At 64.6% G+C, this 57671-nt stretch carries 46 protein-coding genes, 2 tRNA genes and 2 pseudogenes (2 of these 50 only partly in view); 30 read left to right on the forward strand and 20 right to left on the reverse strand.

All coding sequences use genetic code 11. The annotated features are described in order from the left end of the window. The 6 genes from EPN33_00525 to EPN33_00550 all read left to right on the forward strand — a co-directional run. Positions 1–966, forward strand: partial view of a hypothetical protein gene (locus EPN33_00525; protein TAN24288.1) — the 3' portion only. 234 nt of this gene lie to the left of the window's left edge; the window shows 966 of its 1200 coding nt (coding positions 235–1200); its start codon lies beyond the left edge, outside the window; it ends in the stop codon at positions 964–966. Between the two features lie 17 nt (positions 967–983). Next, the gene (locus EPN33_00530; GenBank protein ID TAN24289.1) at positions 984–2291 is read left to right on the forward strand and encodes a CpaF family protein; all 1308 of its coding nucleotides are present in this window, start codon (positions 984–986) and stop codon (positions 2289–2291) included. A gap of 16 nt (positions 2292–2307) precedes the next feature. Beyond that, a complete protein-coding gene (locus tag EPN33_00535; protein TAN24290.1) occupies positions 2308–3261 on the forward strand; it encodes a type II secretion system F family protein in 954 nt (317 codons plus the stop codon). A gap of 3 nt (positions 3262–3264) precedes the next feature. Next, positions 3265–4176 carry a type II secretion system F family protein gene (locus tag EPN33_00540; GenBank protein TAN24291.1) on the forward strand — a complete coding sequence of 304 codons (912 nt, stop codon included), beginning with the start codon at positions 3265–3267 and terminating at the stop codon, positions 4174–4176. 16 nt (positions 4177–4192) lie between these two features. Continuing rightward, positions 4193–4591 (forward strand): DUF192 domain-containing protein, encoded by a 399-nt coding sequence (locus tag EPN33_00545; protein ID TAN24292.1) that lies wholly within the window; start codon positions 4193–4195, stop codon positions 4589–4591. Positions 4592–4652: 61 nt separating this feature from the next. Next, positions 4653–5177, forward strand: coding sequence for an ORF6N domain-containing protein (locus EPN33_00550; GenBank protein TAN24293.1), 525 nt, complete (start codon positions 4653–4655; stop codon positions 5175–5177). Positions 5178–5179: 2 nt separating this feature from the next. Here EPN33_00550 and EPN33_00555 read toward each other — a convergent pair whose 3' ends face one another. Both EPN33_00555 and EPN33_00560 read right to left on the reverse strand, forming a co-directional pair. Continuing rightward, positions 5180–5377: a hypothetical protein gene (locus EPN33_00555; GenBank protein TAN24294.1), complete on the reverse strand. Its 198-nt coding sequence runs from the start codon at positions 5375–5377 to the stop codon at positions 5180–5182. 2 nt (positions 5378–5379) lie between these two features. Beyond that, positions 5380–5709, reverse strand: a complete 330-nt coding sequence (locus EPN33_00560) for a YbjQ family protein (protein ID TAN24719.1) — start codon at positions 5707–5709, stop codon at positions 5380–5382. 57 nt (positions 5710–5766) lie between these two features. Here EPN33_00560 and EPN33_00565 point away from each other — a divergent pair, with 57 nt between their 5' ends. Genes EPN33_00565 through EPN33_00575 form a run of 3 tightly spaced genes read left to right on the forward strand, consistent with a single transcriptional unit; the run spans position 5767 to position 8518 of the window. Continuing rightward, entirely contained in the window at positions 5767–7008 is a 1242-nt protein-coding gene (locus EPN33_00565) for an MFS transporter (protein TAN24295.1), read from the forward strand. Next, on the forward strand, positions 7008–7913 hold the full coding sequence (locus tag EPN33_00570) for an ornithine cyclodeaminase family protein (protein ID TAN24296.1): 906 nt from the start codon (positions 7008–7010) through the stop codon (positions 7911–7913). The genes EPN33_00565 and EPN33_00570 overlap by 1 nt, the downstream gene beginning before the upstream one ends. A gap of 11 nt (positions 7914–7924) precedes the next feature. Beyond that, positions 7925–8518, forward strand: coding sequence for a TetR/AcrR family transcriptional regulator (locus EPN33_00575; protein TAN24297.1), 594 nt, complete (start codon positions 7925–7927; stop codon positions 8516–8518). Positions 8519–8533: 15 nt separating this feature from the next. On the opposite strand, the gene EPN33_00580 is transcribed toward EPN33_00575, so the two are convergent. The 9 genes from EPN33_00580 to EPN33_00620 form a co-directional block, all read right to left on the reverse strand. Next, on the reverse strand, positions 8534–10993 hold the full coding sequence (locus EPN33_00580) for an ABC transporter permease (GenBank protein ID TAN24298.1): 2460 nt from the start codon (positions 10991–10993) through the stop codon (positions 8534–8536). A 98-nt stretch (positions 10994–11091) separates the two neighbouring features. Beyond that, a complete protein-coding gene (locus tag EPN33_00585) occupies positions 11092–11769 on the reverse strand; it encodes a DUF4142 domain-containing protein (protein TAN24299.1) in 678 nt (225 codons plus the stop codon). Positions 11770–11781: 12 nt separating this feature from the next. Beyond that, positions 11782–12225, reverse strand: a complete 444-nt coding sequence (locus tag EPN33_00590) for an NUDIX domain-containing protein (GenBank protein ID TAN24300.1) — start codon at positions 12223–12225, stop codon at positions 11782–11784. A 14-nt stretch (positions 12226–12239) separates the two neighbouring features. Next, on the reverse strand, positions 12240–12737 hold the full coding sequence (locus EPN33_00595) for a hypothetical protein (GenBank protein TAN24301.1): 498 nt from the start codon (positions 12735–12737) through the stop codon (positions 12240–12242). A 4-nt stretch (positions 12738–12741) separates the two neighbouring features. Continuing rightward, positions 12742–13011 carry a hypothetical protein gene (locus EPN33_00600; GenBank protein ID TAN24302.1) on the reverse strand — a complete coding sequence of 90 codons (270 nt, stop codon included), beginning with the start codon at positions 13009–13011 and terminating at the stop codon, positions 12742–12744. Between the two features lie 5 nt (positions 13012–13016). Next, positions 13017–14483, reverse strand: coding sequence for an Asp-tRNA(Asn)/Glu-tRNA(Gln) amidotransferase subunit GatB (gene gatB / locus EPN33_00605; GenBank protein TAN24303.1), 1467 nt, complete (start codon positions 14481–14483; stop codon positions 13017–13019). A gap of 139 nt (positions 14484–14622) precedes the next feature. Continuing rightward, positions 14623–15042 (reverse strand): hypothetical protein, encoded by a 420-nt coding sequence (locus EPN33_00610; GenBank protein TAN24304.1) that lies wholly within the window; start codon positions 15040–15042, stop codon positions 14623–14625. Further along, positions 15039–15845, reverse strand: a complete 807-nt coding sequence (locus EPN33_00615) for a DUF2437 domain-containing protein (GenBank protein ID TAN24305.1) — start codon at positions 15843–15845, stop codon at positions 15039–15041. Before EPN33_00615 ends, EPN33_00610 begins: the two co-directional genes overlap by 4 nt. A gap of 14 nt (positions 15846–15859) precedes the next feature. Then, entirely contained in the window at positions 15860–16798 is a 939-nt protein-coding gene (locus tag EPN33_00620; protein TAN24306.1) for a hypothetical protein, read from the reverse strand. Between the two features lie 78 nt (positions 16799–16876). Here EPN33_00620 and EPN33_00625 point away from each other — a divergent pair, with 78 nt between their 5' ends. From EPN33_00625 to EPN33_00635, 3 genes are all read left to right on the forward strand, one after another. Next, the gene (locus EPN33_00625; GenBank protein ID TAN24307.1) at positions 16877–17791 is read left to right on the forward strand and encodes a hypothetical protein; all 915 of its coding nucleotides are present in this window, start codon (positions 16877–16879) and stop codon (positions 17789–17791) included. Positions 17792–17852: 61 nt separating this feature from the next. Further along, positions 17853–18125 (forward strand): hypothetical protein, encoded by a 273-nt coding sequence (locus tag EPN33_00630; protein TAN24308.1) that lies wholly within the window; start codon positions 17853–17855, stop codon positions 18123–18125. 15 nt (positions 18126–18140) lie between these two features. Continuing rightward, positions 18141–19631 (forward strand): aldehyde dehydrogenase family protein, encoded by a 1491-nt coding sequence (locus tag EPN33_00635; GenBank protein ID TAN24309.1) that lies wholly within the window; start codon positions 18141–18143, stop codon positions 19629–19631. Positions 19632–19661: 30 nt separating this feature from the next. On the opposite strand, the gene EPN33_00640 is transcribed toward EPN33_00635, so the two are convergent. Further along, positions 19662–21863 carry a TonB-dependent receptor gene (locus EPN33_00640; GenBank protein TAN24310.1) on the reverse strand — a complete coding sequence of 734 codons (2202 nt, stop codon included), beginning with the start codon at positions 21861–21863 and terminating at the stop codon, positions 19662–19664. A gap of 76 nt (positions 21864–21939) precedes the next feature. Beyond that, positions 21940–22287: a hypothetical protein gene (locus EPN33_00645; protein TAN24311.1), complete on the reverse strand. Its 348-nt coding sequence runs from the start codon at positions 22285–22287 to the stop codon at positions 21940–21942. A gap of 8 nt (positions 22288–22295) precedes the next feature. Between EPN33_00645 and EPN33_00650 the strand changes: the two genes are divergently transcribed. The 5 genes from EPN33_00650 (at position 22296) to EPN33_00670 (ending at position 30821) form a co-directional block, all read left to right on the forward strand. Next, positions 22296–22883 carry an SET domain-containing protein gene (locus EPN33_00650; protein ID TAN24312.1) on the forward strand — a complete coding sequence of 196 codons (588 nt, stop codon included), beginning with the start codon at positions 22296–22298 and terminating at the stop codon, positions 22881–22883. Further along, complete coding sequence (locus EPN33_00655; GenBank protein TAN24313.1) at positions 22876–26832, forward strand: amino acid adenylation domain-containing protein; 3957 nt, start codon at positions 22876–22878, stop codon at positions 26830–26832. The genes EPN33_00650 and EPN33_00655 overlap by 8 nt, the downstream gene beginning before the upstream one ends. Beyond that, a complete protein-coding gene (locus tag EPN33_00660) occupies positions 26833–27237 on the forward strand; it encodes a transcription elongation factor (protein ID TAN24314.1) in 405 nt (134 codons plus the stop codon). A gap of 86 nt (positions 27238–27323) precedes the next feature. Then, entirely contained in the window at positions 27324–28265 is a 942-nt protein-coding gene (locus EPN33_00665; protein TAN24315.1) for a pyridoxal-phosphate dependent enzyme, read from the forward strand. Positions 28266–28340: 75 nt separating this feature from the next. Then, positions 28341–30821 (forward strand): ABC transporter permease, encoded by a 2481-nt coding sequence (locus EPN33_00670; GenBank protein TAN24316.1) that lies wholly within the window; start codon positions 28341–28343, stop codon positions 30819–30821. A 95-nt stretch (positions 30822–30916) separates the two neighbouring features. Here EPN33_00670 and EPN33_00675 read toward each other — a convergent pair whose 3' ends face one another. After that, positions 30917–31261 (reverse strand): carboxymuconolactone decarboxylase family protein, encoded by a 345-nt coding sequence (locus EPN33_00675; GenBank protein TAN24317.1) that lies wholly within the window; start codon positions 31259–31261, stop codon positions 30917–30919. A gap of 141 nt (positions 31262–31402) precedes the next feature. Between EPN33_00675 and EPN33_00680 the strand changes: the two genes are divergently transcribed. Then, positions 31403–32281, forward strand: coding sequence for a hypothetical protein (locus EPN33_00680; protein ID TAN24318.1), 879 nt, complete (start codon positions 31403–31405; stop codon positions 32279–32281). A gap of 107 nt (positions 32282–32388) precedes the next feature. Here EPN33_00680 and EPN33_00685 read toward each other — a convergent pair. Together EPN33_00685 and EPN33_00690 are read right to left on the reverse strand one after the other, a co-directional pair. Next, positions 32389–32614, reverse strand: a pseudogene (locus EPN33_00685) (transcriptional regulator). Between the two features lie 60 nt (positions 32615–32674). Then, positions 32675–32755, reverse strand: a pseudogene (locus EPN33_00690) (addiction module toxin RelE). A 98-nt stretch (positions 32756–32853) separates the two neighbouring features. On the opposite strand from EPN33_00690, the gene EPN33_00695 reads away from it, so the two are divergent. Together EPN33_00695 and EPN33_00700 are read left to right on the forward strand one after the other, a co-directional pair. Next, the gene (locus tag EPN33_00695; protein ID TAN24319.1) at positions 32854–36129 is read left to right on the forward strand and encodes a hypothetical protein; all 3276 of its coding nucleotides are present in this window, start codon (positions 32854–32856) and stop codon (positions 36127–36129) included. Positions 36130–36871: 742 nt separating this feature from the next. Then, positions 36872–36959 (forward strand) — tRNA-Leu (locus EPN33_00700). A gap of 444 nt (positions 36960–37403) precedes the next feature. Here the strand turns inward: EPN33_00700 and EPN33_00705 are convergent. Continuing rightward, the gene (locus tag EPN33_00705; protein ID TAN24320.1) at positions 37404–39125 is read right to left on the reverse strand and encodes an amidohydrolase; all 1722 of its coding nucleotides are present in this window, start codon (positions 39123–39125) and stop codon (positions 37404–37406) included. Between EPN33_00705 and EPN33_00710 the strand changes: the two genes are divergently transcribed. Continuing rightward, positions 38977–41616 (forward strand): S9 family peptidase, encoded by a 2640-nt coding sequence (locus EPN33_00710; GenBank protein ID TAN24321.1) that lies wholly within the window; start codon positions 38977–38979, stop codon positions 41614–41616. The genes EPN33_00705 and EPN33_00710 overlap by 149 nt on opposite strands. Positions 41617–41770: 154 nt before the next feature. Then, on the forward strand, positions 41771–43384 hold the full coding sequence (locus tag EPN33_00715; GenBank protein TAN24322.1) for a DUF4382 domain-containing protein: 1614 nt from the start codon (positions 41771–41773) through the stop codon (positions 43382–43384). A gap of 62 nt (positions 43385–43446) precedes the next feature. Here the strand turns inward: EPN33_00715 and EPN33_00720 are convergent, their stop codons facing one another. Next, complete coding sequence (locus EPN33_00720) at positions 43447–43818, reverse strand: cupin domain-containing protein (protein TAN24323.1); 372 nt, start codon at positions 43816–43818, stop codon at positions 43447–43449. Between the two features lie 142 nt (positions 43819–43960). On the opposite strand from EPN33_00720, the gene EPN33_00725 reads away from it, so the two are divergent. Together EPN33_00725 and EPN33_00730 are read left to right on the forward strand one after the other, a co-directional pair. Further along, the gene (locus tag EPN33_00725) at positions 43961–45382 is read left to right on the forward strand and encodes a DUF4382 domain-containing protein (GenBank protein ID TAN24324.1); all 1422 of its coding nucleotides are present in this window, start codon (positions 43961–43963) and stop codon (positions 45380–45382) included. A gap of 187 nt (positions 45383–45569) precedes the next feature. Then, a complete protein-coding gene (locus EPN33_00730; GenBank protein ID TAN24325.1) occupies positions 45570–47630 on the forward strand; it encodes a M13 family peptidase in 2061 nt (686 codons plus the stop codon). On the opposite strand, the gene EPN33_00735 is transcribed toward EPN33_00730, so the two are convergent. Next, the gene (locus EPN33_00735) at positions 47608–48045 is read right to left on the reverse strand and encodes a hypothetical protein (protein ID TAN24326.1); all 438 of its coding nucleotides are present in this window, start codon (positions 48043–48045) and stop codon (positions 47608–47610) included. The genes EPN33_00730 and EPN33_00735 overlap by 23 nt on opposite strands. Between EPN33_00735 and EPN33_00740 the strand changes: the two genes are divergently transcribed. The 4 genes from EPN33_00740 (at position 48010) to EPN33_00755 (ending at position 54016) form a co-directional block, all read left to right on the forward strand. Next, positions 48010–49218 carry a hypothetical protein gene (locus tag EPN33_00740; GenBank protein ID TAN24327.1) on the forward strand — a complete coding sequence of 403 codons (1209 nt, stop codon included), beginning with the start codon at positions 48010–48012 and terminating at the stop codon, positions 49216–49218. The two genes, EPN33_00735 and EPN33_00740, sit on opposite strands and share 36 nt — an antisense overlap. After that, positions 49209–49284 (forward strand) — tRNA-Lys (locus EPN33_00745). Before EPN33_00740 ends, EPN33_00745 begins: the two co-directional genes overlap by 10 nt. Before the next feature lie 187 nt (positions 49285–49471). Continuing rightward, on the forward strand, positions 49472–50293 hold the full coding sequence (locus tag EPN33_00750; GenBank protein TAN24328.1) for an AraC family transcriptional regulator: 822 nt from the start codon (positions 49472–49474) through the stop codon (positions 50291–50293). An 81-nt stretch (positions 50294–50374) separates the two neighbouring features. Beyond that, the gene (locus EPN33_00755) at positions 50375–54016 is read left to right on the forward strand and encodes a carboxypeptidase regulatory-like domain-containing protein (GenBank protein ID TAN24329.1); all 3642 of its coding nucleotides are present in this window, start codon (positions 50375–50377) and stop codon (positions 54014–54016) included. 29 nt (positions 54017–54045) lie between these two features. Here EPN33_00755 and EPN33_00760 read toward each other — a convergent pair whose 3' ends face one another. Continuing rightward, entirely contained in the window at positions 54046–55260 is a 1215-nt protein-coding gene (locus EPN33_00760) for a potassium transporter (protein TAN24330.1), read from the reverse strand. Positions 55261–55849: 589 nt separating this feature from the next. On the opposite strand from EPN33_00760, the gene EPN33_00765 reads away from it, so the two are divergent. Together EPN33_00765 and EPN33_00770 are read left to right on the forward strand one after the other, a co-directional pair. Next, on the forward strand, positions 55850–57133 hold the full coding sequence (locus tag EPN33_00765; GenBank protein ID TAN24331.1) for an MFS transporter: 1284 nt from the start codon (positions 55850–55852) through the stop codon (positions 57131–57133). Then, positions 57043–57671, forward strand: the 5' portion of a protein-coding gene (locus tag EPN33_00770; protein ID TAN24332.1) for an NADP-dependent oxidoreductase. Its footprint extends 367 nt past the window's final position; 629 of the gene's 996 nt are visible here — the first part of the coding sequence; its start codon is at positions 57043–57045; the stop codon falls past the right edge of the window. Before EPN33_00765 ends, EPN33_00770 begins: the two co-directional genes overlap by 91 nt.

A 57671-nucleotide genomic window follows, 5' to 3' on the forward strand; every position in this document is an offset into this window, starting at 1 on the left:
TGGCTGCGGAGCAACTTTGCGCAGATGGCGGTGATGGCGGTGGGGCCGCTGGAGCCGTCGGTGATGATCGTGGCGGCCATGCGGGCCGGAGCGTGCGAATACCTGGAGCGGCCGCTGCACGCCGACGCGGTGGCGGAAGCCGTAGCGCGGGCGGCAGGCCAGAAACAGGCGCTGGTGCGCTCGAACGTGCGCGGCAAACTGATTGCGGTGCTGGGGGCGCGGGGCGGCTGTGGCGCGACCACAGTGGCGGTGAACCTGGCGCTGGCGATGCAGGCGCAACGGCGACAATCCGACGCGCCGGTGCTGCTGCTGGACGCCGCGCCGCTGGGGCATGCGGCGCTGCATCTGAACCTGAAGCCGCAGTTCGGATTTGCGGATTTGCTGGGCAGCAGCGGCCGGCTGGATGCGGCACTGCTGCAGACGCTGCTGGCGCGGCACGCCAGCGGGATCGATCTGCTGGCGGGCCCGGCGGCGCCGCTGCCGGCACTCAGCGGCGAGGGCGGGCAAAGCGGCTGGCTGGAGCTGCTGCTTACGTTGCGGCCGCTGGTGGTCGCGGACCTTTCGGCGCGCCTCGACCGCTTGACGCAAACCATTCTGGCGCGGGCGGACCGGATCCTGCTGGTGGCGCAGAGCGACATGGTGACGCTGTGGAGCGCCGCCAAGGTGCAGCAATACCTGAACCGGACCGAACACCTGCGGCTGGAAATGATTCTGAACCGCCAGGGCGCGGCGCCCGCGGTGGACGACGACGCGGTAGCGTCGCTGACCGGCGTACCGGTGCTGGGGAAGCTGCCGAACGCGCCTGCACTACTGATGCGGGCTATCGAGCGCGGGCAGCCGCCAGCGCTTAAAGCCAACCATGATTTTGGCAGCAGCTTCCGCGACCTGGCGTCGCTGCTGCTGGGCCGGCCGGCGCCGCGGCGGCGCTGGCTGCCCTTTTTGCGGCCCCACGCCGTACAGAGTTGACCTGGAGGTAAATTACGATGGCCCTCGCCATGCCCATCAATGATGTTCACAACCTGCAGAGCGTGAAACGCGCCTATCACCGGAGGGTGCTCGACCGTCTGCACCTGGAGCAACTCGACCGCATGCCGCCGGAGACGGCGCGGCAGGAAGTGGTGTCGCTCATCCGGTTGATGCTGAGCGAGGAGAGCGTACCGCTATCGCTGAGCGAACGGGATGAGCTGGTGCAGGGGATACTGGACGAAATCTTCGGCTTTGGGCCACTGGAAACCTTCCTGAAAGACGCCGACATCAGTGATATTTTGGTCAACCGCGCCGATCAGATCTACGTGGAAGTCAAGGGAAAGCTGCATAAATCTGACGTGACCTTTCAGGACGATGCGCACCTGCTGCGGATTATCGACCGGATCGTCTCGCGGGTGGGGCGGCGGATTGACGAGAGCTCGCCCATGGTGGATGCGCGCCTGCCGGACGGCTCGCGTGTGAACGCCATTATTCCACCGCTGGCGCTGGATGGGCCGTGTCTGTCGATCCGGCGCTTCGGCAGTTCGCCGCTGACGGCGGAGAAGCTGATCGCCCATCAGGCGCTGACGCCGGCGATGCTGGAGTTTCTGCGCTGCTGCGTGGTGGCGCGGCTGAATGTGCTGATTTCGGGCGGGACGGGCGCCGGGAAGACGACGCTGCTGAACGTCTTATCGGGCTACATCCCGGAAAACGAGCGCGTGGTAACGATTGAGGACGCGGCGGAACTGCAGCTCAAGCAGGAGCACGTGGTACGGCTGGAGACACGGCCGCCGAACGTCGAGGGCAAGGGGGCGGTGCGGCAGCGGCAGCTTGTGGCCAACAGCCTGCGCATGCGGCCGGACCGGATTGTGATGGGCGAGTGCCGCGGCGAAGAGGCCATCGACATGCTGCAGGCGATGAACACGGGCCACGACGGGTCGCTGACGACCATTCACGCCAATACCCCGCGGGATGCGCTGGGACGGCTCGAAACCATGGTGAGCATGGCGAACCTGAACCTGCCGGAGCGCGCCATCCGGCAGCAGATTGCGAGCGCGCTGAACCTGGTGGTGCAGCTCTCACGGCTTTCCGATGGCACGCGCAAGCTGCTGAGCATAGCGGAAATCACGGGCATGGAAGGCGACGTGGTGTGCATGCAGGAGCTGTTCCGCTTTGAACGCGACGGGTTGACGGAGACCGGCATGGTACGGGGGCGGTTCCGCGGGGCCGGGATCCGGCCGCAGTGCGCTGACCGGCTGGCGGCGGTGGGACAGAAATTCAATCCGGCGTGGATGGAAGAAGTGTTTGCAGTGGGCGTCCAGTGAGCCCGAGGACGGAACGATGCTTTATCTGATCATATTTGCGGTGGTGGCGATCCTGATCTTCGGTCTGGGGTTGTCGTGGGACCGGGGCGACCGGCGGGTACAGCAATTGCGCGAGCGGCTGCTGCTGGTGGAGGAAGCCGAGCAGCGGGAATCACGCGCCAGCCTGACGCTGATCAAGGACGATCTGCTGAGCGAGATCCCGGCGCTGAACCGCTGGCTGGGGCAGATGAACCGGGGCACGGCGCTGCAGAGCTGGCTGCGGCAAGCGGGCTCGGGCACCCGCGTAGGTAAGTTCGTGCTGGCCAGCAGCGGCAGCGGGCTGCTGACGGCGCTGCTGGCCATGCTCTGGCTGCCCTGGTACGGCGCCGGCCTGGGCCTGGCGGGGGCGCTACTGCCCTATGCCTGGATGCGGCGGCGGCGGACGAAGCGGCTGGCGGAGTTTCAGGCGCAGTTTCCGGAGGCGATTGAACTGCTGGTGCGCGCCAGCCGGGCGGGACATCCGCCGAGTGCGGCGCTGGAGCTGATCGGTGAAGAAATGCCGGAGCCGATTGCGGGCGAGTTCCGGCAGGTATTTGACCAGCAGCGCTTCGGATTACCGCTGCGCGATTGCCTGCTGAACCTGGCGCAGCGCGTGCCGCTGGTGGACGTGCAGTTTTTCGCCACGTCGATGATCATTCAGCGGGAAAGCGGCGGCAATCTGGCGGAAATTCTGGACAAGCTGTCGCATTTGATCCGCGAGCGGGTCAAGATTCAGCGCGAAGTGAAGACGCACACCGCGCAGGGACGGATGACGATGTGGGTGCTGCTGGCGATGGCGCCGCTCATGCTGGTGGTGATGCTGTTCCTGAACCGCAACCTGACGCTACCGCTGTTTCACGATCCGCTGGGGCAAGGGATGCTGATCGGCGCAGCGGTGTTGCAGCTTTTCGGCGTGGTGCTGCTGCAGCGGATTGTGAAGATTGAGGTCTGAGGCATGGCAACTACGACAATGACGCTGACGATCTTCGCAGGAGTGGCGCTGGTCATGTTCGGGCTGGGCGCGGCGTGGATGGCGCGCGGGAACGCCAGCGACCGGCTGCGCGAGATGCTGGGGGATGAACCGGCCGAGAAACCCAAGATGGCCGAACGCATGCGGGTGACGCTGGAAAAGGCGATGAACCCGGCGGCACGGCTGCTGCCGCCCTCGGCCAAGGAGGCCTCGAAAACCCGGCGCTGGCTGATTCAGGCAGGGTACCGCGAGCCGCGGCACGCGCGCTTTTATTTTGGACTGCGGGCGCTGTGCGTGCTGGCGGCGCTGGCGGCGGTGTTCGCGTTCGACCTGGAGAGCCGGTCGCCGCTCATGCTCGTGGCGGCGCCCCTGGCGGGCCTGATCCTGCCGCGCTTCGTCCTCAAGCGGCGGATGAAGGCGCGGGCCAAGCGCATCCGGCTGGCCCTGCCGGACGCGCTCGATCTGCTGGTAATCTGCGTGGAAGCCGGCCTGGGACTGGACCAGGCGATGGTGCGCGTCAGCTCGGAATTGAAGGGCACCCATCCCGATCTGTGCTCGGAACTGGAGCTGCTGGGACTGGAAACGCGCGCGGGCGTGCCGCGCGTAGAGGCACTGCGGCATTTGGCGGAGCGCAGCGGCGTGGACGATCTGCGGGCGCTGGCGGCGGTGCTGATCCAGACGGAACGCTTCGGCACCAGCATCGCGCAGGCGCTGCGGGTGCATTCGGATGCGCTGCGCACGGAACGGCGGCAGCGCGCGGAAGAGGCGGCCGCCAAGCTAAGCATCAAGATGCTGCCGGTACTGGCGCTGTTTGTGTTTCCGGCGGTGATGGTGGTGATTCTGGGTCCGGCCGCCATCTCGCTGATCCGGCATTTGGGCCCCTTGCTGGCGCATTAACTACAGGAGATTCCGTATGGAACTGCCCCCACCCTCTGCCTTTGCTCCCCCGCCGCTGTATGCGATCAACCAGACGCGGCAGGTGTTTCTGGCCACCGACGTGCGCAAAGCGGATGGCTTTTTTCGACGGCTGTGCGGTCTGCTGGCGACGCCGGCACGCGAGTTTGGCTTCGGCCACGGGCTCTGGATCCAGCCCAGCAGGGGGGTTCACATGCTGGGCATGCGGTATCCCATTGATGCGGTGTATGTGGATGAACACAACCGGGTGGTGCATATTGAACCGCAACTGCAGCCCTGGCGGCTGGGCGCCATTTGCAAGGCGGCGGTCAGCGTGCTGGAGCTGCCGGCCGGAGCGGTGGCGGCGACGGAGACGCAAGTCGGCGACGAGATTTGCTTCTGGTGCGCCGCGGGGTAGCGGGTTGGACCACCCGGATGGGGGATGGTGGGGCGCGACGGAGGACTGCTAGCGTAGGGGGATGCGCGGCACGACAGCGAGCGGATTGGTCCGGACCGTAGAACAGGAGATCCATTTGCTGCGCGGCCAGCGTGTGCTGCTGGATTCCTGTTTGGCGACGCTATATGACGTCACGACCAGCCACCTTAATTTCGCGGTAACCCGCAACCGGAAACGATTCCCACCTGATTTTATGTTCCGGCTGACGGCGGGGGAAGCCGAATTTTTGAGATCTCGTTTTGTGATCTCAAAGACGGGACGGGGCGGACGGCGCTATTTGCCGTATGCATTCACGGAAATGGGAGTCGCCATGTTGTCGTCGGTGCTGCGCAGCGAGAGAGCGATTCAGACGAATATCGCAATCATGCGGGCATTCATTCACCTCCGCCAATTGACAGCGGAAGACGCTTCGCTACGGCCCCGCATGGAACGACTGGAAGCGACGCAACAACGTGTTGCCGGGGTGCTGGAATTTTTGATTGGCGAAATCCGCGGAAGGACAAGAGAGCGCCGAATGCGCGCGATCGGATTTGCGGCCGGACGGTAGGGCTATTCTTCTCGGTAGCTGCGCGCGCCGGTGACGGGGTCTTCGTAGGCGCGCATGCGGCGGCCGGTGGTGGGGTCGAGGAAGACTTCACTCGTCGGCCGTTGGCGGCAGTTTGGACGGCCGTGGTAGCGGCGGCGGTCAAAGCTGAAGTACAACAGCACCAGGATGGCGATGGCGAGAGCGGGCCAGAGCCAGGGCATGACTACTCCGGCGGCGGCGGGTCGAGCACGACGGCGGTGCCGTAGGCCACGACTTCCGACATGGTCTGCCCCATTTCGGAGGAATCAAAGCGCATCATGACCACGGCGTTGCCCCCCACGACGCGAGCGTTCTCCACCATGCGGTCGATGGCGTGGCGACGGGTGTCTTCGACCAAGCGGGTGTATTCGGTGATTTCTCCGCCGGCGAGGGAGCGCAGGCCAGCCGCGACGTTGCCCACGATGCTGCGGCTGCGCACGACGACGCCAAAGACCTGGCCCATGATCCGCTTGACCTGGTAGCCTTCGACACGTTCGGTGGTGGTGACGAGCATGGCCGAATCCCCCTCCGGCACATGGTCCCATAAACCCGCTCTGGTTACAATTCCCAGATGCAGGAGACCACACAGCGGCAGCAGGCGCAGCGGGCGTTGATGGCACTCGCGGTGGCGGTGTTGCTGGCGATGGCGCCCTGGTTTACGACCGCGGCACTGGTCGCTCCGCTGCGGCAGGCATGGCATGTGAGCGGCAGTGGCGCTGCCTGGCTGACGATTGCCGCACAATTGGGTTTTGTTGCCGGCGCGCTGGCGGTGGCCCTGAGCAATGTTGCGGATCGGGTGGCGCCGCGCTGGCTGATTCTGAGCGGCGGGTTGGCGGCGGCGGCGGCCAACGCCGCGATAGCCTTGTGCCACAGTTTTGGAGGCGCCTGGCCATGGCGGTTTGTCACCGGGGCGTGCCTGGCGCTGGTGTATCCGCCGGCGTTGAAGTTGATGGCCACCTGGTTCCGGGCGCGGCGGGGGATGGCGCTGGGAGTGATGGTGGGCGCGCTGACGGTGGGAGCGGCACTGCCGCATCTGGCAGCAGCCCTGGGCGGAGCCGACTGGCACGCGGTGGTCTGGATTACATCGGCGCTCACGGCGGCCGGAGGGCTGTGGGGTGGCCTTGCCGGAGCAGAGGGGCCATACCCGTTCGTCCGCGCGCGGTTCGCCTGGAATGCGGTGAGGCGGCTCTGGCAGCAGCGGGGCGTGCGGCTGGCCATCGGCGGGTATCTGGGGCACATGTGGGAGTTGATTGCCATGTGGAGCTGGATCGGACTATTTCTGGCCGATGCCTGCGCGCGCGCTGGGGTGGGGCCCGCGGCGGCGGCGGGAATTACGTTTGGAGTGATTGCGGTGGGCGGCGTGGGCTGCTGGTGGGGCGGCGTGCTAAGTGACCGGGGCGGACGGGAGCGGGCGGCGGCCACGGCAATGGCGTTTTCGGGAACGTGCGCGTTGACGCTGGGTTGGATTCGCGGAAGTAGCCCCTGGGCGCTGGCCGCGGTGATTGCCGTGGCGGGGGTGTGGGGCTTCTGGGTGGTGGCGGATTCGGCGCAATTTTCGGCACTGGTGACGGAATTGGCGGACCCGCACTACGTCGGCACGGCGCTGACACTGCAGTTGGGGCTGGGCTTTACGCTGGCTTGTATTACGATCTGGATTTTGCCGTGGCTCCAGGTGCGGCTCGGGTGGGCAGGCGCGTTTCTGGCGCTCGTGCCCGGCCCGGCGCTGGGGATCGCAGCCATGATCCGGCTGGGGCGGTGGCGGGCGCGGCGACCGCGATCGGAGCCTGGCAGCTATGCTGCCACAATACGGTGATGCAGATCTGGCTGGATGCGGAGCGCGTGCGCGCGCGGCTGCGCGATAGTGACGGTTTGCGCGCGGCCATGGCGGCGGCGTTGATGGACCTGTACTGCGGCCGCGCCTCGGCGCCGGCGCGGATCGCAGCCCACGCGCCCACGGGGCTGCTGGCGGCGATGCCGGGGGCGGCGAGCGGGATGCTGGGCGCGAAATTGGTCAGTGTGTTTCCGCGTAACCCGGAGCGGGGACTGCCGGGCCATCAGGCGCTGATCGCGCTTTTTGATGCGGATACAGGCACACCGGTGGCGATCCTGGAGGCGACGGCGCTGACGGCGGCCCGGACGGGCGCGGTGTCGGCGGTGGCGACCGATGCTCTGGCGCGGGAGGATGCGCGGGTGCTGGCCATTTTGGGAACCGGCGTGCAGGCGCAGGCGCACTGGGAGGCGGTGCGGAGGGTGCGGCCGTTTACGGAGATTCGAGTGGCGGGGCGGACGGCGGCGCACGTGCAGGCACGGGCGGCAGAATGGGAAGCGCGGCCGATGAAGAGCTTTGCAGCCGCGGTGCGGGGCGCGGATGTGGTGTGCGCCTGCACGCACGCGGATGAGCCGGTGGTGCGGCGGGAGTGGATCCAGGCGGGGGCGCATATCAATTCCGTCGGGATTGGTGGAGGCGAGATCGACCGCGCCACGGTGGAAGCAGGGCTGCTGGCGGTAGAATCACGGGGAGCATTCGCGCCGTTCCCCGCCGGTGCTTACGAGCTGCAGGGGATGGATCCGGCGAGCGGGATTGAGCTGGGAGCGATCCTGGCCGGCGAGCACGCGGGCCGAACGGATGCGGCCCAGATTACGGTATTTAAATCCGTGGGTCATGCCGTAGAGGATGTGGCGGCGGCGGCGTGGCTGGTTGAGCAGAGTGCGTGCTAGGATGAATCGCAATGAGTAACGGGAAACCGGCCCCCGGAGAGTCCCGCCGCGACATCCTGCGCACAGCCGCACGGCTGTTTCAGGAGCGTGGCTATGACGCCACCTCGATGCAGGATATCGCCAGCGCCCTGAATTTCTCCAAGGCGGCGCTCTACCATCACTTTGAGAGCAAGGAACAGATCCTGGTCGAGATCATGACCTACGGCATGGATGTGTTCGAGGAGAAGGTGCTGGCGGAGGTTGCCGGAATCGCCGATCCGGAGCAACGGCTGCGCGCCTGCATCGCGCGGCACGTGGGGCTGGTGCTGAGTGGTCATGACCGCGAAATCACGGTGATCCTGCACGAGAACCGGACGCTGCCGGCGGAAGCGGCGCGCCAGATCAATGCGCGCAAGAAGCATTACATGGTTTATCTCGGAGATCTGGTGGCGGCAGTGCAGAAGCAGCGCGGGCTCAAGAAGCCAGCCGTAGATGCGCATGTGGCGGCGATGGCGCTGCTGGGCATGATGAACTGGATGTACCAGTGGTATCGGGCGGAAGGCGGCGTCAGCGAGCAGGAGATTGCGCGGCAGTACACGGAGATTTTCTTCCGCGGAGCTTTATAGGCAGGTAGCGTCCGGCTAGTCCAGGCGCAGGGCGCGGTTGGGATCGATGTGGACGGCGCGCCGAGCAGGCAGCCAGCAGGCAAAGAAGGCGGCGAGCAGCAGGACCGCGGGGGCGATTAGGAAGCTGGTCGCGTCGAAGCCACCGATGCCGAAGAGCAAGCTGCCCAGACCGCGGCTGAGCAGAGCGGCAACGCCGAGACCGGCGAGGAGACCGGCGGCAATCATGGCCATGCCATTGCCGAACACCAGTCCCATCACGTCGCCGGCGCGGGCGCCGAGCGCCATGCGGATGCCGATTTCGCGGCGCCGCTGGGCCACCGAATACGACATGACGCCATAGGTGCCGACCGCGGCCAACAGCAGTGCCAGAATGCCGAAGACCGCCAGCAGCTCAGCGCCGAGGGCGGGCGCGGCGAGCAGATTGGCTAACTGTTGCGAGATCAGGCGCGTGCGCGGCGGGGGCAGGCTGGCATCCAGGCTGTGGATCACGCCGCGCAGGTCTGCGAGCGCCGCGCTGGGATCACCGTGCGTGCGTACCAGGACGGCGCCGGGACCAGGATGCTGGCGGAAAGCGAAGTACACCTGCGCTTGCGGCGGCTCGCCGAGCGAGGCGTACTTGACCGTGGGAACTTCGCCCACGACGGTCACGTCCCAGGTCTCCTGCAGAAAGCTGAGGTGCTTGCCGACAGGGTTCTGGCCGGGCCAGAGGCGGTGCGCCAAGGCGGTGTTGACCACCGCAACCATGGGGGAAGTGGCGGTATCGTCCGGGCTGATGCCGCGACCGCGCAGGAGGGCCATGCCCATGGTGTGGAAATAACCGGGGCTGACCGCGGTGACGGGCGTGAGCTTGCCGTTGCGGGTATCGGAGGTGTCGACGCCGCCGGGAAAGGTGGTGCGCGCCAGGCCGCCAAACAGGGGCGGCGCATTGGTGACGCTGACGGCGGCCACCTGGGGAAGGGCGGCCAGCCGGGCGCGGGCGTTCTGGTAATACTGGTGGATCTGCTCGGGCGTGTAATGTGCAGCCGCCAGATCGGGGGCGAGGACGACCAGTTGAGCGGCATCGAAGCCGGTACTCACTTTTTGAGCGTTCAGCAGGCTGTGGACAAACAAGCTGGCGCCCACCAGGGCGATCAGCGAAAAAGCGACCTGCACGACGACCAGCAGGCCGCGCAGGCTGTACCAGTGCTGACTGCCGCTGGGGGTCTCGGTGCGATCGCGGAGGGAGGCGAGCGGGGCCGTGCGCGTGGCGCGCAGCGCGGGTGTGAGGCCAAACAGAACCGTAGCGACCAGGGCGACGAGGAAGGTAAACAGCAGCACTGCGGGGCTGAGGGAGGGGTGAAGGTGGTTGCCGAACCCGGCCGGACGCAGCGCCCAAAGCGCATTGCGCGCCAGATAGGCGAAACCGATGCCCACGGCGCCGCCGAGCAGGCCGAGCAGCAGGCATTCGGTCAGAAGCTGCCGCAACAGCCTTCCCCGCCCTGCGCCGAGCGCCAGCCGGACGGCAAACTCACGGCTGCGCTGGGTGGCGCGGACGAGCAACAGGTTGGCCACGTTGGCACAGGCGATCAGCAGCACCAGGCCGGCAATGGCAAACAGCAGTTCGCCGGCGAGCAGAAACGCGGGGCGGGCGTTGGGGTTGACGTTGCTATAGCTCATCGGCACCAGCGTCACCGTGCGGCCGGCATCATCGGTGGGATATTGCTGGGCCAGATGCGCTGCCAACCCCGCCATGGCGGCCTGCGCCTGCTGGAGGGTGACGCCGGGCTTGAGCCGGGCGACCGCGGTGGCAAACAGCGCACGCCGCTGGTTGTACCAATTTTTCAATACGCCGGTCAACACCTGGTCGTGCATGGCCAGGGGTATCCAGACATCCGGGCTGCCGAGGACCCCGACGTTTTGAAAACCACTGGGGGCGATACCGATGACGGTGAAAGGTAGACCGTTCAGGTCCACAGAGCGGCCGATCAGGCCGGGAGCGGCGCCGAATTGGCGGACCCAGAGATTGTGGCTGAGGATAACGACGGGATGAGCACCGGGAACATCGTCTTCGTCGGCGCGGAAATTGCGGCCGGGCGCGATGGACTCACCCAGGAGCGGAAAGAAATTGGCGTTCACCAGGGCGGCATTGAGTTGCTCGGCGTGGCCTTGGGTGGTCCAGGACACGCCCGTGCGCACGTCCATGGACATGGCAGAAAAAACGGTGTTCTCGCGCTGGAGATCGCGCAGATTCACGTAGGAGTTGGGCAGGTAGCCCTGGGCGGCGTTGCGTGTGTCCTGCGTGAAGATCTCGACCGCACGCGAGGGATTCTGCACCGGTACGGGGCGCAGAAACACGGTATTGACGAGCGTAAAGACCGTGGTGTTGACGCCGATGCCGAGTGCCAGGGACAAAATGGCGGCGATGGCAAAACCGGGGCGGTGCCAGAGCAGGCGCGCGCCGCCGCGCATATCCCGAATCCAGGAGGCGGTATCCATGGTTGTCAATCTACTATGGTTGCCGCTCGACGGCAAAAAACGGCCCCGGACGAACCGGGGCCGGCAAGCGTTGAGACTGTCACCAATCAGGGCTGGGGTTACCGCAAGCCGCCACCGGAGCCATTACCGCCGCCCTTCATTTCGGACTGCAGCTTGCGGGCTGCATCCAGATGCTTCTGCAGCACAGGAATGGAGCTCTGGACGACCTGCTTGAGCTGGGGATCGGTGATCTGCGGTTCCAGATGCTGCAAGCGCTTCACCGCCGATTCATGATCCCGGATTTGAGCGGCGACATAGCTGCTGGCCGCCGGCCCGGGTTTTTCCTTGTCCCAGCGCCGATTCTCGCGTTGCTCCTGCTTTTTCATTGCCGAGCTTTCTCGGAGGCTGATCTTGGCCTGATCTGCAGCTTTCTGAAGCTGATCCTGCAGGTTCTTGTGGTCGTTGACCAGATCCTGCGCGTAGCTTTTGACGTTGGGGTTATCGACGTGACCCTGAATCGTCTCGGCGCCGTCGATTTCTGTTTTGTTGATGGAGTTGAGCAGATCCGCGGCACGCTGATCGGCGCTCGCCATGGAACGGGAGGGGTGCGAAGCCGCCTGGCCCTGCTTGGGATGTTGCTGCGCCTGCTGGCCCGCCTGCCCCTGCGCGAGGCAGAACGGTACGGCCGCCATCAGCGCGCCGCTGAGAATGGAAGTTGCTAAGTGCTGGTGAAAGTGCATGGGTAGCCTCCGGAAACTGTGCCCGGTGAGATGGCCAGCCGCGGGCTGCGGATGCATCGGGAGCTCTGGTCAGCGTGGAGGCAGATGGCTCTGGAGGAACGCGAGAATAGGCAAATGTGATAGGAAAAACGGGTCGGCGGGCAAGGACCGCCATTCGGGGCGGCCTTCCCAGCTCGGGCGAGGCTCGCCTTCCGCACAGGCTGTAAACACGCTGATGCGGGAAGGGATATAGGCATGATCGGGATAGGTAAAGAGCCGTTGACAGGAGTGGATGCGCAGGCCGGTTTCTTCGCGCAATTCGCGGCGGAGAGTGTGCTCGGCGCTCTCGCCCGGCCAGGCGGTGCCACCCGGGAAGGCCCAGCCCAGACCATCGTTGCGCCACTGCAGCAGGTAGAGATCGCCACGGCGAATGACGGCTACCGAGCCTGGCAGCTCGCCAAAAATGGGCCAGCGCGCATAACCGGCCACGAAAGCACGGGAGCAACAGCGGAATAAAGTGGCGCTAAATTCCATCGCGCGCGGGCGCCTCAGCCGAAGAGAATGAACTTCAGACCGATAAGGATCTGATTGTCGCCGGGACGGTGAGGGTGGAAACTGACGCGACGGCGGAACTCTAGGTAAGGAATCCAGTCACCGAGCGACCAGCCCACACCGCCGCCGACGGCGGTGTAACCGTGCAAGCCGAGGCCAAAGCGGCGGCCGACCGCAACCTCGCCCAGCACCAGCGGTCCCCAGCTCCCGGCGGGACGAAGCGAGGGAGAAAGCCAGAGCTCGAAGCCAGTGGCGATAGAGCCGCCGTTGTGATGCTGCTGGCGGTCAAAACCAAGCGAGGCCATGTTCCACAGAAACAGGGCGTGCGGCAGCGGTGGCAGCGCGATGGCAATGGAGCCGGCGACACGACCGACGGTATGCGCCTCGCCACGATTGGCATGCACGCCGAAGGAACCGCTGGCGACAATCTGCCCGGGGAGGGCGAGAGTGCAAGCAGCCAGACAGAGTGCGAGCAGGGGAAACCGGAAGCGCATAGCTTCATCGTAGCTGACTGAAAGTCTCCAACTGCACTGACTCACCAGGTTTGAGATAGGATTTGCGCCGGAACCAGTCTTCCAGCGCGGTCCGCAAGGCCTCCCTGGGGACCTGGGCGCCGGCCTCGAGCAGACCTTCACCCGCCGGCAGTGTGTCGTCGAAGCGGCTCTCGCCGGTGAAGCTGCGCATGGCGAAACTGTCAAGATAGCGCAAGGGGCAAGGGCGTGCCCCGGCGGGGCCAGCCAGGAGGACTTTGAGCTTCTGGGCGTACATCGGCGCTAGCCCAGCTTCTTTTTCAAGAGCTCATTCACCAGGGCGGGCGCGGCCTGGCCGCGCGAGGCTTTCATGACCTGGCCGACAAAAAAGGCCAGTAGCGACGTTTTGCCGGCACGGTACTGGGCCACTTGCTGGGGATGGGCGGCGACGACCCCGTCGATGATTTTGTCGAGGGCCCCGGTATCGGAAATTTGCTTCATGCCCATGGATTCGACCAGCTTGCGCGGCGGCTCGTGCTGGGCGAGCATGGCGGCAAAGACATCCTTGGCCATCTTGCCGGAGATGGCGCCTTCGTCGATCAGGGCCACCAATTCGGCGATATGCGCGGGTGGGATACCGACGGTTTCTGGCCCGGTGTTGACCGATTTGGCGTAAGCGAGAAGGTCGCCCATGATCCAATTCGCCACGGCCTTGGGATTGGGTGAACCGCTGGCGGCCTGTTCAAAGTAGCGGGCAAGGGCGCGGCTGGCGGTCAGCACCTGCGCGTCATAGACGGAAAGGCCATAGGTGGCCTGGAGGCGTTCACGCAGGGCCTGGGGCAGCTCGGGCAGGTCCGCCTCGACGCGGGCGCGCCAGGCGTCACTCACGATGAGGGGCGCGAGATCGGGCTCGGGGAAATAGCGGTAGTCATGGGCGTGCTCTTTGGAGCGCATGGAAGCCGTGCGATTTTCGGCGACCTGAAAGAGGCGGGTTTCCTGCCCGATGCGGCCACCCGTGTCGAGTACCTCGGCCTGGCGTTCAATTTCGTACTCGAGCGCGCGCTGGAGATAGCGGAAGGAATTGAGGTTTTTAACTTCGACTTTGGTGCCGAACTGCGCCTGGCCGCGCGGCCGGATGCTGACGTTGGCGTCGCAGCGCAGGCTGCCCTCCTCCATGTTGCAATCCGAGACTTCGAGGTAAAGCATGATCTCCTTGAGACGGGTGAGATACTCGAAGGCTTCCTCGGGTGAGCGCATGTCAGGTTCAGAGACGATTTCGACCAGGGGCACGCCGGCACGATTCAGATCGACATAGGAGTGCTTGTCGGAGCCGGGAAGGCCCTCGTGGATGTTTTTGCCGGCGTCTTCTTCGAGATGCAGGCGGGTGATGCCGATGCGCTTGCCCAAAACGTCGAGCCCACCGTGTTCGGCCAGCGGCAGGTCGTACTGACTGATCTGGTAGCCCTTGGGCAGGTCGGGATAGAAGTAGTTCTTGCGCGCGAAGATCGAGCGCGCATTGACGGTAGCGTTGAGGCCGCGCGCGGCGCGCATGGCTTTGTCGACGGCGGCGCGGTTCAGAACCGGCAGCGCACCGGGAAGGCCGAGGCAAACGGGGCAAGTGAGGCTGTTGGGTGGGGCGCCAAAACGGTTGGCGCAACCGCAGAAAATTTTGGAGGCAGTATTAAGCTGGACGTGAACTTCCAGTCCAATGACCGGCTCGTAACGCTCCAGAGCCGAGCTGGAAGCGGCGGATGCGGAGGGGACAGGCATACGAGTCTATTTTAGCGAACGCACGTATGCGCCGGCGCTTATCAGCAGTCGGCTGTCAGCAATCAGCGATCGGCAATCAGCTAGGGGAGGAATCCGCAGGCGCGAGACGGATGGCCGGGCGGCTGCACGCAGGCCGACGCTAGGCGCCGGCGCGCTTACGCGCGCCGAGGCCGATCCAGCGCTCACAGGCGACGATGGAGTTGGCGGGCTGGGAGGGGTCGAACATGACCTGGACGGGGAGGCCGGGAATCCAGCTTTGAGGGTCGATCTCGCGCGGGACCAGATAGAGCGGCTGCGAGACTTCGTAGGTGACGCCACCAACTTCGTAGCGATAGATGAGAGTGGGGGGCTGGTTTTCACCAGCTTCGGCGGGAGCGGAAACCATGTCCAGGATTTCTCCGGCGGTGATGCGACCGATGGCGTGGACGTGCAGGCGGCGGGCGCACTCGATCTGCTCGGGCGTGAGGCGGCGGTGAAAGAGCAGCCACGACGCGACTCCGGCGACGATGACGACACCGGCGGCGATCGCGACGGGAACGGCGTAGCTGGGGATGGTCATGCTGACGGCGCGGCAGCCACGGAGTTTTCCAGGCTGCCCACGCCGCTAATCGTAACGCGAACGCGATCTCCGGGCGACAGTTTGCTGACGCCGGAGGGGGTGCCGGTGGCCAGCACGTCACCGGGCTCGAGGGTCATGACGGCCGTAACGGCGGCAAGCAGGCGCGGCAGCGGGAACATGAAATCGCGGGTGTTGCCGTGCTGCAGCAGCTCGCCATTGACGCGGGTTTCGATCTCGAGGCCGTCCCAGGGGCGGTCGCCTTCCCGCGGCGCTTCGCTGACCCAGGGGCCAATGGGGCAGAAAGTGTCGAAGCCCTTGGCGCGGGTAAAGACCGGATCGGACTTTTGCAGATCGCGGGCGGTGACGTCGTTGAGGCAGGTGTAGCCAAGGATGTAGGGGCGCGGATCGGCGCTGGCAGAAAAATGGGAACAGCGGCGGCGGATGACCAGCGCCAGCTCGCCTTCGTACTCAACATGCTGCGACAGCACCGGCAGCAGGATGGTGCCACCGGGGGCAAGGAGCGCGGAAGGCGGCTTGAGGAAGAAGAGCGGCTCTTTTGGGACCTCGTTGCCGAGCTCGCGGGCGTGGGCGCTGAAGTTGCGGCCAATGCAGACGATTTTGCTGGGATCGCAGGGCGCCAGCAGCGGGGTCACGGAGAGCGGAAGGCGCTCGCGGCCGGCGACCGGCCGGCAGCCGTCCTCAAAGGGAGTGCCGGCGTAAGCCTGAATGTAGTCGCATTGCGCTTCGTGACGCAATTGGCCCCAGCAGATCTGTCCCTCCTGCAGGAATCGTACCCAAGGCATGTGCTTGCTCTTTCCTAGTTTGGATTTCCGCCGCCGCCGGGCTTCTTTTTCGGCTTCTCCGGCTGCTTCTTGTCCTGCGGCAGTGTCTTCACCGACAGGATACGCGAGGAGGCGCCAAAACGCTTGTAGTTTGTGAACTGGATCACTTCGCGCATAGGGATGGGGGCCTGACCCTGACCGAAATTCAGCGTGCCTTCCATGCGCTCGTAGGCCGGGAACCAGTACTTGCCATCGACCTCTTTGCGCCAGACGGTGAAGGGCAGGTAAATATTGGTGGGATTACCGTGCTTGTCGTACTTGTTGGGCACAACCCGGCCAATGCTCTTCACGATGCCCAGGGTCTGATCGTCGACGAAAATAATGCCGTCGAAGTAGCGCTGGCCCTTGACGAGCTTTTTGGGCTGGACACGGAACACGTAGGCGGTAATTTCACCCACGGGCTGGTGATCCAGGTAGCTGATGTTGTAGTCCGGGAGCCGGTCGACGGGGAAGGTGTACATGTTCATGTTGAACATGTCGGTGAGGTCGCCCTCATCGAGGCCAAAGGCGGTGAGACTCGGCTGCGGGCAGTAGGTGCAGACAATCTGGCGGCCGCTGCCGGGGGTGTAAACGATATTGTTGGTCTGCTGGTAGGCGCCGCTGGGGCTGCCGTCGCTATCCAACTGTTGCACCAGGATGGACTCGGTGTAGGTGTAGTTATTGGCCAGCAGTTGCATGAAGGTCGCTTCGTTGGTGGTGAAGGACTGGATGATATTTTGAATCCGGGTTGGCGGCGGATCCGCCAGACGTTTATTGGCGGGCGCCAGCGTCCATTCGGGTTGGTTCGCGGTGGGACTCGGCGTAGCGCCGAGCACGAAAGTGCCGTCGGAATTTTGCTGCTGCGCGCCGGCGCCTGCCACCAGCAACAAGGCAATCGCAGCGGCCGCACCTGCTTGCCACGCCCTCGATACCATAGGAACCTCTTAAGGTAATTGTACCTGTGCGTCCGCCGGAGCTGCCGGACCTATAATCAGGGAAAGATTGGACTCTCTATGCCCTCCTTGTTCCGGCGTGCGTGCCTGGTGTTTCCGCTACTGTTTCTCGGGTTGCTGAGCGCCGCCTGGGCGGGCGATAAGGCAACCTACATCCGGCCCATCGTCAAGAACGTGCCGGCGGCGAGCGTACACCAGATTGTGATCGAGAACCTGGTGGGGCCGATCAGCGTCGAAACCAGTCCTGGGGACTCGATTTCGGTGGTGGTGCTGGTGCATTCCGCCGGTGCCGACGCCACGTTTGCGCAGGCGTTGTCGCAGCAGCTCACCTTCGCGATTAACAACATCAACGGCCAATTGCGGATCATCGGCAACTATCCGCTCGATCATTTCCGGAACTATGGCTACCCGAAGATGAAAAGCGTCATCGGGATTCACGGCACCGACAGCAATATCTACCAGGGCAAAAAGGTATTCATTCGCGACGCCGGCAGCAGCAAGGCGGTGGTGCTGTGGGCGGAAATCCGGCTCACGACGCCGCCCAATGTGGCCGTCGTGATCCGGAATATCTACGGCAACCTGGCGCTGCATGGCGGAAATCCGGCGCCGGGCGGGGCCGCCGTGGATGCCTTCACCGACGTGGGCGATATTGACGTGTACCGGCCGCAGTGGCTGTCACTAAAACTGCAGAACGACTACGGCTCGGTGAAATTCACCGACGGCTTGGGCGTGACGCGCGACATTCACATCAAGACCGATGTGGGCGGCACCTACCTGGCCTTGCTGCCGAACGCGGACCCGGTGATCGTGGCGCATAAGGACCTGGGCTTCCTGCACAACGACGTGACGGACGCCAGCTTCAGCAAGGACGCGCAAGGGGATTCGGTGCTGAAGATGGGCGACGGTAAAGGCGCCACGGTCACGATTGATATGAGCGTCGGCAGCCTTCACCTGTCCAAAGCCGGGCAGAGCTGAGACTCCAGGACGGTGCTAATCTGCGAATAGCCAGGGGACGGCCCCCTCGCGAGGCCAGACCATGTCCAGCAGTGTTGGACCCGAAGCGAGCGCCAGGCGCGTTGTCATCGACTGCGATGGCTCTTCCGGACTGAATTTCGCCCACAACCCGGCGCGGCAGGCGGCTGTCCACGTCACCCTGCCCGACAAAAACCACGACCACTGGGCCGGACTGCAACCGGCAGGTTTCCCCGGCGCGTATGTGCTGGGAGACGATGCCAATATCCGCGCAATCGCGATCGTCCGACGGGCGGGCAAATTCTGTTCTCGAATGGGGCTGGAACTACCTTGGTGAGGAAAGGAGACCCTCATGGCAACAATGATCAGCAAAGGGACCCTGAAACAGTACACGGGCTTTGATGGGCAATACATCGGCGGCTCGTGGCGGCTGGGGCGGCAGGGCGAAAAAGAAATCGACACCGATCCGTACACGGGAGAGACGCTCGCAGAGATCGCCATGGCGAACTACAGCGATCTCGACGAGGCCTACCAGTCGGCCGCCAAAGCGCAGGTCGCCTGGGCGGCGCGGCTGCCGGCGGAGCGGGCGGCAGTCATGATCCGCTCGCTGCAGATCATGGAAGCGCGCCACGAGGAGATCGTGGAGTGGCTGATCCGGGAATCGGGCAGCACGCGCAACAAGGCGGAGTTGGAGTGGCAGTTTGTTCACGCCATCACTCTCGAAGCCTCGTCGTTTCCGCACCGCGCCGAGGGCCGCATTCTCCCGCTCGATGAGCCGGGGAAGGAGAGCCGGGCTTACCGCCAGCCGCTGGGTGTGATCGGTGTGATCAGCCCGTGGAATTTCCCCATGTATTTATCGCATCGCTCAGTGGGTCCGGCGCTGGCGCTGGGCAATGGGGTGGTTCTCAAGCCTGCCGAAGATACGCCCGTCACCGGTGGGCTGTTGCTCGCGAAGATCTACGAGGAGGCCGGCCTGCCGCCGGGCCTGTTCAACGTGGTGATCGGCCCCATCGCCGAGATCGGCGATCCGTTCACGCTCCATCCGATTCCCAGACTCATTTCGTTCACGGGCTCGACGCGGGTGGGCCGGCACATCGGAGGGCTGGCCATGAGTGGTCCGCAGATGAAGCGGGTGGCTCTGGAACTCGGCGGGAACGCGCCCTGCGTCATCCTGGACGATGCCGACGTGGAGCGCGCGGTGAAGGCCACGGTGGTCGGCCGATTTTTGCATCAAGGGCAAATCTGCATGAGTACGAACCGCATCATCGTCGACGCCAAGATACACGACGAATTCGTGGAGCGGTTTACGGCACACGTGAAAGGCCTGAAGTATGGAGATCCTCACGATCCCGCCGTCTCGATCGGCCCCATCATCAACCAAAAGCAACTGAAAGGATTCCTGGCGCACATCGAGGGCGCGCGCGCCGCTGGGGCGCGTCAGGTCGTGGGCGGAGATCCCCAGGGCCAGGTGCTTCCGCCGCACGTCTTTGTAGACGTGAAAAACGATATGCAGGTCGCCCAGGACGAAACTTTCGGCCCGGTGGCGCCCATCATCAAAGTGAACGGAGATGCGGAAGCGTTACGGGCGGCGAACGGAACCCCATTTGGACTTTCCAGTGCGGTATTCACGCGCGATAAAGAACGCGGGGTGCGGTTCGCGCTGGGGATACAGGCCGGGATGACGCACGTCAACGATCACAGCGTCGACGACACCTCGACCGGTCCGTTTGGAGGCGAGAAGAACAGCGGGATCGGACGGTTTGGAGGCGAATGGATCCTGCACGAGTTCACAAGAGATCACTGGGTGACCCTGCGGCACACAGAAGGGATTTATCCGTTCTAGCACGTAGACGACTGCGCCGGCCGGCGTCTGTCAGTAATGCAGGCGCCAGCGGAGCTGGACGTAAAACTGGCGCGGGTACTGCCAGTGCGTGCCACCGAAGGTGTTGCTGTTGTCGAGCAGGTAGCGGGCATTGGCGAGGTTGGTGAAGTTCAGACTGGCCGAAAGGCTCTCGCCGAATTGCTTGCCCATGGAAAGGCCAACCAGGGAGTTGGGCGGCAGGTGTGCCGGACCATCGCCATCCAGAAAACCGGAGCCGTAGGTGTAGACCACCGAGGCCCAGCTCTGCCAAGGCAGGTTGGTGGTGAGCACTGCATTTAAAGTGTTGCGCTGATCGTGGTCGAGGAGGAACCAGCCCGCAGGGGCGAACTTGATGAGTCCGCCAGTGACCGGGCCGCGGGCGCGGGCAATCTGATTGGAGTAGGCCACACGCAGGCGGGCGCGATGGGCGATCTCGGGCGAGCGGAGGGTGACCTCGTTGCCGATGACGCGGGCGGCCGCGTCGGTGAGCGGAAGGAAAATGTCGGAACTTTCGAGCTCGTCGTGATCAAGGAAATGGGAAGCGTCGGTGCGGAAATGGTCGAAGTTCACGAACCAGCCGTGCAGCGGAACGCTTAAGCCGGCGTCCCATTGCTTGTCGCGCTCGCCTTGGAGCGGAACGAAGGCAAAGCCCTGCTGGAGAGTGAAGTTCAGCAGCGGGCCGGAAATGGTGTCGAGCGGCGGCTGCTGGTAATACTGCGCATAGTAGCCGTGCAGGGTGACCTGCGGGCCGCGGCGCCAGCTTGGCAACAGAAGCGAAGCCCCGACGCGGGGATCGGCTGCGGTTTCGGTGACCAGGCCACTGTAGCGGGTGAGGTGAACGCCGCCGTTCAGGCCCAGCCAGGGGGTGGCGTGCCAGCTATCTTCAAGGAAAGCGGCTTCGGAATCTGCAGAAGGGGTGAAGCGCTGCGCGCTGACCGCCGAGCCTGGATTGGCGCGCAGATTGAATAAGGTATCGTCGTGCTCGCCCCAGACTTCAAAGCCGCTGGTAAGAGTTTGGGCGCCTAAGGGGATGATAAGGCTGGTGAGATCGCCGTAGTAGAGCGAGCGGCGGTTGTCATTCAGGACAAACGGCGTGTCGGACGGCCCGCCGACGAAATTGGCGCGATTGAAGTGATAAAAGGGCGAGCTGGTGAGCACGATGCCGCGGGGCGACGTGTGGGTCCAGATCATGCCGATGAGAGTGTCGCGCTCGAGGTCACGATCGGCGATGCCAGAGGCCTGCTGCGCAGGCGTGTTGGGGATTTGGTAGTTGTCGCCACGCAGCGAGGCGAGGACGTGGAGCTGATCCTCGTCAGAGGCGTTATAGGTGACCGAAAGCAGGGCGCCGAGGCCGGCGGTATTGTCGTGCAGCACCTCCGGCGAAGGTGCGTAAAGGCCAAGCTGGGAGAAGTTGCCATCCAGGCTGGCGTAATACGCCGCCCTCTGCGTGTGGCTGCCGAAACTGAGCTGGTCATGGGTCTGGCCGAAGTTGCCGGCCGAGGCGGTGAGCTCGGCCTGGTTGTTGAGGTTGAAGCCGGAAGGCGTCATGGCGTCAAAAAAGCCGTAGCCGCGGCCGCCGTACTCGGCCGAGTAGCCACCGGTCTGCACCTGAAGTGAGGAAATATTGCCGGGATCGACGACCGGACCGACGTTGCTGGCGATGTTGGTATTGAGCACCGGAATGCCGTCGAGAAACCAGGATTCCTGGTGGCCGCCGCGCACGTGCAGCATGTTATGGACGACGTAGGCGCCGGGAACGAAGTCGGTAATCATGGCGAGGCTGTTGGCGCGATCGGCGCCGGGCGCGCGCTGGATTTGCAGGGCGGTGACGGTGGTTTGCGAGGTCGAGGTCTCACGGTTCAGTTGCACCGCTTTCGCCGAGACGGTAACCTGCTGCGACTGCGATTGGACGGCAAGCTCGAGGTGAAACACCGGGTTGCCGCTGGCGGTGACGGTGATCGACAGGCGCTTGGCGGCGAAGCCCTTGGAGGTTCCGACTAACGTATAGCCACCGGGGGCAACCGAGTCGAAGCTGAACTCGCCATTATCGTTGGTCGTAGTGGCACGGGCGGCGCTAGGGGATTCCAGCAGTACGGTGGCGTGCGCGACGGGACGATGTTCAGGATCGTGGACGATGCCTTGCATAGTGATCGACTGTGCCCAGATAGAAAACGGCAAGCTCAGGAATAACAGCACTAACGGAAATAACCGCACGGATGCCCCCTTCTTTTATTGACGCGGGTGCGCTTGACAGCGCAGGAGCCAAAGTGAAATTCAGGGAAGGAGCAAGCTAAGCGAGCGGAATGTGGAAGATGGAGGGGGCAAAGCCGAAGAGATCGGCAGCGCCGAGGACGAACTGGAAACCGCGAGCGGAATGAATCGATGCGAGCCGCTGGACGGCGGTGGGCGGGTAGAGCGGAACCGAAGGCGCGGCCATCAACAAGGGTGCGGGGGCAACCGTGTGGCAGGATGCCTGCATATGGCAGTTGGCCATGTCCGGCATGGACGCTGCCTGGGACATGGGGCAGGCGTGCATCCACCAGCAGCAAATGGGGCGGCCGGCAATGCTATTGGCAAGGCTGAACACAGGCGCCAGCGCTAGCACTACCAGGGCCGCGATTTGAAGGGACCGCCTCACCCTTCAGTATGAGCGCGGGAGGACCGCAAAGGTTACGAAAACCAGCTACACTGGGAGTAACAAACGTGCGCTGCGCCACGGAATTCGTGTGCGTGGCGCTTCGCGTATACGAGGCATTCATGAAAACCGAATCATTCCTGCGGGTAGCACGAAGCGGAGGCAGGGCGCGCGTGGACGCAGGGCAATCGTTTCAACCGGGCGAAGTCCTGCTGGTCCTCCAGGGCAAGGTAGCGGAGCAACCCGACCGCTATTCGGTCCAGATCGGGGTGGACAAGCACTTAATGCCCGACGGCGAGGGCTGCGTCTGGATGTTCCTGAATCACTCCTGTGAGCCCAATGCAGCGGTAATGGGACGGAAACTGGTGGCCATCCGGGCGATTACCAGCGGCGAAGAGGTCACGTTCAACTACAACTGCAACGAATATGCGATGGATTCGCCCTTCCGCTGCCGCTGTGGGCATTGCGGGGGCGTACAGGTTCGCGGCTACCGGTATTTGAGCGCGGCCGAGCGCGTGAAGCTGGCGCCGTACGTGGCCGCGCACGTGCGCCGGGAGCAGCCCGAAGCGACCGGGGCCACTCTGGCTACCCATGCCTGATCAGGAGCCACGACTCCTTCACGACATTTTTAACCGCATTGCGGACCAGCATGGGGACCGAATCGCGGTGGAGACGCCTCCCGAGGAAGCCGGAGGCAATCGGGTTTCGGTTACCTATCGCGAGTTGCGCGAGCAGGCGACCGCACTGGCAGCGCGGATTGCGGACTGCGCGGGCGCCGATGAGATAGTCGCGGTGCTGCTGGCGCGCAACGATCCATGCCTGTACGCGGCACAACTGGGCGTTTTGCAAGCGGGTGCGGCGTTTACCTGCCTCGATCCGGCGTTTCCGGACGCCCATATTGCCGCAGTGGCTGGGAACGCGGCGGCGATTATTACGGACGCCGGCGGACGGGAGCGGCTGGCGCGGCTGAGCACGAGTCTGCCGCCCATCGTGGCGGTCGAGGGCGAAGGCGGCCCTGCGGTGATACGGCCTCGGAAGGAAGCCAGCGAGCGCAACCTTGCCTATGTGATCTACACCTCGGGGACGACGGGCAAGCCGAAAGGGGTGATGGTGGAGCACCGGTCGATTGTGAACCTGGTGCTGGCCGACCTCGATTATTTCAACTTGCAGCCGGGCACGCGGGTGGCGCAGTGCTCGTCGCCCGCGTATGACTCCTCGATCGAGGAGACCTGGCTGGCGCTGGCGGCGGGTGCGACGCTGGTTCTGCTGGACGATACGACCATCCGGCTGGGGCCGGATTTGCCGGCGTGGCTGCGGCGCGAACGGATCAACGTGCTTTGCCCCCCGCCGACGCTGCTGCGGGCCATGGGCTGCCAGCGTCCGGACAAGGAATTGCCAGAACTGGAACTGCTGTACGTCGGCGGCGAGGCGCTACCGCAGGACATCGCTGACCGCTGGGCGCGCGGACGCTGGATGGAAAACGGCTACGGGCCGACCGAATGCACGGTGACGTCGGTGCGGGCCCAGGTGCGGCCGGGCGAAGAGGTTGTTATCGGGCGGCCGGTAGCGAACTGCACGGCAGTTGTGCTGAACGAAGCCGGAGAGGAGGCGCCGGAGGGCGAGGCGGGCGAGTTGTGCCTGGGCGGCGCGTGCCTGGCGCGTGGCTACCGCGATCTGCCCGAACTTACGGCGGAGAAATTCATTGAGCACGTGCAATTCGGGCGGATTTATCGCACCGGCGACCGTGCACGCCGGCGGGCAGACGGCATGCTGGAATGCCTGGGGCGGATCGATGCGCAGACAAAGCTCCGCGGCTACCGGATCGAGCTGGAAGCCATTGAAGCCGTGCTGGGGCGCTGCGCCGGCGTGCGCGCCGCAGCCTGCAAAATACAGGGCAACACGATTGCGGCGTTCCTTGTGCCGGAAAAAGCCGGCGTGCCGCCGGCAGCCCAGGCGCTGCGGCAGGCGGTCGCGGCGGAATTACCGGCGTATATGGTTCCGGGGCGGTTCGCATTTCTGAGTGCACTACCGACGACGGCTGGGGGCAAGCTGGACCGCGCGCAACTGCCGGATGCGGAGATCGCGGCGGGCGGGTCCAAACAGACGGTGCAACCGGGGAATGCGCGGGAGCGAGCGGCGGCGGAGGCGTTTGCGGCGGCACTGCAGCAGCCCGAAGGCGTAGGCCTCGACGAGGACTTTTTTCTCGACCTGGGCGGGGATTCGCTCACCGCAGTAGATTGCATTGTGCGGCTGCGCACAGACGGCTGGAAGGCTACGGTGCGGGATCTTTACGCGGCGCGGAGCGTAGCCGCACTGGCGCGACGGATGACAGCGGCCGAGCCCGGAGATACGGTTGAGCCGGCGGTTTCGGGGGAAGCGCCTGCGCCGGGCGCGACGGTCGGGCCGGTGCTGTGCACACTCATGCAGGCGGTTTGGATTCTGGCAGAACTGGTGGTGGTCAGCGCCTTGGGCTACTGGGCCATGTTCACCGCGCTGCCGTGGTTGTTCGAGCGCTGGCCGTTGTGGGAAGGCTTACTGCTGGCGGGCGTGGCGAGCGCCGCCGGCGCGCTGCTGTATGTGCCGCTGAGTGTGTGGGCGACGGCAGGGGTGAAGAAACTGCTGATCGGCGCGTACCGGCCCTTGCGTACGCCAATGTGGAGCGGGTATTACCTGCGGCACTGGATGGTGACGCAGGCGGCGCGCAATATTCCCTGGGGCATGTTGCAGGGCACGAGCGTGCAGGCGTGGGCGTTGCGGCGGCTGGGTGCGCGCGTGGGGCAGAGGGTCTATATTCATCGCGGCGTGACCTTAGCGCGTGGCGGCTGGGATTTGTTGAGCATCGGAAATGGCGCGACGCTGTGTCAGGGAGCCGAGCTGGGGCTGGCTGATCTGGAGGCGGGTGAGCTGGAGATCGGCAGCATCACGATCGGCGCGGATGCCACGCTGGAGACGCGCGCGGGCATGGACCCGGGGACGAGCGTGGGCGATGGCGCATCGCTGGGACCGCTGAGCTGGCTGCCGGCCGGAAGCGGCGTGCCGGCAGGGGAGCGCTGGGAAGGGACGCCGGCGGGGCGGGTGGGGAGAACGGGGGAAGCCCCGGAGGTTACAGGTGGGGAGTTGCCGCCGTTTGCACATGCCGTGCTGGTAATGGCCGGCCGCACCGCAAGGGTGCTGGCCAGCGCATTACCGCTGGTGATCGTCGCGGCGCTGCTGCCGGCGGCAGACGCCACGCGGCTGACGGACTGGATTTATGCGCCGCGCTTCGATGCGCCGTGGATTGCGGCAGCGGTAGGCATCGCAGCCGTGGCGCTGGTGCTAACGCTAGCGGCGCGCGCGCTGGCGGCACGGTGGCTGGGACGGCTGCCGCGTGGTCCGGTGAGCCTCTGGAGTTGGAGTGCGATCCGGCTGCATGCGACCGGACGGCTGCTCGAAGAGTCAGGACGATGGCTGGCGGGGACTCTCTTCTGGCCGCTGTGGCTGCGAGCGGCGGGGATGGGCGTGGGGCGGCGCTGCGAGATCAGCTCCATCCTCGATGTCGTGCCCGCAGCCGTGACGGTAGGCGATGCGTGCTTTTTCGCCGATGGCATTTATCTGGCGGGTCCGCGGCGGCATCGCGGCACGCTGACGATTCCGCGAACCTATCTGAGGGCGCGAACCTTCATCGGCAACCACGCCGTGATTCCTGCCGGTTACGAGTGGCCGGAGGCGATGTTTATCGGCGTGGCGACGGTGCCGGATGCGGCGCAGGTACGGCCGGACACAGCCTGGTTCGGGCAGCCGCCGATGGAGCTGCCGCGGCGCCCAGCGGTCGTCGACCCGCGATTCAGCGTCGCGCCCGGGCCGCTGCGTTTTGCCACGCGCGTGTTCTGGGAGGTGGCGCGGTTCGGGCTGCCGGCGCTGCCGCTGCTGCTGGCCGCGGGATGGGTTGCGGCCCTGGACAGCGTGAGTGGCGGGGCATGGCTGCTGGCATGTGGAATTTCGCCGGCACTGTCGGTGGCGATGGCGCTCGCGGCGATGGCGGCCGTGTGCGCGGCGAAGTGGGGATTGCTGGGGCGCGTGAAACCGGGCACGCGGCAGTTCTGGTCGTGTTGGTGCGGCCGCTGGGACATTCTTTACATGGCTTGGGAGTATTGGGGCCAGCCAGTGCTGGCGCCGCTCGAAGGAACGCTGCTGCTAAACCAGTTCCTGCGGCGGATGGGCATGCGGATCGGACGGCGGGTGGCGCTCGGACCGGGCTTTGCGCAGGTCGTGGATCCCGACATGTTGCATTTTGAGGACGGCGCGACCGTGAACGGCAATATGCAGTCGCATACGTTCGAGGACCGGCTGCTCAAGATGGACACCGTCCGGGTGGGGCGCCGCGCGACCGTGGGCGACGGCGCGGTGGTGCTCTATGGCGCGAGCATCGGCACGGGGGCGCGGGTGCAGCCCCACGCGGTCATGATGAAGTACGACGAAGTGCCTCCGGCCGCGGTCTTCGGCGGCGCTCCGGCGCGGCCGATGGAAGCCAAGGTTACTCTCGAGGCCATGTCGGGCATCTCATCCTAGATGCCAAACAAAACCACCGTTCGCAAAGCTAAGCAGAACCTGCGCGCGGGTAAAAAGCCCTCGACCGCGGCGGGCGAGTTCGTGCATCAGGAAATCGAGCACGTGCGCCACGGCCAGCACGGTGCGCGCTCGCCCCAGCAGGCCATCGCCATTGGACTGAACGAAGCGCGCCGCGCCGGCATTCCGCTGAAACCGCCGAAACGCGGCAAAACGTCGGACAAAACGCGCCAGAGCGCCGAGCGCGCCTACAAGGAAGGCCAGAGCCAGCCCGGTAAGAAGGCGTCGCTCAAGCGATCGCGGGCGCGCGAGCGTGCGCTGCAACGCGAGCCCAAAAACACGGCCTCGCACAAGGCCCTCTCGAAGCAGGCGCGCTCGGCCGCACTTCGGCGCAAAAAGGCTGCCTGAGCGGTATTACGCCGCGCGCGGGGCGGAGGCGTGGGAGGAGGGTTCCGAGATAGCCGCCACGTTGGCGCTTCTACCCCGAGACCAGTATGATGGCTGCTATGGCGGCGGTTCCCAGTCCCCTGGCGATGCAGGCTGCCGCGCTCTACCTGCGCGCCTATCTCCCGCCGACGCGGCTGGTCACAATGCCCGGGCTTCCCGCTCTGAAGCTGGAATGCGAACTGCCTACCGGCAGTTTCAAGCCGCGGGGCGCCCTGTTTTCGCTCTCTCGGCGGCTGAAGATGGGACCGGTCAGGGAAGTGATCGCCTCCAGTACGGGCAATCACGGCGCGGCAGTGGCGTGGGCAGCGAAAACGTTAGGCGTGCCGGCGACCATCTTTTTGCCCGCACATCCCAATCCGGTCAAACGCGACAACATTCGCGGTTTAGGTGCGCGCCTCGTCGAGGTCGCAGCGCCCGATATTTCCGGTGCCGCCGAAGCCGCCACGGAATACGCCCGGCGCGACGGCGTCTTTTACCTGAATGATGCCAGCGATCCTGACGTTCCTGCCGGCACGGCGACAATTGGCCTGGAAATGCTTGATCAGATGCCGGATATCGAAGCCGTTTTTGTTCCCATGGGCGACACAGCGCTGATCCGTGGAGTCGCCGCAGCCATTAAGCATCGGAAGCCGGGAGTCCGCATTACCGGCGTGCAGGCCGAGCGGGCGCCCTCGTATGCCCTGTCATGGAGAGCAGGCCATCCCATCGGCACCGACCGCTGCGACACCAGCGCCGGAGGCCTCGCTACACGCACGCCTCTACCGGAGAACGTGACCGCCATTCGTATGCTGGTCGACGACGTGCGGCTGGTGTCCGAGCCGGCCATGCTTGCCGCCGTGCGTGTGCTCCACGCGCGCGCGGGCGTGCTGGCGGAGTTGTCTGGCGCGGCGGCGATGGCAGCATTTTTGCAGCAACCGGTTTCACGCGCCGCGGCGCTGGTCACCGGGGCCAATATCGCGCCGGAAATCCGCAGCCGGGCGGGGCTCTAAAGGTGACTCGCCAGAACCCGGTGTTGGAACCGCGCTGGTAAGCCTGCTATGCTCGCCATACGCCCGGGGTGAAATATGCCGCTGCAGGATCTAAAGGTCGCCGCGCGCACGCTGCGCAAAAATCCGGTCTTTACACTCGCCGCGGTGGTGACTATCGCGCTCGGCATCGGCGCCAGCACCGCCATCTTCAGTGTCACCAACGCCGTCCTGCTGCGGCCGCTGCCGTATAAGAACCCGGCGCAGTTGGTGGTTGCCTGCATGGACCTGCAGGCGCGCCACGTCCGCGACTTTCCTTTTTCCAACGAAGACTTTATTGACATGCGCGATCAGACGACGAGCGCCTTTCAGGGCTTCGCGGGCGTCTTCACGGGGCGCGCGATCCTGCCGGCGCTCGACGGAACGCCTGAACAAGTGCGCATCGCCGTCGTCACCACCAACTTCTTCCGGTTGACGGGCGCTCACCTCGCGCTCGGCCGCGATTTTACCGCCCAGGACGGCCTGCCTCAGCCGCCGCCTCCACCGCCGGGGGCGCAGGGCGCCCCGACGCCGCGCCTGCCCACGATGGCGATTGTGAGCTACAGCTACTTCGAGCGCCGCTTTGGCGGCAATCCGGCGATTCTCGGTCATGTCATGCCCACGCAAGGCGGCCTCAAGCCGGTCATCGTCGGAGTGCTGGCGCCGCACTTCCAGCTCTACTTTCCCCCCGAAGCGCAGGTGCTGCCCGATCCGCAAATCTGGTTCGCCAACCGTCTAAGTTACAACAACCAAAACCGCGATTCAGTTTCGATCCATGCTATTGGGAGGCTGAAGCCAGGCGTCACCTTGCAGCAGGCGCAGGATGCCGTCAGCCGCGTCGCCGCAGTGGCGCGCCAACATTTTCTGATTGAGCGCACCGCCGGCTACGCGATCCGGCTGGAGCCGCTGCTCGGCTACGTGACCTCGCAGGTGCGGCCGGCCATCGAGGCGCTGATGGGCGCAGCCATCTTCCTGCTGCTCATTGCCTGCGCCAACGTCGGCAACCTTCTACTGGTGCGGGCGTCGGTGCGCGAGCGCGAACTGGCGGTGCGGGCCGTGATGGGGGCGAGCCGCTGGCGCCTGATCCGCCAGATGCTGATCGAGGCGCTGCTGCTCGCGGTGCTCGGCGCCGCTGGCGGCCTGTTGTTGGCCTGGGCGGGGATGCACGAACTGCTGGCCATCGCGCCCGCAACCCTGCCTCGCCTGGCGTCGATCCGTATTGACGGCCCGGTGCTGCTATTTACGGCCATCGCGGCCCTGGTGGCGGCTGCAATTTTCGGAACGCTCTCCGCCTGGCGCGCGTCGCGTCCCGAAACTCTCGCCGTGCTCCGCGGCAGCGGCCGCACCGAGGGCCTGACCCACGCGGGCATGACGCGGCGCGTGGTCGCGGTGATCGAGGTGGCGCTGGCATTTGTGCTGCTGATCGGGTCGGGCCTGATGTTCCGTAGTTTTCGCGACCTGGAGCACACGAACCCGGGGTTCGATCCGCAGGGATTGCTGACGTTCCAGATCCTGGGCGGCAGGGGCGGCAATCCCGCCGCGCGCGCCGCCGAAGTGCGCCAAACCGAGCAGGCACTGGAGGCGATTCCCGGCGTCCAAAGCGTCTCCGCCGCGCGCCCGCTGCCGCTGGCCGGCGGGTTTAGCCCGATTCGCTGGGGCAACCTCGATGCGGGCCAAAATGCCAGCCTGTATCAGGCCACCGACTTTCAATTTGTGCTGCCCGGCTACTTCGAAGCCATGCACATACCGTTGCTCGCCGGCCGTACCTTTACCGAAGCCGACAACCAGCCCGGTCGCAACGTTGTGGTCGTAGACCAGGAACTGGCGCACAAAGCGTTTCCGCGTGGCGATGCCATCGGAAAACAAATTTTAATTCGGGTCGCCACGCCCCAGCCCGTCCCCGTCGAAATCATTGGCGTCGTCGCCCACACGCGCGACGAGTCGCTCGCAGTGCCCGGCCGCGAACAGGTGTATTTCACCGACGCCTATGTGGGCTCAGGGGTCGTTAATAATTGGGTGATCCGCGGCACCGGGAATGTGGCGGGCCTAAGCAACGAAGTGCGCGCCACAATCAAACGCCTGAACCCTAATGTACTCGTGACCGGGATTCAGCCGATGGATGCGCTGGTGGCCACAATGCAATCCAGCACGCGTTTCTCACTGCTGCTGATCGGTGTTTTCGCGGTCATCGCGCTGCTGCTCGCTGCGGTCGGTCTCTACGGCGTGCTGGCCACCGCGGTACGGCAACGAACCGCTGAATTCGGCGTGCGCATGGCTCTCGGCTCCGAGCCCGGCGGCATCTTCCGGCTGGTCGTGGGGCAGGGACTGCGCCTGACGGTGACCGGCATCATCGCGGGGCTGGTGGCCGCCGTGGCGCTCACCCGCCTGATCGGCAGTCTGCTCGTTGGTGTTACGCCGACCGATCCGGCAACGTTTGCCGCGATGGTGGTGCTGTTTTTCGTGATTGCCGCCCTCGCTTCGTGGCTGCCAGCCTGGCGCGCCTCGCGGCTCGACCCGAACGCCGCCCTGCGCGAGCAGTAAGGGATCAGCCGCTTTCAGGTGGCCGACACGATGGCCGTGTCGAAGTGCTGCCCGGTGACCTCGCTCAGTTTGGCGAACTCGCCTAGCCGGGGCAGTTACCGGGAGACGGGCCGGCGCCGCTGGATTTCATCCAAAGCCAGAGCGGAGTGCGCCACCGCCGCGCCCGCCCGCATCTCGGCGGCGACCCAGATGGCCTCCATGATTTCCGGCTCGGTGGCGCCAGCCGTCAGGGCGGCCGCGGTGTGGTGACGAATGCAATAGGGACACTGGGTGACGTGCGCCACAGCCACCGCGATCAACTGCTTGGTCTTGCCGGGCAGGGCGCCATCGGCGTAGGTCTGGCGGCTGAAGACGCGCCACGCGGCCAACATCTCGGGCGCTGCGGCTTCGCGGGCCTTGCCAATTTCCGGCGTTGCTTCCGGATAGAGTGATTTTTCCATGACGAGTTGTCCCCTTTACCCATGGTGCAACGTTTGCCGGCAAGGCTGCAAAGCTTTCAAGCGGGTGGCGTGGCGCAGCCACGCCGGGCCCCGTGCGAATCAATGTGTTACTCTGGCGTCGCAAAGTCCCGGAGGTGTGCGATGCGATTTTTTTTGCCGGCGCTGGTAGCGGCGGCCCTGCTCACCGGCGGCCCTGTAGCCGCCACAGCGCAAGCCGCGCCCGCGGCCGGCGCTTTCGAGGTAACCTCGCAACTCGGCCGCAAACTCTATGCTCTGCCCGATGACGCGGCCATACGGGCCGCGCAGCATGCGCTCGCCGCTGACCCTGGGAACCCCAAGCTGGTGCTGGCGCTCTCGCTCGCGCAGGCCAACCAGCGGCAGTATCGCGAGGCGATTGCGACCGACACGCGCGGGCTGCGGGCGGCGCCGCGTGACGCTTCCCTGCTGCTCGAGCGCGGCCACCGCGAGCTCGGCCTGCGGGAATTCCGCCTCGCGCAGCGAGATCTGGAGCGCGCCGTGCAGCTCGATCCCCGGCTGCTGCAGGCGCACTATCACCTCGCGCTGGCGCACTATTTCCAGGGGCAGTTCGCCGCCGCCGCTATGCAGTTCTTGCGTGCGCGCGATCTGGCGACGACCGACGACGACTTGATTGACTGCTCCAACTGGGCCTACGTCTCCCTGCGCCGCGCCCGCAAACCGCAGGCCGCTGCCCGCGTCCTGAAGCGGATCACCCCGGCGATGCGCAACCATGACACGCACATCGCCTTTTATCTGCGCCTGATCCGCTTCTACCAGGGCGCTCTGCCAGCCTCGCAGGTGCAGCCGCCCAAACCGAAAGATCCGAACGACACCGAGGCCGAACTGGCGTTCGATACGGTGACCTACGGCCTAGGCAACTGGGACCTCTACCACGGCCAGCGCCGCGCGGCCCGCGCGCTGTTCCGGCAGGTGGTGACCGGCCAGGCCTGGAACGCCTGGGGCTTCATCGGCTCGGAAACCGAACTCGCGCGGGAAAAATAGTCGATTGGATCCGTACGCCTCGGCAGCCGCGCTCGTTTGAGAACTGGCGCTCGGCCCCTGCCGCCACGGTCACCTGCCCGCTGCCGCTGCAACCCACGGCGGGAAGCCTATGCGTTCCGCGCGGCGGGGCTTTTGGTCACGTTGACGGTGCCGGCCGCCAACGCCATGGGCGGCTGATCCGGAAACGTGGCAATGAGGGTCAACTGGCCGCCCGGCGCTTCCACCGTTCGCCGCAGCGTGGAGAGCGCGGCGCTCCAGGCGCGACACTTGCATTTGCTTGACTCCCAAAACATCCGCCAGTTTGGCTTGGCTGATTCTGCGGCTGTTGCGCATTTCCGCAAGGGTTGCGCGACGGTCAATCTTGCCCAGCAAGGCCTGCTCCCTGGTCTCGTTGTCACCGCTCACGAGCAGAATCCCGCGCCGTGCTGGATCGAACGCAAAAGCCACGCGCCAGACGCCGCGATCTGCACGCTCAAGGTGCCCCTGAACCGGGTTTGGCGCCGGCTGCGCATTTTTGGCTAAACCTTCTGGCCAATTACGGGTTCGGCCTCGCCAGCTTTACCATCCTTCGCGTGATACCCTGTGTCAGCCTCATGCGCGTGGTCATTCATGTCGCTCTTGCCCTTGTGTGCGGGATGTCCGCCGCGGCCCAGACCGCCGTAGTGCGCGGCCGTGCGCTCGACGCCCTGGGGCAACCTATCGCGGGCGTGCACGTCGTGCTCTCGAGCAGCGGCCGGCGGGTTGCGTCCACCGAATCTTCTGCCGATGGACGCTTCCATCTGCCGGTGCCCCCGGGCGACTATGTCTTAACGGCGCACTGGGGCAGCCAGCAACTGCAGCGCACCAGGCTACGGCTGGCAGCGGGCCAGACAAGGCGCGTGCAACTGAAATTTTCCCCTACGGCCGAGGCCCTGGCCCGGCCGGGTGCGGGCAGCGCCCAGAAACTGGCTGCGCACCAGGTGGCCAGCTTGCCGCTCGAGGAGCGCGATTCGTCAAAATTACTGCTGCTGGCTGCGGGCACGACTACCGCGTCGGGTACAGGTGGAAATTTCACCCAGCAGTATTCGGTGCATGGGCAGCGGGGCGAGGCATCGGTGTTCGCGCTCGATGGTGCCGACACGACCGACCCGGAGCTGGGTGGGGCGACGATATCGGATTTCAACGTGGATGCGATCCGGTCAATCAACAGCCTGTCGGGCGTGCTTCCCGCATCCGTGGGCGAAGGGGCGGCCGGATACGTAAATGTCATCACCAAGTCGGGCACGAAGCAATTTCACGGCGACCTGTTCGAGTTTTTGCGGAATTCGGCTTTCGACGCACGCAATTTTTTCGACCGGCAGAGCGCGACCGCTCCCGGCCGCATTCCCCGGTTCCGGCGCAACGAATTCGGCGGCACGCTGGGAGGACCGCTGGCGGAGCGCACGTATTATTTCATCGAGTACCAGGGCCTGCGGCAGACACTGGGTACGACGCAGGTACTTTCTGTACCTTCCGCCGCCGAGCGAGAGGGCCTGGATACGACCGCTTATGCCGGCGATACCCTTGATGTGCCTGTGAGCCCCGCGATCAAGCCGATTCTGGCGCGCTATCCCTTGCCGAATGACCCGAGCGGACCTTTCGGGGCGCAGACGTTCGCAACGTCGTCCGACGTTACGACACGCAGCGACCAATACTCGTTGCGACTCGACCGGCAATGGACACGGCGCTCCCAGTTGTTCGCGCGCTACACCGTCGAGAACGTGCTGGGACCGACCACCAATCCCAACCAGACCGCGTTGGACCCGGCCTTTGCGCAATTGTTCAGCGAGCACTACCGCAGCGTGGCGCTGCACTATGCGCGCATCCTGAGCCCCGATTTCACGAGCGATACACTGGTGGGCTTTATCCGCAGCACGCCGGTGTATGCCTCGCTCGACACCAGCGATCCGGCGATGAATTTTGCAGACGGGCTCTTCCAATCTTTCAATGGGCTGGGCGGGGGATTCCGGGGTATGTGGAGCAACCTGTTTCAGTTCCGTCAGAATTTTGCCGATCAGCATGGCAATCATATTTTTCAGTTTGGCGGCGAAGTGCGTTTCAACCGCGACACCTCGATATTCACCTTCAGCACCGACGGCAGCTACACCTTCGGCGCCGGCAGTGTCTATGCTCCGGTGGCCATCCGCTCGGCCAGCGGGAAGCACGACATTTCCGCCGGAGGGTTGCTTCCGGATACGCTTTCGGCGTTTTTGACGGCGACGCCATTCCAGTATTCCCAGAGTACGGCCGAACCTGGCTTTCCGCAGGGCAACCGCCAGGGCGAGGCCGCTATTCACCGCGCCGCTTACAACGGCTACTTTCAAGATACCTGGCATGTGGCGCCGAAGCTCACCCTGACCTCCGGGCTGCGCTACGAACTGGATACGCCCCTGACCGAGGCCCATGATGAGAATTCGGGGCCGCTGTTTACAGAGGGAGGCGAGCAGTGGCTCGCCAACCCGCAGCCGGTCTGGCATACCGACTGGAACGGATGGGGGCCGCGATTCAGCGCCGCCTGGCAAGCCGGCCGGACAACGCTCGTGCATGCGGGCGCGGGCATCGTCACCATTCTTTATTACCCGAACCCGGATACCGGCTCGTTCAACGGTTTTCCCTTTGCCGTCGAAACCGTAGCGACGGCTTCGCGCGGCGTGCCCGTCCCCTTCAGCCCGTCGGTGCAGACGGTGGCACTGCCGCTGCTGTATACGCCGGCGGGACAGCGCGTGTATCCGCCCAACTCCAGCTATGCGGCCCCGAACACCCCGATTGACGTAGACCGATTCGAGCGCCAGTTGGCGGCCCAGTTTCCGGGCGGCCAGGTGCGGCCGATTCAGTTGTACGGTCAGAGCCCGGATTTCGGCAACGGCTATATGGCGACCGAAGTCGTGGGCGTGGAGCACCGCTTGCGCGATTACAGCCTGAGCGCCAACTACGTGGGTGTTACCGGTGTTCATCTGATCGGCAATATCTTCCCCAACGGCTACAACGGAGCCGCCCCCGGCTTCGCCCCCTACACCCAGTTCGACGCCAGCGGACAGGTGAGCGGCGGGTTTGGCGAGGAGATCCTGTTCAGCAATCCGTTTCACTCCTCCTACAATGCCGGCGAGCTCGGGGTGCGAAAAGCGCCCGGTGCAGCCGGGCTCGGCTTTAACGCCAGCTTCACCTATAGTCATGCGATTGATAATCAGGCCGGTCAAGGCGCTCCGCCGCAGGATCCCTACGAACCGGGACAAGAGCGCGGCAATTCGAATACCGACACGCCACTCGATTTGAGCGTTTCGGTCGCCGAACAGATTCCCGCCGCAGCGCTGCCGCATCCACTGGGGTGGCTTGCGGCCTGGCAGGTGGAGGCCATCGGACAGATGAGCAGCGGCACCCCGTTCTCGGTCGTCTCCGGCATTGAGCAGACTGGGTGGGGTAACAACAGCGATAACCGCCCGGACCAGACCGGCACGCCGGTGCTCTCGACCAGCCGCAGCGTGCGCGAGGACTACTTCGGACGCAGCGCCGAGAACGCGCGCTACTTCACGGTGCCGATCGGCATCGCCGGCGGCTCGGGTCCGTTCCAGGGACGCGCGGGAACTCTCGGACGGAACACGTTCCGCGGTCCCGCCTACCGGGATTTGGACCTGGCGATTTTTCGCACCTTCGGGCTCGGCGGCAAACCCGAGCGCGCTCACCTGGAACTGCGCGGCGAGGCCTACAACGTGCTGAACGAGGTGAATTTCGCGTCTCCCAACCGCGTGCTGACCGGCGCCGGCTTTGGCCTCATTGACGCCACCAGGGGCAACTCACGCCAACTGCAGCTTTCCGCCAAGGTGATCTTTTAACGGCTGCGTGGCCCGCCGATGCGGCTCGGCACGGGGCGACTCGCGCCGCCTTGAGCCGGGACTGGGGCAAGCCTGCCTCTGGCACGTTTGCTGTTTCCCATTGCTCGGCGCGCCCTCGCCGCAGATACGGGCAGCGGCACGCTGGCCCCCGGTTCCCAAATGAGCCGACCTCGATCACGGTACAATCGGACTCGCGCGATCGCGCTGGAATGGCCAGTGTTTACAGGGGTCTTCTTCAGCTGGTCCACTCGCACCATCGCGCACGAAAATACACGGTTTGAGGTCAAGCGGCACAAAAACCGGCACCGAAAACAGTTGGGGTTATCTGGGCGGCCGGTGGCCACGCCAAGGACGGGCCTTCGCACGTCGCCAATGCGAACATTCGAACCAAACTTGCTTGCCTCATGTTTGGCAGCAGCCGCCTCATTCAATACTGCGTTGCATGCCCGTCTGTACGCGAAAATCGCATCCACGCCGATCCGGAGGGCGCCGCCGACAGCCGGTTGGACCGTCCTGGCAGGAAATCGCCTATTTTGAGGAACTGCCTAGCTCATGGTACGGCATGGCTGCTCGCCGATACCCGCGCCGGACCTCGCGGCAGCCGGTCAGACTGACGCAGCCGGGCAAGCGGCGGCTGCCCCGGCTAGTGCCGCTAAAACTGCCACTGGCACTTGGGACGGCTTGGCGGGTGCTGCCGCTGGTGCGGCGCAAGTTGCTGTGCAATAATCACTTACACGGTCGTGCTGGAGTGGCGGAACTGGCAGACGCAGCAGACTCAAAATCTGCCGAGGCTTGTCCTCTTGGGGGTTCGATTCCCCCCTCCAGCACCATTTTAAAATTGGGCTTTTAGCGCCGCGCTCACCGGTCCCCGCCGGTTGGCGAAATGCTGGGTGCGTGAAGAGGGTGACAGTTACCATTCCGGATGAGCTGGCGGCGGCGTTGGAACGCCACAGGAGCGCCCAGGAAAATCCGCAGGCGCTGGCGCTCCGTGGTGCAGAGCGCGCTACGGAGTTTCTTGCGGCAGTCCGGTTACTTGCGTGCGCCCGGACCGCTGCGCATCCGGCCTGCGACGCCGGACAGTGGACGCCGCGACATCGGCGAGAAGCACGATCAGTACCTGGCCGATGCATTTGGCGCTTGCCGATACCGGGCCTCTGTGCTTTAAAGCAGTTCCAGCCTTGGTGTAACCCGCTCCGAGGTAGAACGAGCGGCGTTCCCTGATGTCAACGCCGCAAACGCGCGGTCTGCCGGGCTATAGCTAGTCTGGAACTGCTTTAGCCGCCGGGAACCACGGGGGGCGGGGCGCCGCAGGTCGACTTCTGGGTCAGGCACGGCCATTTGACGCCGAGCTGGTCCAGGTACGTCGGGTAACGATCCTGCCGGTAATACAGCTTTTCCATGAGCGGGCGCAGCCTCCGCATCAGCGCGTCGTGCATGGCAAGATCCGGGGTTGCCTCCGGCGGCAAAAAGGAGCGGTACACAACCGGTCTGGGCGCGCCGTAAGCCTTCATGGCCAGAACCGGCTGCACCGCTTCAAAATAATGCCGGGCGCTTTGCACGAGGCGCGGGTTCAGGTAAAGGTCGAGCGCGGTCATCGCCAGCACTTTGGCGTCCACGCTGGCGCCTCCGTAGGCAATCGGCGTAGCTTCGGCCAATGCCGCCTTCCAGTTGTGAAAGGGAACTTCCGGGATATTGGCCGGGAACATGAGCCGGACGGTGGGGACGGTCCACATCACATCGCCAATATCATCCGACGGCCCGCCGAGCGGGTTGACCACGCCCGTGCCCAGCTTATCAATGTGGGTCGAGAGCCCGATAGGCGGCTTGCCAATCAGGGTTTGCACCGCTTTGGCATAGAGCTGGTCGGCGGCGGTCCAGGCGGGCATGCCCACGGCCTGGATGTTTTTGTACATGTCTTCGGCCAGCGGCTGATTGCCCCACGAGGGCCAGGCCGTGCCGATCACGTTGACATCCACCGTGGTTCCGAACATGGCCGCCGCCGCTTTGGCCACGCGGTTGGCGGTGGCCAGGTTCTGGCGCACCATCTCGGGCGTCACTTCGCGTAAGTAATACCAGTCCTCGGTGAGGTCCGGGACTACATTGGGCTCGTCGCCGCCGTTGACCAGAACATTCTGCGTGCGCGAGGCGGGATGGAAGAACTGCCGCATGTAGTTCATGCCGTTGTCAAACATCTCGGCGGACGCCAACGCGCTTTTGCCGTCCCAGGGATCGGCGGCCGCATGCGCGGTCTTGCCGTGAAAGGTGTACTGGACGGAAACCGCGGCCGTCCCGCCGCTGCGCCCATAGGAGGTCCCCAGACCGGAGGACACGTGGGTCGACAAGACGGCGTCCACATGATCGAACACCCCGGCGCGGACATACCAGGCCTTGCCGGCCAGGATTTCTTCGGCAATGCCAGGCCATACCTGCACGGTGCCGGAGATATGGTGCTGCTGCATGACCGACTGGAGCGCCAGAGCGGCAACGACCATGCCCGCCAAACCGGTGTTATGCCCCTCGGACTGACCGTTGCCGCCCACGATCATGGGCTGCTGCTTGAGTACGCCGGGCATTTGCGACAGACCTGGCAGCCCGTCTTCGTCGTTGTTTAACGACACGGTGGGGTGCCCGCTGCCATTACTCCAACTCGCCAGCCACGCGGTCGGAATGCCTGCGATTCGCCGCTGGATGCTGAACCCGTGGCGTTGCAGGATGCCGGTGAGATAGATGCCGGTCTGGACTTCGTTATAGCCAATTTCCTGGAACGAAAAGGTGGAATCCACGATCTGCTGGATCAGTTTGGCGTGCGCATTGACGTAGCCCTGGGCTTCGGCTTTGACGCTGCCGATGTTAGGGGCTTGCGCGCCTGCCGCCGCAGACAGCAGCAGCGATGCCAGCACCAGGGCCGCCGCTCCGGAAAACAATCTGAAATTCGGTCGTTGGGCAAACATACCGGCACGATACCGCCCTTGCTGCCTCTCAGCAAGCGGAATCATTGACTGGCAGGGGGCACGCTTGCGCTGCCGCTGGGGATCCGGTGCCACGCGGGCCGAAGAGGAAGTGGCCCGGCCACAGCGGACTTGCGTCCGCCCCCCGTTGCCACCCCAAGCCGCGTGCGGCTTGGGGGCACCGGCGTTGGTCGAGCTGTGGCCGAAATTCGCTCCCCGGCAACGCACGCCCGCTGGTGCTCAGGGCGTGTCCAACTTGCTGCGTAAAGCTGCCGGCGGGGCCTGGAAAAATCGACTGCCTGCTTCCATAAATGGTCCAAAAATGGAATTTGCGATTCCTGATTTTTGCATGGAAGATCTGGCCTTGGCCCGGGGGCGAAGGCTGCGGTATGCTGACGGGCGGAACGGGAGGACACAACCAATGAGGCGGAGACAGAGTTGGGCGGGGGTGGTGCTGCTCGCGGTGGCGGGCTGGCTGCTGGCGGCGCCGGCGAGGGCGCAGTTCACGATGGAGCAGGCGCTGAGCTATCCGTATCCGTATGGGCTGACGACGGCGGCCAACGGCGAGCACGTGGCGTGGGTGTTCGATGCGCACGGGGCGCGGAATGTGTGGGTGGCGGATGGTCCCGGTTTCGCCGCCCGTGAGGTCACGCATTACGCGGGCGATGAGGGCATGCCCATCGCCAGCCTGCGGCTGACGCCGGATGGAAAGACCGTGGTCTATGCGCGGGGCAGCGAAACCAATGCGCAGGGCGAGGTCGCCAATCCGACCAGCGACGTGACCCAGCCGGAACAGCAGGTGTGGGCGGCCGACAGCAATGGCGGCACGCCGCGGCTGCTGGGGACGATGAATTGCGGCTTTGAGGGCTGCGAGGATATTCAGATTTCGCCCGATGGGCGCTGGGCGGTGTGGCCGGCGCGCGGCGCTTTGTGGCTGGCGCCGGTTTCGGGTGCGCAAAAGGCGCGGAAGCTGGCGTACATTCGCGGCAACGTGTCCGACCCACAGTGGTCGCCCGACGGCAAGGCGATTGCGTTCGTCAGCAACCGGGGCACGCACGCGCTGGTTGGGATTTACCGCTTCGGGCAGTCCACGCTGGAGTATGTGGCGCCAAGCGTATTCCACGATATGATGCCGCGCTGGTCGCCGGACGGAAAACAGATTGCTTTTATCCGGCTGCTGCGCACGCACACCGGCGGGTTCTGGGAGCGGCAGCCGCAGCCCTGGACGATCTGGGCTTGGACTGCAGCGACGCGCAAGGCCAAAGAAATTTGGCGCAGCACCGATGGCCGCGACGGTTCCCTGCCAGGCGAGTGGGAAGATGCCGCATTTCAGTTTGCCGGCAATAGACAAATCGTATTCGCCTCGAGCGAAGACGGCTGGATGCATCTGTATGCCGTTCCGGCCGCAGGAGGCGCCGCGCGACTGCTAACGCCGGGGCACTATTCCATTGCGCCGGCGCCGGTCACGCTGACCGACGGCGGTGCCGCGCTGCTGTACGCCTCGAACGATGGCGACGTGGACCGGCGGCACGTCTGGCGGGTGAACGTTGCCGGCGGGGAGCCGGTGGCGCTGACGCGCGGAGCATCGCTGGAATGGACGCCGGTTGCGACGGGCGACGGGCGCGACATCTTTTTCCTGGGGTCCACGGCAACGCAACCGGCCATGCCCTATCGGCTGACGGCGAGCGGCAAAGTCATGCTGGCCGCTTCGGAGCTGCCGGCGGATTACCCTTCGGCGCAGTTGGTGACGCCGCAAGACGTGGTGTTCTCCAGCGCCGATGGCCTCGTGATCCACGGGCAGCTATTTATTCCGCATCACCATAGCGCGCACAGCCCGGCGCTGGTGTTCATGCACGGCGGGCCGCCGCGGCAGATGATGCTGGGCTATCATCCCATGGACGCCTACAACTTCATGTATGCCGCGAACGAATACCTCGCCAGCCGCGGTTTTGTGGTGCTGTCGGTGAACTACCGGCTGAGCATTATGTATGGCCGGGCGTTTGCCGATCCGCCGCATGCCGGACCGCTGGGCGCCAGCGAGTACCAGGACATTGTGGCGGGTGCGCGCTACCTGCAAAAACTGCCCTATGTCGATGCCCAGAAAATCGGATTGTGGGGCGGCTCCTACGGTGGCTACCTGACGGCGCTGGGGCTGGCGCGCAACTCGGATATTTTCAAAGCGGGGGTGGATTATGCGGGTGTGCACGACTGGCGGCTCATGCTGGGCGCGCAAGTGCCGCCGGCGGTGCGCCGGGTCGCCTACGAGGCGTCCCCGGTGGCCTCGATTGCCGCCTGGAAGTCGCCGGTGCTGCTGATTCAGGCCGACGATGACCGCAACGTGCGCTTTGCGCAGACAGTCGATCTGGTGCATTTGCTACGGGCACACCGATTGCCGTACGAATTGATCGTGTTTCCGGATGGCATCCACGATTCCCTGCTCTGGCGCACCTGGGTGCGGACGTTTGCCGCCACGGCGTCGTTCTTCCAGCGCACGCTGCAGGAAGGCCAGACAATCATGACCATTCTATCATATAAATAACCCTGGTTTTGGTCACTTTGAGCTTTAGTGATTCTGCATCTGTGTTAGAGTTGACTCGCCCAAAATCCCAGTGTGTGGGGGACACACGGGCACAGGTTGCGCCAGGCAGCGACAGAGCCCGGCGAAAATACGGATTTCGCGGAGATCGACTATTATGCGCAAACTTTCGGGAATTTCGCTGGCGACCGCTCTGGCGTTCGCTACTATGCTCACCATGTCGGCCTGCGGCGGGGCCAACACGACGCCGGTACCTTCGAGTCCCGGTTCCTCGTCCTTTAATGGCCCTGGGCCGGCGGGCAACGCGGTGGTTACGGCGGGATCGGCGGCAATGAACGCCAGTCCAGCGGCGGCGCCGGGGATGCCGAACGTGCTGACCGCGCAGGTGACGATCGGCTCGATCACGGCGGTCAACGCCAACGGCAGCACCACGGCCATCATGACGAAACCGGCGATGGTGGAGCTGACGCATCTGGGTACCAGCAGCACGCTGGTGAATGTGAACCCGCTGCCGCAGGGGACTTACAACAGCGTGACGTTCACGATTACTGCTGCGCAAGTCACCTACCTCAAGGCAGGGGTGGTGACCGTGGCCAGCACGGTGGCACCCAGCGGCGGCACAGCCAACCTAACGATCCCGCCCACGAGCGCGTCGCTGACGGAGACGTTCGGCACGGCGGTGGACGTGAACTGGCAGAATGCCTCGCAGCTCGCCCTGGAATTTGACCTGGCGCAATCGCTGAGCGTGAACAACAGCACCGGGATGGTGACCTTCGCGCCCTCCACCACGGCGACCTCGCCCACAGCCAGCGTGACCCTAACGCAAGTGGCAGGATCGACGCCGGTCGTACTGCATGTGAACGGGACCGTGACCGCGACCGACGCCACGAACAACAGCCTGGTCCTAATGACCGACAGCGGCTTCAGCGAAACCGTGTTTACCAATAGCACGACGGTGGGCGCGGCCGTTTCGAGTCTCAACACCGGGGCGGCGGTGCGGACGGATGCGACCATCAATGCCGATGGCTCACTCACGGCGCTGACGCTGGAGACGGCAGACAACGGGCTGGCGGAAACGATTCCGTCGGGCAGCAAGGCGACGGCGGCGGCGGGTACGGTGGACGAAGGGGTGGTGACCTCGCCGGCGGCCGGCAGCGCGACCTCGACTTCGTTCACGATGGTGGTAACCAACAGCACGAATCCCTCGCTCGTAGGCCAACTGATCACGGTGGATATCAATCCGGGAGCGATCACGACCGTCATCGCGGCGGATCCGGCCGCGGCCTATGCCGGACAAAGCGCCAAATTCACGTTTGACGCAACCCAGCTATTTGCGGGCCAGGCGGTGTGGGTAGCGGGTAACACGGACGCAACGAGCACCAAGACCAACACCATCGTGGATGCAACCAACGTGATGCAGTCGCCGGTCAGCCTGGATGCGACCACAGCCGCGGTAAAAGCGACGGTCGGAACCGATGGGACCACGGACACCGCCTTCCTCTTCCCCCTGGCGGCTTCCTTCTCCGGTCTGCCCAGTGGCACGGCCGTGGCGGGCACGGCGGTGACGTGCGCCGCGGTCGGGTCGGGCGCGCCGCCAAGTCCGTGCACGGCGGCGAACCTGGAGGGTCCGTACCTGTCTTCGACCACGCAGATTCTGAAAACGCCGGCCGGCAACACCGTCGGCGCGCGCGGTTATCTCACCCAAACGGGCGGGATCAACAGCCTGGCCATCATCAGTGCTTACGATGCGGCGGCACTGCCGAAACCCTGATTCAGCGCAGCCAGAAACCTCCAACCCAAGCCCGCCGGCGCAAACCGGCGGGCTTTTTTGTTTTATTTCGAGCCGCGCAGATAGGCGTCGTCTTTGGTGATCCAGTCCTGGCGGGGCGGGGTGAAGACGTCCACGTCGACAGTGTCTTCGAGCGCCACGGCGGCATGGGGCAGGTGGGGAGGAATGCAGAGCACTTCGCCGGCGCGGACGACCAGCTCGCGGCCGTCGATGGAGAACTGTAGCGCGCCCTCGAGAATCCAGGTCACCTGCTCGTTGGCGTGACTATGGCGGGGGACCTCAGCGCCTTTTTTCAGCAGAATACGGGCGAGCATGATCTGGTCGCCAACCACGAAATGGCGCTGGATGAGGGGGTTGAGGGTTTCCAGTTCCAAATCGGTCCAGCGGGTATGCAGGGGTTGGGTCGCAGCAGACATTTTGTTTCCTCCCGGAGGAAATTTTACCTCGCCTGGCGGCAATCCCGGCGGGCAATCACTTGTAAATCAATGAGTTGCTGAGTGGCAGGGAACGTGCACTGGATGGACTCGTGTGTCGCTATGGGCAACTGGAGGGGACTCTATGCACAAATACAGTATTTCCATAATGGCCATTTTCGTGGCCGCGGGCCTGCTGGCCGGCTGCGGTGGCAGCGGGGCTCTGAGCACGACGGGCAGCAGCAGTGCGGCGGGCGCCAGCCCGACGGTAGTTACCGTGGGGGATGCGCCGATGAGTAGCGTACTGGCGGCGCTGGTGACGATTTCCGGCGTGACGTTTACCAGCGCCAGCGGCAGCGTGTCGCTGCTGCAGCAGCCGCGCACCGTGGAGCTCACCCATCTGGGCGGCATCCGCGCGCCCCTGGAGCTGAAGCCGCTGGCGGCGGGCACCTACACCAGCATGAGTATTACGGTCAGCGCGGCGACCATTACCTACATCGATCCCACAACGGGGCAGCCGGTAACCGCGAAAGCGACTATTCCCGCGGCGGCGGCAACGGATACCATCACGCTGAATCCGCCGCTGCAGGTGAGCGCACAAGGGGCGACCGATGTGCGCTTCGATTTCGACCTGCAAAGTTCACTCGACCTGACCGGCAGTACGGTGACCTTCACGCCCAAAATTGGCGGGGCTGCAACCAGCGTGGAGAGTGAAGATGACGATCAGCGGAGTGTACATGTGGATGGAACGGTAAGCGCGGTAGACACGACGGCCAACACGATCGCGATCAAAGCCGGCGATAGCGGGCTGAACGTCACCCTGCACGTCACCAGCGATACAGAATTTGACGACAATGTGTCGCTCGCGACCCTCCAGGTGGGCACGCAGATTGATACCGTCGACCGGCTGAACGTGGACGGCTCGCTGACGGCGTTGAAGATCGAAGACACGGACGGCGGCACGGAAGAAAACCAGCAGGGCGATATCGACGGCGGCATCGTGACCGCCGTGACACGCGACAGCCAGAATCAGTTGACCAGCTTCACGATGGTGATCCGCGACAGCCTGGACTTCGATACGCTGGGGCAGACGCTGACCGTGGAAGTGAACAGCGGCACCGTCTTCAAGGACAGCATGATGGCGCAGGCGGCGGGGCTAGCGAGCTACGACCAGAGCTCAATCTTCGTGGGCCAGGGCGTCTGGGTGGCGGGCACGGCAGTGCAGACGGCCAGCAGTACGGTGCTGGCGACCGAAATCCGGCCGGCGGCGGTGAGTCCGTTCGGGCTGACCTCGGCGGCGGTGCAGGCGGCAGCGAATGGCGGCTTCACCATAACCCTGCTGCTCGACAACCAGACCAGCTTTGATAAATTTGCGGGGCTGACGACGCTGACCGTCGAAACGAACGCCAGCACGGAGTTCGACGGCAATGGCCTGACCAGTACGACGGTGGCTAGCCTGCCGGCGGGCACGCCGCTGGTGGCGCGGGGCTATCTGGCCGCGGTCAGTTCTGCCAGCGGCAGTAGCGACGTGCTGTTCTGCACCTTCTTGCGCGAGGAAAGCCACTAGGGAGAAGTGCTTCCGCGTGTAAGGCAGCCCGGCGCTCGTCCCCAGAGCGCCGGGCTTGTTCTGCGGCTCGCGCCGCTTTTATCGGGGCTGCGCCCCGGGCCTTCCGATCGTCGGCCTCCCTCTGTCTCCGGCGCGAGTTGCCGGATGAAGCGGCATTGGGCTACACTGCCTGCCATTGGTATAACCCATGCGCAAACCGACTGCTCCTTCCCTGCTCGCGCTGGCTGCAGTTCTGGCGCTCGGCGCCTGCTCGAAATCCAGGCCTGCGGCGACCACGGCGGCCTCCAGCAGTCCGGCGAGCGTGGTGATGACGGATCTCGATACGAGCGTGAACCCCTGCCAGAACTTCTATCAGTACGCCTGCGGAAACTGGATGAAGAACAACCCGATTCCGGCAGATGAGTCAAGCTGGGGTACGTTCAATACGCTGGCGGATCACAACCAGGAGGTGTTGCACACCATCCTGAACCAAGCGAGCGCCAATCCCAGCGCCGATACGGATGCACCGACGCGCGAGGTGGGCACCTACTACCAGGCCTGCATGAACCAGGACGCCATCAATGCCACGGGCGCGAAGCCGCTGGCGGCCGGCCTGCACGCCATCGACACCATGACGAGCGCGCAGCAGCTTGCGACCGAAGTGGGGCGGCTACAGTCGCAGGGCGTGAACGCCCTGTTCCGCTTCGGCTCGACGCAAGATGCCAAAAACGCCAGCGCCGACGTGATTGCCGATGCCGACCAGGGCGGCCTGGGGCTGCCCAACCGGGGCTACTATGTGCGGCAGGACGCGCGCTCCAGGGCGCTGCGCCAGCAGTATCAGGATCATGTGGCGCAAATGTTCGTGCTGCTGGGCGACACGCACGCCACCGCAGCGGCGGAAGCGGCAACGGTGCTGGCGATTGAGACCAGGCTGGCGCAGGCTTCGATCACCGACGTGCAGCGCCGCGATCCCAACGCCACGTACCACAAAATGAGCGTGGCGCGTTTTGAGTCGCTGGCGCCGTACTTCGACTGGAAGGCGTTCCTCGCCACGACCGGTTCGCCGAACTTCAGCGAAGTCAACGTGGACGTGCCCGCCTACTTCCGCGCACTCAATACCGACCTGCGCGCACTGCCGCTCAGCGCCTGGAAAACCTATCTGCGCTGGCATCTGGTCCACGCGGCGGCGCCTTCGCTTTCCGAGCCGTTCGTGGACGCCAATTTCGCATTCTTTGGCACAGCGATGCGCGGCGTGACGGCGCAACAGCCGCGCTGGAAGCGGTGCGTGGCCTCGACCGACCGGCATTTGGGCGACGCGCTCGGCCAGCTTTACGTGAAAGCGGCCTTCAGCCCACAAGCCAAGGCGCACATGACACAGATGGTGGAAAACCTGAAGGCCGCCCTAGGCCAGGACATCGACGGCCTGCAATGGATGTCGGCGGCGACCAAGAAGCAGGCGCTGGTCAAGCTGCACGCCATCGTCGACAAAGTGGGCTATCCCAACCAGTGGCTGGATTACACTTCGATTGAACTTTCGCCGGCCAACTACTACGCAGATGTGGCCAACACGACGGCGTTTCAGTACCACCGCCAGTTGAACAAGATTGGCAAACCGGTGGACCGCAGCGAGTGGCAGATGACGCCACCGACGGTAAACGCCTACTACACCCCGCTGTGGAACCAGATTGTGTTTCCCGCCGGGATTCTACAGCCGCCGTTTTTCAGCCAGACGCGCGATGACGCGGTCAACTACGGCGGAGTGGGCGCGGTGATGGGCCATGAGATGACGCATGGCTTTGACGACGAAGGCAGCCAGTTTGACGCCCACGGCAACCTGCACAACTGGTGGACGCCGGCAGACAAAAAAGCGTTCGAGGAGCGCACGGCATGTCTGGTGCGGGAGTACACCAGCTTCAGCCCGATTGCAGGCGTGCATCTCGATGGCAAACTGACGCTGGGCGAAAACACCGCCGACAACGGCGGCGTGCGCGTGGCGTACATGGCCATGGAAAAGGCTCTGGGCAGCCAGCCCGACGCGAGGGTCGATGGATTCACGCGCGAGCAGCGGTTCTTCTTAGGCTACGCGCAGATCTGGTGCGAGAATGTGCGGCCGAAGGCGGCGCGGATGGCGGCGAATGTGGATCCGCACTCACCGGGCAACTTCCGGGTGGACGGGGTCGTGCAAAACATGCCGGAGTTCGCGGCGGCATTTCACTGTGGGCCGCAGGCTCCCATGACGGGGGGACCTACGGCCTGCCGTGTTTGGTGACCCCTGGCTTGGAGGCGGCGGGCATCTGGAAGCGGGCGGCGGGAATGGGCGTATTGAAGGCAGTGTGCTGAATCACAAGCGTGGTTGGATGCGGGCTAGTGGGGCCGCCGATCAGCTTGGTCGGCAGCAGCAGGCCGCCGGTACGCTGGTAATCGGCAACTTCCTCGACACCACCGGGGTAAGTTTCCTGAAAGCTGAGCCAGGTGAGCGAGTCAATGGAGTAGGTGAACACGTCGCCGGTGGCGAGGGCGAAGCTGACGATGTAATAGCGATGGCCCGCGCGCGTGCCCGTGCCCACCAGATGCGGCTGGGCATTGGGGTTGGGCAGCAAGTCGGCGCCGTTTAGCGCCTGATCGCGCACGCGCCACGCCGCAGCGCCATGCAGAACGATGGCAGCGGTCGAGCCGGGGTTCATCTGCCAGGCACGTGTGCCATCGTAAGCCTCGATCATTTTACCGGCGGGCAGCAGAATCTCAATGCGGATGCGGGCGGGCTGGGTGGTCAGCCAGACGGACATGGGCGCGCTTTGGCCCGAACCGAACTGCAGAATTCCCGTAAAGCTGAGGCTGTGGATGGCGGCAAAGCCTTGGGCGCCGCCGCGCGCCTCGAGATTATGGTCGACAACCTGGCGTGCGGTCATCTGCGCTGCGGCCGTCAGGCTGCAGAGTGCAATTACCAGCGCCAGACCCGGCCTCGGCATGCCATGATTCTAACAATGAGTAGGACTTTAGGGATCATCCTGGGCCTTGCGGTCATGTTGGCGTCGCAGGTGCCCCCACGCCACAAATATCAGGAAGCCTGCCTGAACGTGGCGCAGCTTGAACAGCTTGGCACGCAGCCGCTGGCCCAGTACTTGGGGTCGATTGCAGCGTTGCAAAATCCGCATCAGGTGGCGCTGGCGGTGGGCGCGCTGCACCGCTATGGCGCGTTTGCCGCCTTCCGTGTGGGCCAGGAGCCGGTGCCGGACCGGCTGCGGGATTATGCGACGCAGAGCTATGCGCAAAAGCTGTTTGAACTTCTGGGCGATCCGGCGCAGGAAGCGGCAGAAGAGGCCCGCACGGCAATTAATATGGAAGTCAGCCTGACGCCGCCGCCCGCTGCTGCGCCGCCGCGAGCACTGCATCTGGCCGAGCTGCGGCGCCTGGCGCCAAATTTCGATTGGCACGCCTATTGGGCCACGCTGGGCGCGCCGGAGAACGGCACACTCGCCGCCTCGCCGGATGCCCTGCGGCAACTGAACGGCCGCATCCTGCTGGCTACGATGGAAGAGTGGAAAAGCTACCTGCGTTGGTGCTGGCTGCGGGCGACAGCGGCGCTGCTGACGCCACCCTTCGTGGAGGCGCACTTTGGTTTTGCCACTGCTCACCCGGCGCCGGCGCGGCCGGCGCTATGCACGGCAGCGGCAGCCGCATTTCCGGCCACGGCGTTTGCCGATGTACCGCTGACGCGCGACGACTACTTCGGCGACACGCTGCACCTGCGCGCCTGGAAAGTGCGGCAGCGATGGCTGCGGGGCGCTGTGGTAAACTCAACTTCTGCGCTCACGCCCTCGGGCGCGGCGCCGTCCACGCCAAGCAGGGGCCGGTAGCTCAATTGGCAGAGCAAGTGACTCTTAATCACTAGGTTGAAGGTTCGATTCCTTCCCGGCTCACCATTTTCTGGCGCAGCACGCGCGCGACTGCCAAGCTCGCCACTATCACCTGGTAGAGACGCACCGCCAAAGATGCGAAAACTATGCGGCTTCGACCCGCGTATCGGAGCTGCTATGAGCGGCAAGTAACAACCGCCCCCGGGCGAGTTGACCACCCCTGATGGGTGTGGCATAATCCACAACGGTCATCGTGACTGCTGCTGCGATCGCTTTTAGCGCTCCTTTTCACGGCGCCACCCTCCGCCGACGGCGCTTCGCACTGTTCCAGGTCACTGAAACGGCCTATCCCGCCGATCTCTGCATCCCGCTGCACGCCCACGCCGCAGCTTACCTGGGGATAACCGTCCGTGGCGCCGCGATCCAATGGTGCGGTCGCACCGAGCGTGAAGCCAAGGCCTGGGCCTTGACCTGGCACCCCGCCGGCGAGATTCACCAGGACCGCTTCGGCAATTCCGGTGCCGTCGGGCTGAGCGTCGAGCTGCGGCCGGAGCTGGTCTTGCGTCTCGGTGAGGCCGGCGCGGACCTCAGCCGCGGCCTGCATCTATGCGATGGACAAAGCGCTTCGCTGGGAGCGCGCTTTTTCGAGGAGTTCCGCCGGGACGATGATCTTTGCGGCCTGGCGCTGGAGGGCATCCTGCTGGAAACCCTCACCTCGCTGCAGCGCCGCCGCTTGGGCGCCGAAAACACCCCGCCACCCTGGCTGCTGCGGGTGCGGCAACTGATTCGCGAACGCGCACATGAGCATTGGACCCTGTGCTCGCTCGCGGCCGCCGCCGAAGTCCATCCCGTTCATTTCTCCCGCAGCTTCCGCCGTTTCCAGCGATGTTCGATCGCCTCCTTTATCCGCCGGGCTCGGATCGAGCGCGCCTGTGACGCGCTGCAGTCCGGCCGTGGCTCGCTGGGTGAGATCGCCGTGGCCTGTGGCTTTTGCGACCAAAGCCAATTCAGCAAAGCGTTCAAAACCGAGACCGGGCTCACCCCGCGCCAATACCAGTTACTCGCCCGCCGCTGAGCGTTGAAAAACGCTAAGTCCTAACCAAAAGGCTAAGAACACACAATCTTTTCACTCCCTCCGCTGCCTATAATCCCGGAAATGGAGGTGACTCACATGCGCTCTCGCTCCCTGACCATCCTGCCGGCGCTGCTCCTCTGCGCCGCTTTCGCCTTCGCCCAAGGCACCACCTCGACGGCGACCGGCGTGGTCACCGATCCCACCGGGGCGATCGTACCCGGCGCCACGGTCGTACTCACCAACCAGGGCACCAGCTACGCCCGCACGGTGCAGACCACCTCCGCCGGCCTCTATGTCTTCGATGCCATCCCCGTGGGCGACTACTCCATTTCCGTTGCCAAGACCGGGTTCCGCACCTTCCGCTCGCGTAATAACGTCGTCACCATCGGCCAGCCGATGACCGTCAACGTCAAATTGCGGGTGGGGACTGCCTCGCAGGAGGTCTCCGTCAATGCCAGCGCCGAGCTGGTGCAGACCAGCTCCTCCGGAAATTTCGGCAACATTGTCAATCAGCGCACCATTCAACAATTGCCCATCGTGGGCACGCGCGGGCGCAATCCATTGGATTTGGACGTCTTTCAACCCGGTGTGATCACTGGCGGCAACACCGGCGGGGGCGTGAATGTCAATGGCAGCCGCGGCCGCGCTTGGAATTTCACCTTGGACGGCATCGCCATCAACGAGGCTTCGGCTCCGGGCTCGAACTATTCGCCGGTGAACACCAATCCCGATTCCATCGGTGAGTTCCGCGTCATCACCAGCAACCTCACCGCCCAGTACGGTAGCGTCAGCGGCGGACAAGTGGCGATGATTACGCGCCAGGGCACCAACCAATTCCATGGCGAGGGCTTCTGGCTCTACCAGACGCCGGGCCTGAACGCCAATAACTATTTCAACAATCTGGCTGGACTGGGCCGCTCGGACTTCGTGCAGAACATCTACGGCTTCAGCGTTGGCGGACCGATCATCAAGAACCGCACCTTTTTCTTCACCAACCTGCAACTGTTGCACGCCCACGAATCAGAGTTCGAGTCCAGCCCGGTCTTCACCTCCCAGGCGCGTCAGGGGTTGTTCCGCTACGTTCCCAATAGCCAGAACACTCCCTACGGACAGGCCGGCGCTTCCGTAAATGCCGACGGCAGCGTTGCCAGCGGCGTCCAAGTCAACACCTACAACGTCGCTACGGAAAATCCCGGTGGACTGGCGCTGGACCCAACCCTCCAAAAAATCATCGGCCTGACGCCGCTGCCCAATGACTTTTCCAGCGGCGATGGCCTTAACATTGCCGGCTTCGACTGGACGCCGAACGAAACCCAATCCAACGCCGACTGGACGCTCCGCGTCGATCAAATCCTGAACACCAAAAACGCCCTCTTCCTCCGCTGGTATCAGAGCCACGACAACACCATCGCCGACATCGTCAATGGCGGACTGCCGCCGTTTCCCAAATCCCCGAATGTGGTCAACACCTACCGCGAGCCCAAGAGCCTGGCGCTCGGCTGGACCGCCAGCTTCTCGCCCAACTTGACCAATCAGCTCGTCGCCGGCTTCACCCATTACATTTTCAACTTTGCCAATCCCGATCCCAACTTCCGCAGCAACCCTCCCTACGACCTGGCCATTGTCAGCAATCCGTTGCAAAACTACGTCGGCAACGCACGCGCCATCTCCACCCCCCAGCTCAACGACGATCTGACCTGGCTGCACGGCGCGCACACGATCCAGACCGGCGTACACCTCGAATACGTGGTCCATATCGACGACCGCGGCTCGATCGGGGGATGGGATGCCGAGCCGTACATCAATTTCGATCCCGGCATTAACACCGTCAGCAGTTCGGCTTTCAAGCTTCCGTCCGACATCAATAAGAGCACCGATCTCGGCAACCTCAAAACGACGATCAATGACCTTCTGGGACGGGTTGGGACGATGGGACAGGGATTTGTTTCCAACCAGAGCGGCAGCGCATACCAGCCCGGCGGTTCGATCTTCAACTTCGAGGCAGAATACCCCCAGTACGAGTTCTACGGCCAGGATGCCTGGCGCCTGAACCCCAATCTGGTCCTCGACTACGGTCTGCGCTGGGATGTTATGCTGGCGCCCCACGATCCGCGCCACCGCATCCTCCGCCCCAATCAAAGTTTCACCGTCGGCGCCGCCCCGACCAACACGCTCGCCTGGGCCCCCGGCCCGCTCTACAAGAACTCCAACACTCTGCTCGCCCCTACGGTCGGCTTCGCTTGGGATCCGTTTGGCCACGGCACCACCTCGGTCCGCGCGCACTATGGTCTTTACTATGACCCGATAAACACTTTCTCCATATCTTCAGGCGTGTTCGAACATCTCGTCGGCCTTAATTACGGTGTCACCAACGATAGCTTCGGCGAATCCGGCGGCCTGCTGCGCAACGGATTGCCCGCGCTCGCCCCGCCTGCGGGTCTGACGCCGGAGCAGTTGCGTCAGCCCCCGGCGTTCTCCCGCAGCAGCGTGACGGCCATGGATCCGAACTGGCACCCCGCGCAGGTGAGCGAGTGGGGCCTGAGCGTCGAACATGAGCTCCCACAGCATATGGTGCTTACCGTGCAATTCATCGGCAAGCACGCCGTGCATTTGTATGGCGGCTATAACGCCAACCAAGTCAACGTCACCAGCAATGGCTTCCTCCAGGCCTTCAAAACCGTGCAGTCCGGCGGCGATAGCTCTCTGATGGACCAACTTCTCAGCGCCGACCCGCATGTTGCGAAGGGCCAGACCGGCTCGCAATATGTCCGCGACGCCTACTCCGGCGATTTCGCGCTCAATTCCGTGGGCGCTCTCGCGGATTCGCTGAGCAAATTTGAGGTGAAAGGTATGGGGTTGGCCCAGGCCAGCGGCCTCAGCCCCTATTTCTTTCTGCCGCTGCCCCAGTTCGCGGGCGGCTTTGACGTCCTCGACAGCAACGATTGGTCCCACTACAACGCACTGCAAATTCAGATGCAGCGCCGCTTTGGCGGGCTCACCTTCCAGGCCTCCTATTCGTTAGCCAAGAGCATGGATACGCGCTCCTATGACCCGACCTTTACCCGGGTCAGGACCGGACACGCCCAGTCTGCCTCCAGCACGCCCTACGACATTTACAACCGCTCCCTGAACTATGCTCCTTCGGACTTTGATCAGCGCCATGCGTTGCAGGGAGACTGGGTTTGGAATCTCCCCTTCGGCGCGGGCCAGCGCTGGGGCAGCGGAGTCAATCCCTGGCTGCGGCATGTCATCGGTGGCTGGACCACAGCCGCAGTTCTCACCTGGACCTCAGGCCGACCCTTCTCTGCCTACTCCGGCGCCTACACCTTCGATGGCGACGTACAGAGCTTCGCCAACTGCGCCGGCAGTTGCTCCGGTCTGGCCAGCCTGCACACCGATCCCAAGACGGGCAACCGGACCTTGTTTACCCCGCAGCAAATCGCGCAGTTCTCTACCCCGGCGTTAGGCCAACTGGGCAACACGGGTCGCAATTTCTTCCGCCTTCCGGAACAGTTCGACTTGGATCTCGATCTCGCCAAAGAGTTCCATATCACCGAATCCCAGCGCCTGGAGATCCGCGCCGACGCCACCAATGTCACCAACCACCCTGGCTACGACCTGGCCGACAGCTCGACGATCACGAGTAGCGTTTTCGGCAGCGAGCTATACGGCGTAGCCAACACCGAGCGCCGGATTCAATTGGGACTCAAGTATTATTTCTGACACGAGGACTGTCGAGTCGGACCTGTTATCTATAGGGGCGGGGCGCCGTCGTAGTGGAGGAAGCGTTCGAGGATAGTGTCGCCGGTTATGGCTTCCCCGCTCAAAGCCATGGCGAGGATTTCTCCGCCCAGGGCCTGTGGCGCAATCACCAGGTCGGGCTGAACTAAGCGGATGCGGCCCAGGTGCTGGCTGTCGTTGAGCGCGATGACCGTTTGGGCGGAGCCTTTGAGTTCCTTGACGGCCAGGACGGTAAAGGCGTTGTCGCTGTCGTCGGGACGCATGGCAAGCACGGCGCGGGCCTGGCGAGCGCTCGCTTTTTCGAGCACTTCGGTGCTGTTGGCATCGCCAACGATAGTATCTTCGGCCAGCACTTCGCTCTCCGTGGGTGGCGTTTGCGGCGCGATGACGACCACCGACTGGTGGCGGCGCTTGAGCTCGCGGTAGGCGCTGATGGCCAGCGGCGTGAGGCCGACGACAACAAAATGATCGGTGCGATGCATACGAACTTCCTTGCGGTTGAGGATGCGATTGAAGCTGCCGCTCACCAGCGGACCGACCACAGCCGTGATCGACGTGGCGAAGACGGCGATGCCGAGGACGATGATGGAGACGGTGAACAGCTTGGCGTGCAGCGTGTGCGGCGTGATGTCGCCGTAGCCGACCGTGCCCATGGTCACAATGGCGTAGTAAAGCGCCGTGACCGGGTCGTGAATGGGCGGATTGAATTGGTTGCCAAAATACAGCGCTCCGAAGACGGCGTACAGCAGCAGCAGCAGACTGCTGATAACGGCAAAAATCGTGCCGGCGGCGATGCTGCTGTGGCTGAAACTACCGTGCGCCAGAATCAGCAGCACCAAAAGCGCGACCAGATAGTCAAGCAACAGCACCTGGTGGATATGAGGAAATAACCACAGCGCCAGAATGGCGGCGACCGAGAGCACCAGCACCACGATCCAGGCAAAGCGGGAGCGTAAGGCGAGGCCGGCGGACATCACCAGTAAGCCAAACCCGATGATGAGCAGGATCAGACCGGAGGGCGCCACGTGCAGGAGGGAGCCGGGAAAGCCGACGAGCAGCCGTGCGGGCGAGGAGCGGTAGGCCACACCGAGCACCAGAATTCCGGCCAGGGCACAAAGCAGCGCCAAAGGTATATGAGGGAACCAGACATCGGCGCGCACAACCTTGCCCGCCTCGCGCAATACCCGGCGCAGCGAACGTTGCTGGGGCAAGAGGGTCAGGCTCATCGACAGGTCTCAGTGTAGCTTCTATTGATCGCGGGCACCCAGTGCGGCTCTGCCGCACGGCCCGCTCTCTAAGGCCGATAGCCCGCTGCGCTGGGGGCCCCTACGCCCCAGCTCCGCTTCGGACGACCGCGTGCTTCTGCGAGTGCGCCGTTTTCCTCGGCGGCCTGCCCTCTACTGACCGGCGCGGGGCCGATAGCACGCTGCGCTGGGGGGCCCTATGCCCCAGCTCCGCTTCGGACGTCCGCGTGCTTCTGCGAGTGCGCCGTTTTCCCCGGCGGCCTGCCCTCTACTGACCGGCGCGGGGCCGATAGCCCGCTGCTGCGCTGGGGGCCCCTATGCCCCAGCTCCGCTTGGCACGTCCGCGTGCTTCTGCGAGTGCGCCGTTTTCCCCGGCGGCCTGCCCTCTACTGACTGACGCGGGGCCGAAGGCCCGCTGCGCCGGGGGGCCCCTACGCCCCAGCTCCGCTTCGGACGTCCGCGTGCTTCTGCGAGTGCGCCGTTTTCCCCGGTGGCCTGCCCTCTACTGACTGGCGCGGGGCCGCCAGTTCGCTCGAACTGTAAGCTGTAAACTGTAAGCTGTAAGCTCCTCATGTCCGACCCTCCATTGCCGGTGGCGGCGGAAACACCTAACGCCGCCTTACATTTCCGCGATTTCCGCTTATATCAAGCTGCGCGACTGGCGTCGGTGCTTTCTTCGGAAATGATCGCCGTGGCCGTGGGCTGGCAGGTGTATGAGATTACCCACCGCGCGCTCAGCCTGGGCTATGTCGGGCTGGCGCAGGTGCTGCCCAGCTTTGTACTGTTCCTGATTTCCGGCCACGCCGTGGACCGGTTCGACCGACGGGCCGTCATTCTTTGGGTGCAGGCGGGCTATGCGCTGGTGGCCGGCGCGCTGCTGTGGATCTCGCTGGCGCATTGGCACGCCGTGGGAGCGATCTACGCGGTGATGGTGTTTCAGGGCGTGGTCCGGGCTTTCGGCGGCCCGGCGGGACAGGCGCTGATGCCGGAGCTGGTGCCGGCGGAACATTTCGCCAACGCGGTGACGTGGGGCTCGACGGTATTCATGATGGCGACCATCGTTGGACCAGGATTGGGCGGACTGGTGTACGGCTGGACGCGGGGCGCGGCTTCCGTATACGCACTGGCCACGGCGGCGTATGTGATCTCGATGGCGCTGATGTTCGCTATCGCCACGCGGACCGGACGCATGGAGAAAAAGGCCGCGACGCTGGATACCCTGCTGGCCGGCTTCCGCTACGTAAAGCAGAACCAGGTAATTCTGGGCACGATTTCACTCGACCTGTTTGCCGTGCTGCTGGGCGGGGCGGTGGCGCTGCTGCCGATCTACGCCAGCGACATTTTGCACACGGGCGTGCGTGGCCTCGGACTGCTGCGCGCGGCGCCGTCGCTGGGGGCGATGGTCATGGCGATCATGCTGGCGTTTCATCCGCTGAGCAAGCGCGCGGGCAAGCGCATGCTGCTGGCGGTGGCACTCTTCGGCCTGACGATTGTCGGCTTCGGGCTGAGCCGGAATCTGGCGCTGTCGCTGGCGCTGCTGTTCGTCATGGGCGCGGCCGACATGGTGAGCGTGGTGGTGCGCCAGACCGTGGTGCAACTGCAAACGCCCTCCCACATGCGCGGCCGGGTGAGCGCCATCAACTCTCTGTTTATCGGCACCTCGAACCAGCTTGGCGAGTTTGAAAGCGGGCTGACGGCGCAGTGGTGGGGTGCGGTGCCGGCAACGATTGTGGGCGGGCTGGGCACGCTGGCGGTGGTGGCGGGATGGTGGCGCGCGTTCCCGGCGCTGCGGAATGTGGACAGCCTGCGCGAGCGGCCACCGGCGGCTCTGGAGAAGGCATCGCAGCAAAGATGAAAGCCGCACGCATTCACGAATTTGGCGACAGTCAACATTTATATCTGGACGACACACCGCGCCCCAGCCCAGGATCGGGCGAGGTGCTGGTCGAGGTTCGCAGTGCCGGGGTCAATCCGGTGGACTGGAAGATCCGCGAAGGCAAGGTGTCGCGGAGCTTCTCGCTGCCAATTACGGCGGGGCAGGACTTTGCCGGCACCATCCTGGAAGCGACGAGCGAAACGGCCGCGTTCAAGCCGGGCGAGCGCGTCTATGGCTTCGCCCTGGGTACCTACGCTGAATTTGCGATCGCCAAAGTGGACGAAATCGCCCACTTGCCCGAGAGTTTGCCGTTCGAGACGGCGGCGGCGCTGCCAACGCCGGGATCGACGGCGATGCAAATCCTGCGCGAGGCGGGCGTGGTGGAAGGCTCACGCGTGCTGATCCATGGCGCCGCCGGCGGCGTAGGCTCTCTGGCGGTGCAACTGGCGCGGCGACAGGGGGCGCAGGTGGCCGCTACCACCCTCGGGCGTGACGTTGCATATGTTGGCGGACTGGG

This window comes from Acidobacteriota bacterium, assembly GCA_004299485.1.
In the GTDB taxonomy this organism is placed as follows: Bacteria; Acidobacteriota; Terriglobia; order Terriglobales; family SCQP01; genus SCQP01.

What these genes read in the sequence shown, in the direction of transcription:
- EPN33_00530 (TAN24289.1), top strand. Translation starts at nt 984, where the DNA reads ATGGCCCTCGCCATGCCCATCAATGATGTTCACAACCTGCAGAGCGTG.
- EPN33_00535 (TAN24290.1), top strand. Translation starts at nt 2,308, where the DNA reads ATGCTTTATCTGATCATATTTGCGGTGGTGGCGATCCTGATCTTCGGT.
- EPN33_00540 (TAN24291.1), top strand. Translation starts at nt 3,265, where the DNA reads ATGGCAACTACGACAATGACGCTGACGATCTTCGCAGGAGTGGCGCTG.
- EPN33_00545 (TAN24292.1), top strand. Translation starts at nt 4,193, where the DNA reads ATGGAACTGCCCCCACCCTCTGCCTTTGCTCCCCCGCCGCTGTATGCG.
- EPN33_00550 (TAN24293.1), top strand. Translation starts at nt 4,653, where the DNA reads ATGCGCGGCACGACAGCGAGCGGATTGGTCCGGACCGTAGAACAGGAG.
- EPN33_00555 (TAN24294.1), bottom strand. Translation starts at nt 5,377, where the DNA reads ATGCCCTGGCTCTGGCCCGCTCTCGCCATCGCCATCCTGGTGCTGTTG.
- EPN33_00560 (TAN24719.1), bottom strand. Translation starts at nt 5,709, where the DNA reads ATGCTCGTCACCACCACCGAACGTGTCGAAGGCTACCAGGTCAAGCGG.
- EPN33_00565 (TAN24295.1), top strand. Translation starts at nt 5,767, where the DNA reads ATGCAGGAGACCACACAGCGGCAGCAGGCGCAGCGGGCGTTGATGGCA.
- EPN33_00570 (TAN24296.1), top strand. Translation starts at nt 7,008, where the DNA reads ATGCAGATCTGGCTGGATGCGGAGCGCGTGCGCGCGCGGCTGCGCGAT.
- EPN33_00575 (TAN24297.1), top strand. Translation starts at nt 7,925, where the DNA reads ATGAGTAACGGGAAACCGGCCCCCGGAGAGTCCCGCCGCGACATCCTG.
- EPN33_00580 (TAN24298.1), bottom strand. Translation starts at nt 10,993, where the DNA reads ATGGATACCGCCTCCTGGATTCGGGATATGCGCGGCGGCGCGCGCCTG.
- EPN33_00585 (TAN24299.1), bottom strand. Translation starts at nt 11,769, where the DNA reads ATGCATCCGCAGCCCGCGGCTGGCCATCTCACCGGGCACAGTTTCCGG.
- EPN33_00590 (TAN24300.1), bottom strand. Translation starts at nt 12,225, where the DNA reads ATGGAATTTAGCGCCACTTTATTCCGCTGTTGCTCCCGTGCTTTCGTG.
- EPN33_00595 (TAN24301.1), bottom strand. Translation starts at nt 12,737, where the DNA reads ATGCGCTTCCGGTTTCCCCTGCTCGCACTCTGTCTGGCTGCTTGCACT.
- EPN33_00600 (TAN24302.1), bottom strand. Translation starts at nt 13,011, where the DNA reads ATGTACGCCCAGAAGCTCAAAGTCCTCCTGGCTGGCCCCGCCGGGGCA.
- gatB (TAN24303.1), bottom strand. Translation starts at nt 14,483, where the DNA reads ATGCCTGTCCCCTCCGCATCCGCCGCTTCCAGCTCGGCTCTGGAGCGT.
- EPN33_00610 (TAN24304.1), bottom strand. Translation starts at nt 15,042, where the DNA reads ATGACCATCCCCAGCTACGCCGTTCCCGTCGCGATCGCCGCCGGTGTC.
- EPN33_00615 (TAN24305.1), bottom strand. Translation starts at nt 15,845, where the DNA reads ATGCCTTGGGTACGATTCCTGCAGGAGGGACAGATCTGCTGGGGCCAA.
- EPN33_00620 (TAN24306.1), bottom strand. Translation starts at nt 16,798, where the DNA reads ATGGTATCGAGGGCGTGGCAAGCAGGTGCGGCCGCTGCGATTGCCTTG.
- EPN33_00625 (TAN24307.1), top strand. Translation starts at nt 16,877, where the DNA reads ATGCCCTCCTTGTTCCGGCGTGCGTGCCTGGTGTTTCCGCTACTGTTT.
- EPN33_00630 (TAN24308.1), top strand. Translation starts at nt 17,853, where the DNA reads ATGTCCAGCAGTGTTGGACCCGAAGCGAGCGCCAGGCGCGTTGTCATC.
- EPN33_00635 (TAN24309.1), top strand. Translation starts at nt 18,141, where the DNA reads ATGGCAACAATGATCAGCAAAGGGACCCTGAAACAGTACACGGGCTTT.
- EPN33_00650 (TAN24312.1), top strand. Translation starts at nt 22,296, where the DNA reads ATGAGCGCGGGAGGACCGCAAAGGTTACGAAAACCAGCTACACTGGGA.
- EPN33_00655 (TAN24313.1), top strand. Translation starts at nt 22,876, where the DNA reads ATGCCTGATCAGGAGCCACGACTCCTTCACGACATTTTTAACCGCATT.
- EPN33_00660 (TAN24314.1), top strand. Translation starts at nt 26,833, where the DNA reads ATGCCAAACAAAACCACCGTTCGCAAAGCTAAGCAGAACCTGCGCGCG.
- EPN33_00665 (TAN24315.1), top strand. Translation starts at nt 27,324, where the DNA reads ATGATGGCTGCTATGGCGGCGGTTCCCAGTCCCCTGGCGATGCAGGCT.
- EPN33_00670 (TAN24316.1), top strand. Translation starts at nt 28,341, where the DNA reads ATGCCGCTGCAGGATCTAAAGGTCGCCGCGCGCACGCTGCGCAAAAAT.
- EPN33_00675 (TAN24317.1), bottom strand. Translation starts at nt 31,261, where the DNA reads ATGGAAAAATCACTCTATCCGGAAGCAACGCCGGAAATTGGCAAGGCC.
- EPN33_00680 (TAN24318.1), top strand. Translation starts at nt 31,403, where the DNA reads ATGCGATTTTTTTTGCCGGCGCTGGTAGCGGCGGCCCTGCTCACCGGC.
- EPN33_00710 (TAN24321.1), top strand. Translation starts at nt 38,977, where the DNA reads ATGTTAGGGGCTTGCGCGCCTGCCGCCGCAGACAGCAGCAGCGATGCC.
- EPN33_00705 (TAN24320.1), bottom strand. Translation starts at nt 39,125, where the DNA reads ATGATTCCGCTTGCTGAGAGGCAGCAAGGGCGGTATCGTGCCGGTATG.
- EPN33_00715 (TAN24322.1), top strand. Translation starts at nt 41,771, where the DNA reads ATGCGCAAACTTTCGGGAATTTCGCTGGCGACCGCTCTGGCGTTCGCT.
- EPN33_00720 (TAN24323.1), bottom strand. Translation starts at nt 43,818, where the DNA reads ATGTCTGCTGCGACCCAACCCCTGCATACCCGCTGGACCGATTTGGAA.
- EPN33_00725 (TAN24324.1), top strand. Translation starts at nt 43,961, where the DNA reads ATGCACAAATACAGTATTTCCATAATGGCCATTTTCGTGGCCGCGGGC.
- EPN33_00730 (TAN24325.1), top strand. Translation starts at nt 45,570, where the DNA reads ATGCGCAAACCGACTGCTCCTTCCCTGCTCGCGCTGGCTGCAGTTCTG.
- EPN33_00740 (TAN24327.1), top strand. Translation starts at nt 48,010, where the DNA reads ATGCAGAACGATGGCAGCGGTCGAGCCGGGGTTCATCTGCCAGGCACG.
- EPN33_00735 (TAN24326.1), bottom strand. Translation starts at nt 48,045, where the DNA reads ATGAACCCCGGCTCGACCGCTGCCATCGTTCTGCATGGCGCTGCGGCG.
- EPN33_00755 (TAN24329.1), top strand. Translation starts at nt 50,375, where the DNA reads ATGGAGGTGACTCACATGCGCTCTCGCTCCCTGACCATCCTGCCGGCG.
- EPN33_00760 (TAN24330.1), bottom strand. Translation starts at nt 55,260, where the DNA reads ATGAGCCTGACCCTCTTGCCCCAGCAACGTTCGCTGCGCCGGGTATTG.
- EPN33_00765 (TAN24331.1), top strand. Translation starts at nt 55,850, where the DNA reads ATGTCCGACCCTCCATTGCCGGTGGCGGCGGAAACACCTAACGCCGCC.